This window comes from Pseudomonas sp. USTB-Z, from assembly GCF_019691255.1.
Lineage (GTDB): Bacteria > Pseudomonadota > Gammaproteobacteria > Pseudomonadales > Pseudomonadaceae > Aquipseudomonas > Aquipseudomonas alloputida.
Genome location: NZ_JAECZP010000001.1, coordinates 55448 through 112410 on the forward strand (window position 1 = coordinate 55448; position 56963 = coordinate 112410).

The following is a 56963-nucleotide window of genomic DNA, read 5'->3' on the forward strand; positions in this document are numbered from 1 at the left end:
GCTGCGCTGCTGCTGGGCGCCCGCGAAGCGGTAGGCACCGACATCGACGTGCAGGCCATCGAGGCTTCGCGCGACAACGCCCAACGCAACGGCATTGCCGACGAGAAACTGGCGCTGTACCTGCCCGAACACATGCCGGCGATGCAGGCCGACGTGCTGGTTGCCAACATCCTCGCCGGCCCGCTGGTGTCGCTGGCGCCACAGTTGTCCGGCCTGGTTCGCCCAGGTGGCCTGCTGGCGCTGTCTGGCATCCTCGCCGAGCAAGGTGAAGACGTGGCCGCCGCTTATGCCGCCGACTTTGAACTGGACCCGATCGTCGTGCGCGACGGCTGGGTGCGCATCAGTGGTCGGCGTCGCTAAGCGGGCCTAGAATACTTTTCTGCACAGCTCCCGGATTGCCGCATGACCGACAGTTTCGTCACCCAGTGCCCGCATTGCCAGACCAGCTTTCGCGTCACCCACCACCAGTTGGGCGTGGCGCGTGGCGTGGTGCGCTGCGGTCACTGCCTGCAGGTATTCAATGCCGCCAAGCAGCTGCTGGAGCAAAACCGCGCCGCTACCACCAGCGCCCCCGTGGTGCCGGCACCGGTACCTCCAGCGCCTGCCGCGCCGCTGGCCGAGCCGGCGCAAGAGCCCGCCGACAGCGTACGCGGCACCCCTCCTGACCAGGACTGGGCGCTGACTGCCCAGGCGCTGGACGAGCTCGACCTCGACAAGGAACTGGAGCGCCTGGAGCGTCGCGGCCAACCGGCCCCGGCCCACCCGGCCAGCAAGGATGAGAAGCTGCAGGCACGGCGCGATGAACTTCACCCGGACGAACACGCAGAAGACCTTTTCGGTACGGCTACCGATGAGCCCTACGCGCCGCAGGAACCGGCAGAGCCTACCCCGGTGCTACTGGAACCGGAACCTTTGGAGCTGGACCTGGAGCCTGCCCCCGGCGAGCGTACCGAGCCTACCCTGGGCAGCAACCTTGACCTGGACATCGATGGCGAGCCGCCTGTGCACCGAGCGGCCGAACGCGATGACCAGCCCGCATTCAGCGAACCGCTGCGCATCAGCGATGACGAAACCCCGGAAAAAGGCCTGAGCGCCCGCGACGACGAACCACTGGCGCTGCGCCTGTCGGCGCACGACGACGAGCCCGTCGAGCCACTGCCCGGAGAGCGCCTGGAACCAGGCTTTGCTGGCAAGCCCGAGCGCCCCTCGCGCAAGGAGCCGCTGGTCGATGTGGTCGATGACCCGCTGCAGCTAGGCTGGGAAAAACCCGCACCCAACTGGGGCAAGCGCCTGCTGTGGGGCTTTCTGACCTTGCTGGCTGCCGGCCTGCTGGCGTTCCAGTACGTGTGGTTCCATTTCGACGAAATGGCCCGACAGGACCAGTATCGGCCGATTTTCCAGCAGATCTGCCCGATGATCGGTTGCCAGGTGCCTACCCGCGTCGATATTGCACGCATCAAGAGCAGCAATCTGGTGGTGCGCAGCCACCCGGACTTCAAGGGCGCACTCATTGTCGACGCGATCATCTACAACCGCGCACCGTTCGCCCAGCCGTTCCCATTGCTGGAGCTGCGCTTCGCCGACCTCAATGGCCAACTGATCGCCAGCCGTCGCTTCAAGCCCAGCGAGTACCTGTCGGGGGAACTGGCAGGGCGCGGCGAAATGCCCAGCCAGACGCCAATCCACATTGCCCTGGACATCCTCGACCCTGGGCCGAAGGCCGTGAATTACAGCCTGAGCTTCCGTTCGCCGGAGTAGGCGACAAGCGGCCAGCAGCAAACGACAAGACAAGAAGCCCCAACCGCGACCGCTTTTCGTCCTGTCGCTTGCTGCTTGAAGCGCAAAGGCATAAGCCGACAACTGTTCAGATTTTATCCAAATCCATCTTTATCCAGTCATCGAGAGCGGGTATCATGCCAACCCTTTTTCGAACTCCAAGATTCGGCCCCACAACAGGGATCACCTATGTCGGCGGTACGCATCGGCCAATACACACTACGTAACAACCTGATCCTCGCGCCCATGGCCGGGGTCACGGACCAGCCTTTCCGTACACTTTGCCAGCGCCTGGGCGCCGGCATGGTGGTGTCGGAAATGGTAAGCAGCGACATGAGCCTGTGGAACAGCCGCAAGTCGAGCCTGCGCCGCATCCATGAAGGTGATCCCGAGCCACGCTCGGTGCAGATCGCCGGCGGTGATGCGCAGATGATGGCAGCGGCGGCAAAGGCCAATGTCGAAGCGGGTGCCCAGATCATCGACATCAACATGGGCTGCCCGGCAAAAAAAGTCTGCAACAAAGCCGCAGGCTCTGCTTTATTGAGAGATGAAGCCTTGGTCAGCGAGATCCTCCACGCCGTGGTCAGCGCTGTGGACGTACCGGTGACCCTGAAAATCCGCACCGGCTGGGACCGGGCGAACAAGAACGGCCTGAACGTGGCGAAGATTGCCGAACAGGCTGGCATCCAGGCGCTGGCGGTGCATGGCCGCACACGTGCCGACCTGTACACCGGCGAAGCCGAATACGACACCATCGCTGCCATCAAGCAGGCGGTGTCAATCCCGGTTTTTGCCAACGGCGATATCACCTCGCCAGAAAAGGCCCGGGCGGTGCTGGAAACCACCGGGGTCGATGGCCTGTTGATTGGCCGGGCTGCCCAAGGGCGGCCATGGATCTTTCGCGAGATCGAGCATTACCTGCGCACTGGCGAACATCTGCCAGCGCCGCAACTGGACGAAGTGGAACGCATCCTGCTGGAGCATCTGGCCGCGCTGCATGCCTTCTATGGCGATGTGATGGGCGTACGTATCGCCCGCAAGCACGTTGGCTGGTACCTGGCAACACGACCCGGCGGCAAGGAGTTTCGCGCCCGGTTCAACGCTTTGGAAGACACACAAGCGCAGTGCGCCAACGTTCGCGCGTTTTTCAGCGAACGTCGACAGAGCCTTGAGACAGAGGACGGACAAGGGGTGGCCGCATGACGATGATGACCGAGAATTTTGTGAGTGGAACAACGCCCGTGAGCGACAACGCCAACCTGAAACAGCACCTCAACACGCCGAGCGAAGAGGGCCAGACCCTTCGCGACAGCGTCGAGAAGGCGCTGCACAACTACTTCGCCCACCTGGAAGGCGCGACCGTGACGGACGTGTACAACCTGGTGCTCTCCGAAGTCGAGGCGCCCCTGCTCGAAAGCGTGATGAACTACGTGAAGGGCAACCAGACCAAGGCCAGCGAGATGCTCGGGCTGAACCGAGGCACCCTGCGCAAGAAGCTCAAGCAGTACGACTTGTTGTAAGCCAGAATCCCATCCAGAAAAGGCGACTCCCTGAACAGAGGCGCCTTTTTTGCTGACTCCACCGCGTTATTGGAACCCGAAATGACCGACCAGACTACCCGCCTGCCAGTCCGCCGCGCCCTGATCAGCGTCTCCGACAAGACCGGTATCCTCGAATTCGCCCGTGAGCTGCAGCAGCTCGGTGTCGAGATCCTGTCCACCGGCGGCACCTACAAGCTGCTCAAGGACAACGGCGTAAACGCGGTGGAAGTGGCCGACTACACCGGCTTCGCCGAAATGATGGATGGCCGGGTCAAAACCCTGCACCCGAAAATCCACGGCGGTATCCTCGGCCGTCGTGGCACCGACGACGCCATCATGAACGAGCACGGCATCAAGCCGATCGACCTGGTTGCGGTCAACCTGTACCCGTTCGAAGCCACCATTTCCAAGCCTGGCTGTGACCTGCCGACCGCCATCGAGAACATCGACATCGGCGGCCCGACCATGGTCCGTTCGGCAGCCAAGAACCACAAGGACGTGGCCATCGTGGTCAACGCCAGCGACTACGCCGGCATCGTCGAAGGCCTCAAGGCCGGTGGCCTGACCTATGCCCAGCGCTTCGACCTGATGCTCAAGGCGTTCGAGCACACTGCCGCCTACGACGGCATGATCGCCAATTACATGGGCACCATCGACCAAGCCAAGGACACCCTGAGCACCGAGGCGCGCAGCGAATTCCCGCGCACCTTCAACAGCCAGTTCGTCAAGGCACAGGAAATGCGTTATGGCGAGAACCCGCACCAGAGCGCGGCGTTCTATGTAGAAGCCAAGAAAGGCGAAGCCAGCATTTCCACCGCTGTCCAGCTGCAAGGCAAGGAACTGTCATTCAACAACGTGGCCGACACTGACGCCGCACTGGAATGCGTAAAGAGCTTCGTCAAGCCGGCCTGCGTCATCGTCAAGCACGCCAACCCGTGCGGCGTGGCGGTAGTACCGGAAGACGAAGGCGGCATCCGCAAAGCCTACGACCTGGCCTACGCGACCGACACCGAATCGGCGTTCGGCGGCATCATCGCATTCAACCGTGAACTGGACGGCGAAACCGCCAAGGCCATTGTCGACCGCCAGTTCGTCGAAGTGATCATCGCCCCGAAAATCTCCCAGGCCGCCCGCGACGTGGTGGCTGCCAAACAGAACGTACGCCTGCTGGAGTGCGGCGAGTGGCCAGCCGAGCGCGCTGCCGGTTGGGACTTCAAGCGCGTCAACGGTGGCCTGCTGGTGCAAAGCCGCGATATCGGCATGATCACCGCCGATGACCTGAAGATCGTCACCAAGCGTGCCCCGACCGAGCAAGAGATCCACGACCTGGTATTCGCCTGGAAAGTGGCCAAGTTCGTCAAGTCCAACGCCATTGTCTACGCCAAGCAGCGCCAGACCATCGGCGTCGGCGCCGGCCAGATGAGCCGCGTCAACTCCGCCCGCATCGCTGCAATCAAGGCCGAGCACGCTGGCCTGCAGGTGCAGGGCGCGGTCATGGCGTCGGATGCATTCTTCCCGTTCCGTGACGGTATCGACAATGCAGCTAAAGTGGGTATCAGCGCCGTGATCCAGCCGGGTGGTTCGATGCGTGATGCTGAAGTCATCGCTGCTGCCGACGAGGCCGGCATCGCGATGGTCTTCACTGGCATGCGCCACTTCCGCCACTAATTACGCGGGTCCCGAGGCGAGTCGAGATCCTGTGGGAGCGGGCTTGTCCGCGAATACGATGGTGGATTCACCGCCGCATTCGCGGGCAAGCCCGCTCCCACAGCGTTCGGCGCAAGCCACGGGATCACTTGAATCGAGGTTTTGACATGAAAGTTTTGATCATCGGCAGCGGCGGCCGCGAGCACGCCCTGGCCTGGAAAGTCGCCCAGGACCCACGCGTCGAGAAAGTCTTCGTTGCACCGGGCAACGCCGGTACCGCCATTGAAGCCAAGTGCGAGAACGTCGCCATCGACGTGTGTGCCCTGGAGCAACTGGCCGACTTCGCCGAGAAAAACGTCGACCTGACCATCGTCGGCCCGGAAGCACCGCTGGTTATCGGCGTGGTCGACCTGTTCCGCAGCCGCGGCCTGGACTGCTTCGGCCCAACCAAGGGCGCGGCCCAGCTGGAAGGCTCCAAGGCCTTCACCAAGGATTTCCTGGCACGTCACAAGATCCCGACCGCCGACTACCAGAATTTCACCGAGATCGAGCCAGCGCTGGCCTATCTGCAGGAAAAAGGCGCGCCAATCGTGATCAAGGCCGATGGCCTGGCGGCCGGCAAGGGCGTGATCGTCGCCATGACGCTGGAAGAAGCCGAAGCCGCCGTGCGTGACATGCTGGCTGGCAACGCCTTCGGTGAAGCAGGTTCGCGTGTCGTGATCGAAGAGTTTCTCGACGGCGAAGAAGCCAGCTTCATCGTCATGGTCGACGGCCACAATGTGCTGCCCATGGCCACCAGCCAGGACCACAAGCGCGTCGGCGACCAGGATACCGGCCCGAACACGGGCGGCATGGGCGCCTACTCCCCTGCCCCGGTGGTTACCGCCGACGTGCACCAGCGCGTGATGGACCAGGTGATCTGGCCAACCGTGCGCGGCATGGCCGAGGAAGGCAACGTCTACACCGGCTTCCTCTACGCCGGCCTGATGATCGACAAGGCGGGCAACCCCAAGGTCATCGAGTTCAACTGCCGCTTCGGCGACCCGGAAACCCAGCCGGTCATGCTGCGCCTGGAGTCGAGCCTGGTACTGCTGGTGGAAGCTGCATTCGCCAAGGCACTGGACAAGGTCGAAGCGCAGTGGGACCCGCGCCCGAGCCTGGGCGTGGTCCTGGCAGCGGGCGGTTACCCGGGCGACTACGCCAAGGGCGACGTGATCAACGGCCTGGACGCTGCCGCCAAGATCGAAGGCAAGGTATTCCATGCCGGTACTGCGCTCAAGGATGGCAAGGTAACCACCAACGGCGGGCGCGTGCTGTGTGCCACCGCCATGGGCAGCACCGTTGCCGACGCGCAGCAGCAGGCTTATCGCCTGGCCAAGGAAGTCAGCTGGAACGGCAGCTTCTACCGTTCCGACATCGGCTATCGGGCCATCGCCCGCGAGCGCGGTGAGCACCAGCAGTAAGTACTACCGGTATGCCGTAGCGGTTTCAGCCTGCGGCATCCGGCTCGTCGACAGGGCCCGGAATGGGCCTTGCCTTCGACTTGGCGCGCCGCGCATAGTGAGTACCCGGCACATCGGCCAAGAAGGGATTTCGTAGTGCGTCGGCTTCGGATTGCCTCAGCTCTGATCGTCAGCTTGCTGACCCTGCTCTGCATGATTCCGGCTGCGGCCGAACATGACGGAGGCTGGACCGTTCTGCTCGACGAACAGGCCAACCTGCAACTGAGCGATGTGCGCTCCGAGCGCTATCGCAACCAGTTCAGCCCACTGCCTCTCGCCGACCTTGATGCTGCCCCGGCTGGACAGGCCTTGTGGCTGCACTATCGTCTGGCACCAGGTGACCAGGAGCAGCTGCTGCGGGTATTTGCCCCGGACCTTTCTGGCCTGGACCTCTACGCCCTCGAAGGCGAACAACTTCTGCGTCAGCTGCACCACGGGCGCCAGGCCGGCAATGCCAGCCCGACCCTGCGTGGCAGCGACCATGTATTGCCCCTGCCCAACAGCAGGCAACCGCTGGACATCTACTTGCGCCTGGTCTCAGAGCACCAGCTGCGTCCGGCCATCAGCCTTGAGCCTGCGGCCGAGGCAGCCTCGGATCAACGCCAGCCGCTGCTGTTCGGCATGCTGTTCGGCGGCCTGATCATGCTGATCATGCACAACCTGATCCGCTTCCTCTACACCCGCTCCAGCACCACCCTGATCCTGGCGCTGTACCACGGCCTGATGCTGCTCAGCGGCCTGATCCTGTTGAACCTCAGCGGCCCTTGGTGGCATGTGTGGCACAGTGCGCAAACGCCTGCCGCCTATCTGACGCTGGTCCTGGCCGGCCTGTCCGGGTTGTACTTCACCCAACATTTCTTTTCGCCGTGCAATTCGCCACGGCTTAACCGCCTGCTGCAAGGTGAGATGCTGATTGTCGGGCTCAGTGGCCTGGTGCTGCTGTTCGTCGATACTCTGCCACTGAACCTGATGACCTACGCCCTGATGGCGCTGGGCAGCGTGAGCATGCTGCTGGTCAGCAGCTACCACTGGTTCAAGGGTTATGCACCCGGACGCCTGTTCAGCCTGGCCATGGTGGTGTTCAACCTCGGAGGCCTGGTACTGCTGCCAGCCCTGCTGGGTCTGACACGCACCTCGACACCCTGGCTGCTGTGTATCCTGCTGGGCCTGACCGTGGTCAGTGGCCTGCTGCTCAACCTGGCGGTCAGTGAACGGCTGCGGCGCATAAGCGAGGAGCGTTTCAGCGCCAGCCGTGCACTGGCCGCCAGCGATGCGGAAATCAACGCCAAAGCCGAGTTCCTGGCCAAGATCAGCCACGAAATCCGCACCCCGATGAACGGCGTGCTAGGCATGACTGAACTGCTGCTGGGTACACCGCTGTCGGTGAAGCAACGTGATTATGTGCAGACCATCCACAGCGCCGGCAACGAGCTGCTGACGCTGATCAACGAAATTCTGGACATTTCCAAGCTGGAATCCCGGCAAATCGAGCTGGATGATGTGCAGTTCGACCTTAACGCGCTGATCGAGGATTGCCTGAACATCTTCCGCGCCAAGGCCGAGCAACAGAACATCGAGCTGATCAGCTTCACCCAGCCACAAGTACCGCGGGTTATCAGCGGAGACCCGACGCGCCTGCGCCAGGCCTTGTCGAGCCTGCTGGAAAACGCCCTGAAAAATACCGACCAGGGCGAGATCCTGCTGGTGGTGGCGCTGGATCAACGCGGCGAGGTGCCACGCCTGCGTATCGCCGTGCAGGACAGCGGTGAACCGTTGCCCGCTGCCGACCGTGAAGCCTTGCTGCAGGCCGAGTTGCACAGCCACCACTTCCTTTCCAGCAACAAGCTGGGCGGCCACCTGGGGCTGGTCATCGCCAAACAGTTGATCGGTCTGATGCAGGGCGAGTTCGGCATCAAGAGCAACACCGGCATGGGCAACACCCTGTGGCTGACCTTGCCGCTGGACCCTTCACGCCTGGAACAGCCACCGGCGGACCTCGACAGCCCGCTGCGCGATGCCCGCGTGCTGGTAGTGGACGACAACGACACGTGCCGCAAGGTGCTTGTACAGCAGTGCAGCGCCTGGGGCATGAACGTCAGCGCGGTGCCGTCGGGCAAGGAGGCGCTGGCCCTTTTGCGCACCAAGGCGCACCTGCGCGACTACTTCGACGCGGTGCTGCTGGACCAGAACATGCCCGGCATGACCGGCATGCAGCTGGCCGCCAAGATCAAGGAAGACCCGAGCCTGAACCACGACATTCTGGTGGTGATGCTCACCGGCATCAGCAATGCGCCGAGCAAAGTCATCGCGCGCAACGCAGGGGTCAAGCGAATACTGGCCAAGCCGGTGGCCGGTTATACGTTGAAGACCACCCTGGCCGAGGAGCTGGCCCAGCGCGGCCGCGAACAGGCGATACCTGCCAGCCTGCCTGGCATCCCGCAGGCGCTGGACCTGCCAGGCGACTTCCGCGTGCTGGTCGCCGAAGACAACAGCATCTCGACCAAGGTGATCCGCAGCATGCTTGGCAAGCTCAACCTCAAGCCCGATACCGCCTGCAATGGCGAAGAGGCCTTGCAGGCGATGAAAGCGCAGCATTATGACCTGGTGTTGATGGACTGCGAGATGCCGATACTGGACGGCTTCTCGGCCACTCAGCAGTTGCGTGCCTGGGAAGCTGACAACCAGCGCCAGCGCACGCCGGTAGTGGCACTGACTGCGCACATCCTGGCCGAACACAAGGAACGCGCGCGGCTGGCAGGCATGGACGGACACATGGCCAAGCCAGTGGAGTTGTCGCAGTTGCGCGAGCTGATTCAATACTGGGCCAATCACCGGGAAGCCAAGGTGGACCCGGCACATACGTCCTGACCGATATCCAATGCTCTTGCAGGAGCGGCCTCGCGACACAAGGCCGCGCCGGCATACACCCAAGGAACACTGCTCATGCTCCATGAGTTGTTCAGCGTCTACCTGAAAATGCTCGTGCTCTACAGCCCGTTCTTCGTGCTGTCGTGTTTCATCAGCCTGACCCGCGGCCACTCCAGCAAGGAGCGCAAGCAACTGGCCTGGAAGGTCGCGTTCGCAGCCTTGGTCGCCAGCGTGATGCTGTACCTGTTCGGGCGCGCGATCTTCGGCATTTTCGGCATCACCGCCGATGCCTTCCGCATCGGTGCCGGCAGCGTGCTGTTCATTTCAGCCCTGGGCATGGCCCAGGGCAAGCCGGCGGTACAGGCCGACAACGTGCAGCAGGATGTGACCATCGTACCGCTGACCATTCCGCTGACCGTTGGCCCCGGTACCATCGGTGCCCTGTTGGTGATGGGGGTGAGCCAGCCGCACTGGGATGAAAAACTGCTGGCCATCGTCAGCATTGCCCTGGCCAGCTTTACCGTAGGGCTGGTGCTGTATCTATCGCACGGTATCGAGCGCCTGCTCGGTGACCAGGGTTTGCAAATCGTCAGCCGCCTGATGGGGCTATTCGTCTGTGCCCTGGCAGCACAGATCATCTTTACCGGGATTCGCGGTTACCTGCTGCCCTAGGGTGCAGAGCCTAAGCTGTCCAGGCCGGTAGGCCGCAGGCCTACAACTGCAGCTCAAGGATCGCCTTGCCATTTTGTTTGTCGACACTGGCCTGGGCCCGCTTGCGGTAGTCTTCGCGGAACCCCTGCAAGTTGAAGTGGATCACTTCGACACGCATGTCCAGGAGTTTTACTTCACTGTTCAACTGCATGAACAAGAAGCCCTTGGAGGTCTTTTTCATCGACATTTCCATATGCACCAACACCATGTCGATGAAGCCGCTCGACTGCTGTGAGCAAGGCAGCAACTGAAAGCGCCCGACCGCTTTGGAGACTGCCCTGGATTCAAACGCGGTCAATGCCTGGCTGTCATTGCGCAGTGCCTGAAGCGACGACTGGGCAGATTGATAATGACCGGCGGAGCCTTTCTGACGAATCTGGGCAAGCGCCTGCTCGGCAAGGCTGGCCCTGTCCGGCCCCGGTCGAGTCGCCGTGGGCGCGAGCTTGCCATCAAAGCCCAGAAACGCAAGGTTACGCCAGTAGTTTCTGAACCAGTCCGGCTCCAGGCCTTCGTTGAAGTCCCCCCAGGCAACTTGCTGGGCAAACGCATTGGCCAGCAGGATGTCGTCACGGGCTTCGCGGCTAACACCTGGCAAGAATGACAGCAGGCTGCTGTGGACGAGTTTGCCACTGGCGGCACCTTGATTGAACTCACTCATCTTCGACTCCTGATGTTGTCGCACGTTTGACCTGGCTGCGGTACTGCAATTGCTTGACCTTGATAGCGTCATGCAAGCCCGTACTTATCGAACTGATCACTTTTTCATGGGTGAAATAATTGGCATCGAACTGCTGAGCGGCATGGGCACTCGCAAGATTCAGCGGCTGCCACAGCCAATCCATCCCCAGATGCTCTGTTGTGCTAAAGCCCAACTCGGTACTGATGACCCCTGAATCGGCCAGTATCAGGCGCAACTCCATACGTACATGGCTCATGCCTTTATCGTCCGGGGGCCGAACACATTCGGCCCATAACAACTGTTCTATGGCACCGTCGGGTTGGGCGGAATAGGCGTCGAGGCATGTGGCTACCGGCCCCTGCAGGGCGCTGGGCACACCTGCCAAGAGCTTGGCCCGCAACATGCTCCACGGTTCACAGGCCACTGCGGGTGCAGCAGGCACGGCGCCGGAATGCAAGGTCGCGACAGTGCAGCCGAAGTTACCCTGAATTCGCAGATACTCCTTGTGCCACTCAGCGTCCTGAAGGGCGTGACCCTTGCTAGCGGTCAGGTAGGCTGCCAGTTGAACATCCAACAGTGCTTCTGCTCGTGAAGCACTGACATTGTTGTCGATCAATACCAAGCTATTGCCGTTCAACCATAACGTGTAATTGGCGTGCATCAGTATGCCCTCCAGGCCCGTCGACGCCGTGTCGACAGGCCAACTTCATCGTCAGAGTTCCAGTGCCAGCAGGACCTGCAGGGCATTGTCGTCAAGTTTGGTTTCTACAATGGCGCGAACTTTGTCGTATTGGCGCTTATCGAAATTCAACACCGCACCACAAGCAAAGTTGGAAGTACCGTTGCTTTCCCACTTGACCAGCAGATAGTTGGCAGCCTTGTCAGGCTTGGCGTCGGTCTGGATCGCACTGACCAGCATCGCCACTTGGCCGCCGTCCGTTTGCTCGCACTTGGCAAGGCTCAGCCCGGTTCGGTCATCTTCGACCGACTTGCGGTCGAGCAACTCGACGTTTTTGGTGCTGGCGGCCAAGGCTGAAACAACCGTTTTGCCGAGATTGTCCAGGGCGGTTGCCACATCGCCAGTGAAAACGCCATATGCCGCCTGCAGGCCCTTGCCCAGCAAGTTGCTGACCTCAAGGCGCATATTGCGTTCAGTGACCTGCTGTACATCGACATTGGTCGGCGCCCAGCCCATCTTGGACATCAGGTAGATGTAGTGTTTGAACCAGAGTTGCGTTTCACGGATAGGGTCATGCTGCTTGTTGGCACCTTGCGTGGCCAGGGCATGACAAGCCTTTGCAGCATCGCGGTTTTGCTCACCCATCAGGTCGGGGAACACGAACAGATTCTTGTCCGGCAGAACCTGAAGCTGAAGCTTCTCTTTATCGGTCGTCATGGGAAAGGTCTCCAGGAAGGGTACGGTTGGAGCCAAATAGCTCCAGCCGCAAACCTACCTGTGACCTTTACCTCAATCTGCCACGAAGCAGTTCCTCATCTGCCCACGCTGCCGCCGCTTACGGCTTTGCGCCATACCAGCGCGGGGTATAGACCCAAACCCCACCCGCTGCGCGGTCGAAAGTGCAGGTAGTGGAAGACCCAACCAGCACCATGGTGCGCATGTCGACCATTTCTGGCAGCAGTTCGGCCAAGGTGACTACCTTCAGCGTCTGCCCCGGCCTACCGATGTCACGGCCAAGGACTACAGGCGTGTTCCCGTCACGGTGGCGGCGCACAACCTCCAGGGCGACACCGAGCTGGTGCGGCCTGGCCTTGGAGATCGGGTTGTAGAAGGCCAGCACCAGGTCGGCCTGGGCAGCCAGGTCCAGGCGCTTTTCAATGATCGACCAGGGCTTGAGGTTGTCCGACAGCGACATCACGCAGAAGTCATGCCCCAGCGGTGCACCTGCTTGGGCGGCGGTTGCCAGCGAGGCTGAAACCCCCGGCAAGATCTGCAGGTCAACGCGGTGCCAGGTGGGGTCGCTGGATTCGTGCAATGCTTCGAGCACCGCAGCGGCCATGGCGAAAACGCCCGGGTCACCTGACGACACCACCACCACCGAACGGCCTTGGGCCGCCAGTTCGAAGGCATGTCGGGCGCGTTGCATCTCTTCGCGGTTGTCGGTGCAGTGCAGCACCTGGTCGTCGCGGAACGGGCCAGCCATGCGCACGTAGGTTTCGTAACCGAGCACATCTTCGGCCTGCGCAAGTTCGGCCTTGACCGCCGGCACCATCAGTTCCGCCGCACCTGGGCCAAGGCCGATGACCGCCAGGCGACCGCGACGGCGGCCGACCTGCGCCACGTCGACCGGGGCAGGCGCCACCGCGACCACGACTTCTTCAAGCGCTATCAACTCGGCATCGGGCACCGCCGCAGCGACCATGCTGGCCACATCGCCAGAGCGGGGGGCGAAGCGCAAAGGGACACCCAGGGCCTGCGCAGCTTCGTGCAACGCGCTGTCGGCCATGGTTCGCTCGTCTGCCAGCACGCAGGCTACCGAGGGCTCGGCGATGCCGGCCTGCTGCAGTGCTGCGCGAATACTGTGCAGATTGCCACCTGCAACGCCCACGACCACCTGGCGCGGGTGGATCAGCAGCTCGTCGCGGTTGGCCGGGCGCGCCTGATGCCCCACATGGATGGTGCGCTGCGCCGCTTCGCTGGCGGGCAACTGCGCCAGCTGCAGCCACGGTGCGTTACCTTCGATACGCACGGACTCACCCGCCAGCAGGTCGGATACAAAGCGCTTGCCTTGCTCGATATCGGCCAATGCATAGCCCTGCGGCGGGTTCAGCAGGCAAGTACCGAAGCGCAGCTCGCCACTGGTGGTGATGGCCGCGGAAACGCCCAGCACATCAGCGATTTCCCGCGCCATCACGTTCACCCCACCGAGGCCTCCGAGCAACGGCACTACCGCGCTACCATCCTCGGCCACGGCCAGTACCGGCGGCTCGCTGCCCTTCTCGCTGAGCAGAGCGGCCAGGCTACGGATAACGATACCCGCGGCGCACAACGCAATGATCGGCGTGTCTTGCTGATACAACCCGCGCAGGGTATCGCCGAACGACACGTACGACTGGTCCGCACCCTCGACACGCCCCTCGAGGCCATGGATCGTGGCCTGCGGATAACAGGCCTGGATACGCTGCGCCGTCGTCAGGCTGCCCGGGCCGAGAATGACGATGGCCGGGGCCCTGTGCATGTTCAGCCCTGCCATTTTTCCCCCGGCACGATGATCAGCGAGAAGTACGGCGACGACTGCGGGTCGACCTGGTCCAGCGGCACGATCTTCTGGTTGGCCATGGTTGCCCGCTCCACATACAGCGCACGCCCATCCAGGCCCAGGTCGGCCAGCACTTCGCGCACCTTGGGGAAGTTGCGCCCAAGTTTCATGATCACCGCTGCATCGGCATCGGCCAAACGGCGCTTGAGCTCTTCAGCGGGCAACACGCCAGACAACACCGACAGGCTCTGGTTGCGGTACACCAGCGGCGCCCCCAGCACCGAAGCGCCACCGAGCATGGAGCAGACACCGGGAATCACTTCTGCCTCGTAGCGCTGCGCCAGGCGGTCATGCAAGTACATGTAGGAGCCATAGAAGAACGGGTCGCCTTCGCAAATCACCGCCACGTCGCGGCCGGCATCCAGGTGCTCGGCCACCTGTACGCTGGCTTCGTCGTAGAAGTCGCTGATTACTTGCTCATAGGACAGCGGCGCCGGCAGCACTTCGGTGGTGACCGGGTAGACCAGCGGCAGCAGGGTCTGCTCGGGCTGCAGGTGCGCCTCGATAATGCCGAAGGCATTGCCACGCTTGCCCTTGGCCACGAAGTAGCCGACCACCGGTGCCTCACGCAACAGGCGCAGGGCCTTGAGGGTAATCAGTTCAGGATCGCCAGGGCCCACGCCCAGGCCAAGCAGTCGTCCGCGCGGGGCCATCATTCCACCTCCGTGGCCAGGGCGTTGACCGCCGCGGCGGCCATCGCGCTGCCGCCCAGGCGGCCTTGCATGATCACGAACGGCACGCCACGGCTGTCGGCGGCGAGCATGGCCTTTGACTCGGCAGCGCCGACGAAACCGACCGGGAAGCCGAGGATCAGCGCCGGCTTGGGCGCGCCGGCATCGAGCATTTCCAACAGGTAGAACAGCGCAGTCGGGGCATTGCCGATGACCACCACGCTGCCCTCCAGGTAAGGGCGCCACAGTTCCAGTGCTACGGCGGAGCGGGTGTTGCCGGCGTCTTTGGCCAGGCCCGGCACGCTGGGGTCACGCAGGGTGCAGATGACTTTGTTGTCAGCTGGCAAGCGGGCCCGGGTGATCCCTTCGGCCACCATGTGCGCATCGCACAGGATCGGCGCGCCGTTGAGCAGCGCCTCACGCCCGGCCCGGCCGGCACCGTCGGAGAACTGCAGGCCATCGATGGCGTCGACCATGCCACAGGCGTGGATCACGCGCACGGCGAGCTTTTCAAGGTCTGCGGGGATCCGCTCGAGTCGGGCTTCCTCACGGATGATCCGGAAGGAGTTGCGATAGATCTCCTGACCATCGCGGATGTAGTCAATCATCAAGGTGCTCCGTCGGCAGGTCGAGCATGGCGCCTGCTTCATTCAAGGTAAGGTCGGTGGCGCGCAGGGCACCGAAACCCGGCTGGCGCGCATCACGCAGATACAAGTCGTAACGGCCCGGCGAACGGGCCAGCAAGGTGGCCGGGGCAACATGGGCCACAGCACAGGAACGGGGGCAGCCGGACAGGTGCACGCTGGCCGGCACGCCAGGGCCCAGCAGCGCGGCCAGGACAACGGCGTCAGCCTTGGTCTCGGCAAGGGCCTTGGCGCAGCCGCTGGCACCGGTGCAGGCGCTGATACGCGCCAGGGGTTCACGGTCGTGGCACAGCAACCCCAGCGCAGACAGTTCGGCCAGGGCCTGATCGATGTGCTGCGCTTGCAGGTTGGTCAGCACCAGGCTTTGCCAGGGGCTAAGGCGCATGCTGGCATCGCCCTTTTCACGGGCAATACGTGCGGCGCCACGCAGCATCGCGGGGGTCAGGCGGCCTTGCGGCGGGGCAACGCCAAGGGCAACACCCTGCGCCTGGGGCAACCTGCCCAACCACGAGGCGCGGTGCTGTTCACGCCGCCACGTGAGCACGGCGGCATCGCGGCGGATGTCCAGGCCGAGCCCAGCGACAAAATCAGCTGGCGGGTACACCTCAAGCAGCTGGCGCATGCGCGTCTGCGTCGGGGATGCCAGATCGAGGAAGCGCTCCAGCACGGCGCGCACCAGCATCAGGCCCTGCGCCAGCGGCACCGCACCGAGCGCCTGGCCCTCTGCCGGGCAACCTGCCAGGCCAAACGCCAGCCAGGCCTGCTGATCCAGGTGCAGGGGCGACAGCCACAGGTCATGGGGGTGTTCGAGCATCGCCAGGCGCTCGCCTGCATCCAGCTGCACAGCGAACTTGGCCGACAGCTGGTGAAAGCGCGGGGTGCCTTCCAACAGGTCGAGGATCTGCCCGGCCAGCGGCCGGGCGTCCAGCAGCATGAGCGGGTCATGCCCGGCCAGCGGGCTGAGCATCACGTTGCGCACATCGTCACCCGCGGCATCGCGTGGTCCCAGGCCGGCTGCGAGCAGTGCCTCGACCAAAGCGCGATGCTCGCTGCCAATGCCGCGAATCTGCAGGTTGCCACGGTTGGTCGCCTCGATCACGCCGCCAGCAAAACGCTCCGCCGCCGCCGCCACGGCTTCAGCCTGCTCGGCCAGCAGCAGGCCACCCGGCAGCTTGATGCGGCAGATACCGCCATCACGGGCACTGACAATGCGCCACAACCCCGGGCAGGCCGAGGGGCGGGGCGATACGTGGGGGGCATGGGCCTGCGTCAAAGGGGCATCCGGCAGTCTGTGAAAATGCGCTTGAGTGTAGAAGGCGCGGTATTATGCCTGCTTTGTCCGGCGGCATGAAAAGCCGGTGGTCGAGCATCCTCGGCGATTAAGTAGAAATTCAGGACCGCGTCGCCTTCTTCGCGGGCTCGCCCGCTTCCACAGGATCACTGCAGGCTGCACAGGCTGCCCTGTATCTGTAGGAGCGGGCTTGCCCGCGAAGGGGCGCGAAGCGGCCCCAAAAATGGCGGATCGAAATACATGACACCCTGGCTGACAGTAGTAGGCATCGGCGAAGACGGCTTCAGCGGCCTGGGCAAACAGGCCCGGCGCGCCCTGCTGGGCGCTGGGCGGGTCTTCGGCAGCCCACGCCAGCTGGCCTTGCTGCCACGTTGCGTGACCGCGGAACAGCTGGCCTGGCCCAGCCCGTTCTCGTTGGCCCCGGTGTTGAACCTGCGCGGCGAGCCGGTGTGCGTGCTGGCCAGCGGTGACCCTATGTTCTACGGCGTCGGTGCCAGCCTGGCGCGCCAGGTGCCTGCTGCAGAAATGCGCGTGCTGTCGATGCCCTCTTCCTGCGCCCTGGCCGCTGCCCGCCTGGGCTGGCCGCTGCAGGACCTGCAGGTGGTGTCGCTGGTGGCCCGCCCCCTGGCAGCGCTCAATGCCCACTTGCACAGCGGCATGCGCCTGCTGGTGCTGAGCAACGATGGCGACAGCCCGGCGGCAATTGCCGCGCAGCTGCGCGGGCAAGGCTTCGGCCCAAGCCGCCTGCAGGTGTTCGAGCACTTGGGGGGCGTGGACGAACGTGCACTGGCCGGAACCGCCCAGGACTGGCCGCACACCGGTATCGCGGCGCTCAACCTGGTCGCCGTCGAATGCCTGGCTACGCCCGATGCGCCCCGCCTGCACCGACTGGCCGGGCTGCCAGACGCCGCATACCGGCACGATGGCCAGTTGACCAAGCGCGATGTCCGCGCCATCACCCTGGCGCGCCTGGCACCGCAACCCGGCGAACTTTTGTGGGATGTCGGTGCGGGCTGCGGCTCGATCGGCATCGAATGGATGCGTGCCCACCCGGCATGCCGCGCGCTGGCCATCGAGGCCGACGAAGGCCGCCAGGGTTTGATCGAGCATAACCGCGATGCATTGGGTGTACCCGGTCTGCAACTGGTTCGCGGCAAAGCGCCAGCGGCGCTGCAAGGCCTGGAGCAACCGGATGCAATCTTCATCGGAGGCGGCGTTACCCGCGCAGGTGTACTGGACCTGTGCTGGGCAAGCCTGCGCCCCGGCGGCCGCCTGGTGGCCAACGCCGTCACCCTGCAAAGCGAACTGGCCCTGGCGCACTTTCGCGAACAGCACGGTGGTGAGCTGACCCGTATCCATGTCGCTCATGCCCAGCCCTTGGGTGCGTTCGACACCTGGCGCCAGGCGCTGCCGATCACCCTTCTGGAAGTACTGAAACCCGCCGATGCGTGAAGAAACCCGCGAACAGCCCGCGCCTCTGCGCAGCGGCCTTACCACCGGCAGCTGCGCCACCGCCACCAGCCTGGCAGCGGCCAAGCTGCTGCTCACCGGGCAGCGTGATGATGCGGTGGACATCACCCTGCCCAAAGGCAAGGTCGTGCAGATGCGCCTGGAATTCTGCCGCCTGATCGGCGAGTGCGCCGAAGCCGGTACCCTCAAGGATGCGGGTGACGACCCGGACGTGACCCACGGTGCCCTGGTCTATAGCCAGGTGCGCCTGCTGGCGGAACCTGGCATTGGTTTTGTCGCCGGCAGCGGCGTGGGCACGGTGACCCGGCCGGGGCTGGTGCTGGCGGTGGGTGAACCGGCCATCAACCCGGTGCCTCGGCGCATGATCAGTGAACACCTGCAACACCTGGCCGACGCGTACGGCTACCTTGGCGGCTTCGAAGTCACGGTCAATGTGCAAGGTGGTGAGCAACTGGCCCTGAAAACCATGAACCCGCGTCTGGGCATCCTCGGCGGGCTGTCGATCCTCGGCACCAGCGGCATCGTCCGGCCGTTCTCCTGCGCGGCCTACATTGCCTCGATTCACCAAGGCATCGACGTGGCCCACACCAATGGCTACACGCACATAGCCGCGTGCACCGGCAATGCCAGCGAAGACACCATGCGCCGCGTCTACGGTCTGCCGGAAATCGCCCTGATCGAAATGGGCGATTTCGTCGGCGCGGTGCTCAAGCACCTGCGCAAGGTACCGGTGCCGCGCCTGACCCTGTGCGGCGGCTTCGGCAAGATCAGCAAACTGGCCGCCGGCCACATGGACCTGCACAGTCGTCACTCCAGCATCGACTTGCCGCAACTGGCAGGTTGGGCCGCAGACATTGGCGCTGACGAGGCGTTGCAGGCTGCCATCAGCGGTGCCAACACCAGCCAGCAAGCGCTCGCCCTGGCTCATGCGGCCGGCATTGCCCTGGGTGACGCGGTGTGTGCCCACGCCCTGGCCTTCGCCCGTAGCGTCGTGCCGGCGCAGGTGCACGTGGAGGTGTTCGCCATCGACCGCCAAGGCGGCATCGTCGGCCAGGCGGGTGTGCAATGACTGCGCGCATCCTGTTGCTGGGGGGGGTCACTGAAGCCCTGGCGATGGCCCGCCAACTCGGGCCTCGACATGTCTACAGCCTGGCCGGTATCGGCCGCGTGCCGCAGGGCTTGGAATGCCAGGTGCGGGTCGGGGGCTATGGCGGTGTCGAGGGCCTGACCCGCTACCTGCGCGAGGCGGGCATCACCCTGCTGATCGACGCCACCCATCCCTATGCCGCGCAAATCAGCCGCAATGCCGCCAGCGCCGCACGCAACGTCGGCATCCCGTGCTGGGCCTTGCGTCGTCCCGCCTGGCAGGCGCAAGCAGGGGACGACTGGCGAGAAGTCGAGGATTGGGCAGGGTTGATCGAAGCACTGAAGCCGTTCCGCAGGCCACTGTTCACGCTAGGACGCGAGCCGCTGCAGCACCTGGACGAGATTCCGCCAGAGCAGTTCTGGACCTTGCGTGCGCTGGAGGCGTGCCCTGGCAACGAGCGCTGTGAAGTGATTGGCGCACGTGGGCCGTTCCATATCGAAGATGAACGGGCGTTGTTCCAGCGCCGCCACATCGATGTGCTGATCAGCAAGAACAGCGGCAGTGTGGCGACCGAGCCGAAGCTGGAGGTAGCACGGGAGCTTGGCGTGCCGGTGCTTGTCCTGAAACGTCCGACACTGCCGGAGGTGGACCGGACATTCGACTCACTGGCGGACCTGGCAACAGCGCTCGCCCTCTAGGCGCTGCCTTTTCGCGACACACAGGCACTCCTACAAAGATTTCAGACTTTTCTTCCAACTAACCCAGTGGCCCGTTGCCGCTCTGCTGCCTTAAACTCGACGCCCCTCCCCCGGAAGGTTTCACCCATATGGAAATGCAATGGTGGATCTGGCTGGTCTTCGGCATCGCGCTGATCCTGCTTGAACTGGTCCTCCCAACGTTCTTCATACTCTGGTTCGGCATCGGCGCCGTGCTGGTCTCGCTTATCTCGCTCGCCGCACCCAGCCTGCAACTGGACATGCAGGTCCTGCTGTGGGTACTGCTGTCGTCGGCCACCACTGTGCTGTGGTTCAAAGTGTTTCGGCGCAAGCAGCCGGATGTGCGCTGGACCGCCGACAGCGTGATCGGCGAAGTGGGCCTGCTGACCGCTCCCGTGTCGGAGTTCCAGAAAGGCCGCGTACGCTTCCAGAAGCCGATCCTCGGCAACGAAGAATGGACCTGCATCGCCGATGGCCAGATCGCTGCCGGCGAGCGGGTACGCCTGACCGCCATCGAGGGGAACACCGCCCGCGTTATCCGGGCCTGAATCCGCATTAAAAGGAATTTTGCAGCATGACCAGCCTCATCGTCGTCGGCGCCATTGCCCTGTTCGTCCTGATCACCGTGTTCAAGGGGGTACGCATCGTGCCCCAGGGCGAGGAATGGATCGTCGAGCGCCTGGGCCGCTACCACAGCACCCTCAAGCCGGGCCTGAACATTGTCATCCCCTACATGGACGTGGTCGCCTACCGCCTGCCGACCAAGGACATCATCCTCGATGTGCAGCAGCAGGAAATCATCACCAAGGACAACGCGGTAATCGTCGCCAACGCCCTGTGTTTCGCCAAGGTAGTCGACCCGCAGAAAGCCTCGTATGGCGTGCAGGACTTCTCGTTCGCCGTCACCAGCCTGACCATGACCTCGCTGCGCGCCATCGTCGGTGCAATGGACCTCGACGAGGCGCTGTCCAGCCGCGAGCAGATCAAGGCCCGTCTGCGCGATGCAATGTCCGAGCAGACCGAAGACTGGGGCGTGACCGTGCGCTCGGTGGAAATTCAAGACATCAAACCTTCGGAAAACATGCAGTTGGCCATGGAACGCCAGGCCGCAGCCGAGCGTGAGCGCAAGGCCGACGTCACCCGCGCCGAAGGGGCCAAACAGGCGGCGATCCTCGAAGCAGAGGCGCGCTTGCAGGCGGCCAGGCTGGATGCCGAGGCGCAGATCAGCCTGGCCGAGGCCTCGGCGCGGTCGATTTCGCTGGTGAAGGAAGCGGTGGGCAACGAGACCGTACCGGCGATGTACCTATTGGGCGAACGCTATGTGGGCGCGATGGAGAACCTGGCGGGCAGCAGCAATGCCAAGGTGGTGGTGTTGCCGGCTGACCTGCAAGAGACCGTGCGCGGGTTGATGGGCCGCAACAAGGTTTGAGAGTGTCGGGGGCGCTTTGCGCCCCTATCGCGACACAAGGCCGCTCCCACAGGGATCGCGCCAGCTTTTAGAAATTGAGCAAGACAGTTGCTCCCACAGGACAGCGCAGTATTCGAGGCTGACGCAATTCTGTGGGAGCGGCCTTGTGTCGCGATGGGCTGCACAGCAGCCCCCCCATTACCAGGCCACCTGCGTCACTTCACCGCACCCCGGCATTTTTACCTATACTCCGCCTTACAATAGCCACCACGATTCCTGACCGGATCTCTCCATGCCCCCACGTCGGCACATTGCCTGGATAGCCTGCCTTGCAGTGCTATTCAACTTGCTGGCCATGCCGCTGTCTTCTGCTGCGCCCAAGGGCCCGGCCGAGCAGCTGCTGTGGGGGGCTTTCTGTTCCAGCATGGCCAACAAGGCCAACGTCGACGTTCAGGCCCTGGCCAAGATCGACCTCGGCCCGCAAGGTGACGACAGCGCCGGCATGATGAACTGCTGGTGCTGTTCTGGTGCCGTGCCGTTGCTGGCCCTGCCCGGCTACCCGCCACAGTTGCACAACCCGCCGACACTGCTCAGCGGGCTGCTGCCGCCACCTGCCAAGTACACACCCACGCCCCGCCAGCTCTGGCCTGGGCTGAATCCTCGTGCCTCTCCGCTAGCCTGAGTTCATCACGCTGTCTGCCTGAACCAGAACGGAAACGGAGATTCACCATGCTCAAGCACGCCCTCGTCATGGCCGCCCTGCTGCTGCCTGGCGCCTTTGCCAATGCCCACGAATACAGCGTGGGTGACCTGCACATTGCTCACCCGTGGTCGCTGCAGTTGCCACCCAACGCGCCTAACGTCGCCGCGTATTTCGTGGTGCACAACAAAGGCCAGGCCGATGACCGCCTGCTCAGCGTCGACAGCCCCATCAGCGATGACGCGCAACTGCACGAGCATGCCATGAGCGCCACTGGCGCCATGAAGATGCAACAGGTGCCCAGTGTGGTAGTACCTGCCGGCAAGGACCTGACCTTTGCCCCTGGCGCCTACCACGTGATGCTGATGCAGCCCAAGGACCGTAGCCTGCTCAGCGACGGCAAACGCTTCCCGTTGACCCTGCACTTCGAGAAGGCCGGCGACATCACCGTCGAAGTGGCCGTGCAGAAGCAGGCGCCAGCGGACCAGCCGCAAGCCCACGAACACGCGCACTGATACCTGCTGACAGGCACGCGCCATGAGCCTGCCGCGCCACAGCATCGGCCGTACCACCCGCCCTGACCTCAGGCGCGCCGGTGGCGGATGGCTGAGCCTGTTCGCCATGTGGATGATCTTCATCGGCCCGCTGATTTCCCAGTCGATGCCGATGGACCACCACGCGGGCATGAACATGCCGATGGACATGCCGATGGCGGCTGCCCATCAGCACGGCGGCGACGCCCACCACGGTCACGGCGGCGATGGCCAGCTGCATGTGATGTGGGAAAAGTGCGGTTACTGCAGCCTGTTGTTCAACTGCCCGGCCCTGCCCCAGGCCCTCAGCCCGCTCAGCGCCGGCAGCATCGTCCCCACCAGCCACCTGCTTGCGCCAACGCACCAGGGCCATGCCCGGCAGGCTGTATTCCCTGGTGCGCGCAGCCGCGCCCCGCCTTCTTCGATCAACGTCTGAAACCACATTTTGCGCACGAAGCCAGGAGGCTTCGCGCTAACTCATGACTGATCGACTGGAATCATTATGTCCGGCTGCACCCCTGTTTTTGCCTTGTCCCTGCGTGGGACCATCGCCGCCCTGTGCGGTTCGCTGCTCGCACCCATGGCCCTGGCCGCCGACCCTGGCCATGAAGGCCATGTGCACGACGCACCCGAGCTGAGCCCGACGGTGATCACCGCCGTGGCCCCGAGTTCACCGCTGACCGTGGTCACCAACCCGAAAGACCCGCGCCAGCCAGTGCCGGCCAGCGACGGCGCCGACTACCTGAAGACCATCCCCGGCTTCTCGGCAATCCGTGCCGGCGGTACCAACGGCGACCCGGTACTGCGCGGCATGTTCGGCTCGCGCCTGAACATCCTCACCAACGGTGGCTTGATGCTTGGCGCCTGCCCCAATCGCATGGACGCGCCCACGTCCTATATTTCGCCAGAAACCTACGACCGCCTGACCGTGATCAAAGGCCCGCAGAGCGTCATCTGGGGCCCCGGCGGCTCGGCGGGCACCATCCTCTTCGAGCGCGAACCGGAGAAATTCGGCACCCTCGGCAGCCGCGTCAACGCAAGCCTGCTGGCCGGCTCCAACGGCCGCTTCGACAAGGTGCTGGATGCCGCGGCTGGCAACAGTCAGGCCTATGCCCGCTTCGTCGGTAACCAGTCACGTTCGGACGACTACCACGACGGCAACAACGACACCGTGCCGTCGCGCTGGGACAAGTGGAACGGCGATGTCGCCCTCGGCTGGACACCCGACCAAGACACCTTGCTGGAACTGACGGCCGGCAAGGGTGATGGCGAAGCCCGCTACGCCGGGCGCGGCATGGACGGCTCGCAGTTCAAGCGCGAAAGCCTGGGCCTGCGCTTTGAAAAGTCCAACCTCGGCGAGGTGCTCGACAAAGTCGAGGCGCAGGTCTACTACAACTACGCCGACCATGTGATGGACAACTACAGCCTGCGCACGCCGTCGGGTAGCGGCATGATGGGCATGCCGATGGTCAGCAACGTCGACCGCCGCACCATGGGTGCACGCATCAAGGCCACCTGGCGCTGGGCCGACGTGCAGCTGATCAGCGGCATCGACGCGCAAACCAACGAACATCGCAAGCGTGGCGGTATGGGTGTGGACGCACACAAGGGCCAAGCCTGGACCAAGGACGCCGACTTCCACAACTACGGCGCCTTCAGCGAACTGACCTGGTACGTCAGCGGCGAGGACCGCTTGATTACCGGCGCCCGTCTGGACCGCGCCTCGGCGCGTGACTTCCGCAAAACCAGCGCCACCGAAGGCGACACCCGTGCCGACACCCTGCCGAGCGGTTTCATCCGCTACGAGCACGACCTTGCAGCCATTCCAGCCACCACCTACATCGGCCTCGGCCACGCCCAGCGCTTCCCCGACTACTGGGAGCTGTTCTCACCCAAGCTGGCACCCGCCGGGGCAGCCAACGCCTTCGACGGCATCAAGCCAGAGAAAACCACCCAGCTCGACTTCGGCATCCAGTACCGCACCGAGCGCCTGGAGGCCTGGGCTTCGGGCTATGTCGGGCAGATTCGCGACTACATCCTGTTCGACTACCGCACCGGCATGATGGGCATGAGCACCTCGCAGGCGCAGAACATCGACGCCCGCATCATGGGTGGCGAACTGGGCGCCGCCTACCAGCTGACTGACAACTGGAAGGCCGACGCCACGCTTGCCTACGCTTGGGGCAAGAACAGCAGTGACGGCAAGGCGCTACCTCAAATGCCTCCCCTGGAAAGCCGCCTGGGCCTGACCTACAGCCGCGATGTGTGGAGCGTCGGCGCACTGTGGCGGCTGGTGGCGGCGCAGAACCGCATTGCCGAAAACCAAGGGAACGTCGTCGGCAAGGACTACGACAAGAGCGCCGGCTTCGGCGTGTTCTCCCTGAACGGCACCTACAAGGTGAACAACAACCTCAAGCTCAGCGCAGGGGTCGACAACCTGTTCGACAAAACCTACGCCGAGCACTTGAACCTGGCCGGGAACGCCGGGTTCGGCTACCCGGCTACAGATCCACAGCCGGTCAACGAGCCAGGCAGGACCTTCTGGACCAAGGTCGACTTCAGCTTCTGACAACAACGGGCGCAGCTTCGGTTGCGCCTTTCAGCTGGTCAAAAAAGGAGGTTCCCATGAGAGGAACACGCGTCTCTTTCTATAACCTGGCCTGGCGTTGGCATTTTTATGCGGGGCTGTTCGTGGCCCCGTTCATGATCCTGTTGGCAATCACCGGGATCATCTATTTGTTCAAGCCCCAGCTTGACCCGCTGCTGTACCGCGACCTGATGGTGGTCGAGGCCGGCCAGCACCGGCAGGGCGCAGACACGATGCTGGCTGAAGTGCGCCAAGCCTACCCAAAGGGCCACATCGCCCAGTACTTGCCGCCACTGAACGCCGCGCGCAGTGCGCAGTTCGTGGTGCATAACGGCGGGCGCGAACTGAACGTGTTCGTCGACCCATACAGCGGCAAGGTCCTCGGCGAACAGGACGGCAAGCAGAACCTGCAGGCCATCGCCCGCGCCCTGCATGGCGAGCTGATGGTCGGCACGGTCGGTGACCGGCTGGTGGAACTGGCGGCGGGCTGGGGCATCGTGCTGGTGGTATCGGGCCTGTACCTGTGGTGGCCGCGCGGGCGCAGTGGCGCTGGCGTGCTTTGGCCGCGGCTGACGGCACGCGGCCGGCTGCTCTGGCGTGACCTGCACGCGGTAACCGGTTTCTGGGGTTCGGCCTTGCTGTTGTTGATGCTGATCAGCGGCATGACCTGGACCGGCTTGTGGGGCAAGCAGTACGCTGATTTGTGGAACCGCTTCCCGGCAGCCATGTGGAACGACGTGCCCAAGTCGGACCAGCAGGCGCGTGAGCTGAACAGCGCACACCGCCAGACCGTACCCTGGGCCATGGAAAACACGCCGATGCCACAGTCCGGTGCACACGCCGAGCACGGCGGGCACCACATGATGTCGGACCTGCCCGCAGCGCCCCAGGTGAGCGTGCAGCAAGTCGAAGACATTGCCACTTCGCGTCAGGTCGAGCCGGGCTACAGCATTACCCTGCCCACCACTGCCGACGGGGTGTTCACCATTGCCGTGTTCGCCGACGACCCGCGCAACGACGCCACCCTGCATGTCGACCAATACACCGGCAAGGTTCTGGCCGATGTGCGCTGGCAGGACTACAGCCCGGTTGCCCGCGCCACCGAGCTGGGCGTGATGCTGCACGAAGGCAAGATGTTCGGGGCGCTGAACCAGATCATCATCCTGCTGGTGTGCCTGATGATCCTGCTGGGTTCGATGAGCGGGCTGGTGATGTGGTGGAAGCGCCGGCCGGACGGCGGCCTGGGCGTACCGCCTTTGCGTCATGACCTGCCACGCTGGAAGGCGGCGGTGGCAGTGATGCTGGTGCTGGGGGTGATGTTCCCGCTGGTAGGGGTGTCGATGGTGGGGATGTGGGGGGTGGATAGTTTGGTGGTGAGGCGCCGCAGGGTCTTGGCCAGCGCTTGAGCCTTGTGTTGCCTGTGCTGGCCTCTTCGCAGGTAAACCCGCTCCTACAGGGGACCGCGTTGCCTTTGTAGGGGCGGGTTTACCCGCGAAGAGGCCGGTACAGGCCAAATGCTGAGCTGCAAATAGAGAGTCGATCTGTCGCGCCCCGAACTGGAACGCGCGTGTTAGCCTAGCCGGCTACCTCTGACAAGAAGACTGGCCTTTACAAGGGAATGCAGCCTATGACGCAAACCTCACCCATAGCGACAGATGAACCGCACCTGCAACGCAACCTGACCAACCGCCACATCCAGCTGATCGCCATCGGCGGCGCGATCGGTACCGGTCTGTTCATGGGCTCAGGCAAGACCATCAGCCTGGCCGGGCCATCGATCATCTTCGTCTACATGATTATCGGCTTCATGCTGTTCTTCGTCATGCGCGCCATGGGCGAACTGCTGCTGTCGAACCTGAACTACAAATCGTTCATCGACTTTTCCGCCGACCTGCTCGGCCCCTGGGCCGGCTACTTTACTGGCTGGACCTACTGGTTCTGCTGGGTGGTCACCGGCATTGCCGACGTGGTCGCGATCGCCGCCTACACCCAGTTCTGGTTCCCCGACCTGCCGCAGTGGATACCGGCGCTGACCTGCGTAGGGCTGCTGCTGTCGCTGAACCTGGTCACCGTAAAAATGTTCGGCGAAATGGAGTTCTGGTTCGCCCTGGTCAAGATCGTTGCCATCCTCGGTCTGGTCGCGACCGGCCTGTACATGGTCATCACCGGCTTCACCTCGCCCAGCGGGCGCACCGCCCAGCTGGCCAACCTGTGGAATGACGGCGGCATGTTCCCCCATGGCCTGATGGGCTTCTTCGCCGGTTTCCAGATCGCCGTGTTCGCCTTCGTCGGCATCGAGCTGGTGGGTACCACTGCCGCCGAAGCGAAGAACCCGGAACGCACCCTGCCGCGGGCGATCAATTCGATCCCGATCCGCATCATCGTGTTCTATGTGCTGGCGCTGATCGCGATCATGGCCGTGACCCCGTGGCGCGACGTGGTGCCAGGCAAGAGCCCATTCGTTGAGTTGTTCGTGCTGGCAGGCCTGCCGGCGGCAGCGAGCATCATCAACTTCGTGGTGCTGACCTCGGCGGCCTCCTCGGCCAACAGCGGCGTATTCTCCACCAGCCGCATGCTCTACGGCCTGTCGCAGGAAGGTGACGCGCCCAAGGCCTTTGAAAAACTGTCGAGCCGTTCGGTGCCGGCCAACGGCCTGTACTTCTCGTGCACCTGCCTGTTGCTCGGTGCGGTGCTGATCTACCTGGTGCCGAACGTGGTCGAGGCATTCACCCTGGTCACCACCGTGTCGGCGGTACTGTTCATGTTCGTGTGGACGCTGATTCTGCTGTCATACCTGAAGTACCGCAAAGACCGCGCGGCGCTGCACCAGGCATCGAACTACAAGATGCCGGGTGGGCGCTTCATGTGCTACGTGTGCCTGTCGTTCTTCGCTTTCATCCTGGTGTTGCTGAGCCTGGAAGCGGATACCCGTTCAGCGCTGGTGGTGACGCCGATCTGGTTTGTGGTGCTGGCGGTGACCTACCAGCTCGTACGCAGCAGGCGCCATCCCCGCACGGCCGTGCGTAACGGCTGATGGCCTCGGGGGCAGCTCCCAAGAAGGCACGGTGTACGCCGTCCGATGTGGGAGCAACTGTCTTGCTCAATTTCTAAAAGCTGGCGAGATCCCTGTGGGAGCGGCCTTGTGTCGCGATGGGCCGCACCGCGGCCCCAATCCTGTGCACACAATTCCATCAGGCACCAACCTGGATCCAACCAACGCCCCAACACCTCGCACAGCCCCTCTAAACCGTACCTTTTGCCACTAGGCACACCCCTTGCAACGCCCTCCCCGCTTGCCCAACACCATAAAAAACTCAGCGGAGAGAGCACATGAAGCGTCGCAGTCTGATCAAGGCCCTTACCCTCAGCGCATCGATTGCGGCGATGGGCCTGAGCTGGAGTATCCAGGCCGCCGAGACCATCAAGGTCGGTATCCTGCATTCGCTTTCCGGGACCATGGCCATTTCCGAGACATCGCTCAAGGACATGGCGCTGATGACCATCGAGCAGATCAACGCCAAGGGTGGCGTGAACGGCAAGATGCTGGAACCGGTGGTGGTCGACCCGGCGTCCAACTGGCCGCTGTTCGCTGAAAAGAGCCGCCAACTGCTGACCCAAGACAAAGTGGCCGTGGTGTTCGGCTGCTGGACCTCCGTGTCGCGCAAGTCCGTTCTGCCGGTGTTCGAAGAACTCAACGGCCTGCTGTTCTACCCGGTGCAGTATGAGGGCGAAGAGATGTCGCCGAACGTGTTCTACACGGGCGCCGCCCCGAACCAGCAGGCCATCCCGGCCGTGGAATACCTGATGAGCGAGGACGGCGGCAGCGCCAAGCGCTTCTTCCTGTTGGGCACCGATTACGTCTACCCGCGCACCACCAACAAGATCCTGCGCGCATTCCTGCACAGCAAAGGCGTGGCCGACAAGGACATCGAAGAGGTGTACACGCCCTTTGGCCACGCTGATTACCAGACCATTGTCGCCAGCATCAAAAAGTTCTCCGCCGGCGGCAAGACCGCTGTCATATCCACAGTCAACGGTGACTCCAACGTGCCGTTCTACAAGGAACTGGCCAACCAGGGCCTGAAGGCCACCGACGTGCCGGTGGTGGCCTTCTCGGTGGGCGAGGAGGAACTGCGCGGCATCGACACCAAACCGCTGGTGGGCCACCTGGCGGCGTGGAACTACTTCGAATCGGTGGATAACCCGGTCAACCAGAAATTCGTCGCCGACTGGAAGGCCTACGCCAAGGCCAAGGGCCTGCCGGGTGCCGACAAGGCCGTGACCAACGACCCCATGGAAGCCACCTACGTGGGCATCCACATGTGGGCCCAGGCTGTCGAGAAAGCCAAGTCCACTGACGTTGACAAGGTCCGCGAAGCACTGGCCGGGCAGAGCTTCGAGGCGCCGTCGGGCTTCACCCTGACCATGGACAAGACTAACCACCACCTGCACAAGCCGGTGATGATCGGCGAGATTCAGGATGACGGCCAGTTCAGCGTGGTGTGGGAAACCGAGCAGCCACTGCGGGCGCAGCCATGGAGCCCGTTCATTCCGGGCAATGAGAAGCGGCCAGATTACGCCGTGAAAGGTAACTGAGTGCATGGGGCTGCTTTGCAGCCCATTCGCGGGTGAACCCGCTCCTACAAGGACCGCGCAGGTTTCAAACCTTGCACCGTCCCTGTGTAGGCGCGGGTTCACCCGCGAAGAATCCAACACCGATTTCCAGGATTGCCCGCATGCTCAGACTCCTGCTCACCCTTCTCCTGCTAATGCCCCTGGCAACCCACGCCAGCGAGGGCGAATTCTTTCTCACCGCCAAGCCCGCCGAGCAAGGCCGCCTGCTCGAAGGTTGGGCAGCACAACCCGATGCTGCGCGCCTGCCGCTGCTGGAAAACCTGCGCCAAGGCCGCATCGCTGCCGACGACACCCGCAAGGTGCGCCTGAACAACCGCCTGCGCGGCCTGATCGACAACGCCCTGGCCAGCCACCAGTTGCTCAGCGACAACAGCGACACCCGCCTGGCCGCGGCCCAGCAATTGCAGAAAAGCGCACAACCCGCGCAAATGGCCTTCCTCGACCGGCGCTTCGCCGCCGAGCCGGACGCCGCTGTACAGGCCGCCCTCGGCCTGGCCCTGGCCAACCTGCAACTGGGCGCCAGCGAGCCAGCAGTGCGCCTGGCCGCCGTGCGCCTGCTGGGTGAAACCGGCGACCCGCTGGCCCGCACGCGCCTCGAAGCCCTGCTGCAGCCCGATGCGGAACGCGACCCGGGCGTGCGCACAGCCGCCGAAACGAGCCTGGCCCAGGTCAAGCGCAAACTGCTGGTAGGCGAACTGCTCGGCCAGGCCTTCAGCGGCCTGTCGCTGGGTTCGGTCCTGCTGCTGGCAGCGCTGGGCCTTGCGATCACCTTCGGCCTGCTTGGGGTGATCAACATGGCCCATGGCGAGATGTTGATGCTCGGCGCCTACAGCACCTACATGGTCCAGGTACTGCTGCAGCGCTTCGCCCCAGGCGCCATCGAGTTCTACCCGCTGATTGCCCTGCCGGTGGCGTTCGCCGTCAGTGCCGGGGTAGGCATGGCGCTGGAGCGCACGGTGATCCGCCACCTGTACGGCCGGCCACTGGAAACCCTGCTGGCCACCTGGGGCATCAGCCTGATCCTGATCCAGGCCATCCGCCTGCTGTTCGGCGCGCAGAACGTCGAGGTGAGCAACCCGGCCTGGCTGTCCGGCGGCATCCAACTGCTGCCCAACCTGGTGCTGCCGTACAACCGCCTGGTCATCATCGGCTTCGCCCTGGCCGTGGTGCTGCTCACCTGGCTGCTGCTCAACCGTACCCGGTTGGGCCTGAACGTGCGCGCAGTCACCCAGAACCGCAACATGGCCGCCTGCTGCGGCGTGTCCACCGGGCGCGTCGACATGCTCGCCTTTGGCCTTGGCTCGGGCATCGCCGGGCTCGGTGGCGTGGCCTTGAGCCAGGTGGGCAATGTCGGCCCGGACCTGGGCCAAAGCTACATCATCGATTCATTCCTGGTGGTGGTGCTCGGCGGCGTCGGGCAACTGGCCGGTAGCCTCTGGGCCGCGTTCGGCCTGGGCATCGCCAACAAGCTGCTGGAGCCGCAGATCGGTGCCGTACTCGGCAAGATCCTCATCCTTGCGTTGATCATTCTGTTCATCCAGAAACGCCCGCAAGGCCTGTTCGCCCTCAAGGGACGGGTAATCGACTGATGAACCAGCCACTGCTTGTCACTGCTACGCAAAAGGCCGGCCCACGCCTGACCCTTACCCTCGGTGCCGTCGTCGTCCTGCTGCTGGTGGCTTTGCCACTGTGCTCACTGCTGCCGGCAGACCATGCTCTACAGGTGTCGGCCTACACCCTGACCCTGGTCGGCAAGATTCTTTGTTACGCCATCGTCGCCTTGGCCCTGGACCTGGTCTGGGGCTATGCCGGGCTGCTGTCACTGGGCCATGGCTTGTTCTTCGCCCTGGGCGGCTATGCCATGGGCATGTACCTGATGCGGCAGGCCGCCGGCGACGGCCTGCCCGGGTTCATGACATTCCTGTCGTGGACCGAGCTGCCCTGGTACTGGGCTGGTACCCAGTATTTCGCCTGGGCCCTGTGCCTGGTGGTGCTGGCGCCCGGGCTGCTGGCGCTGGTGTTCGGCTGGTTCGCTTTCCGCTCGCGGATCAAAGGCGTGTACTTCTCGATCATGACCCAGGCCCTGACCTTTGCCGGCATGCTGCTGTTCTTCCGCAACGAAACCGGCTTCGGCGGCAACAACGGCTTCACCAGCTTCCGCACCATCCTCGGCTTCGACATTGCAGCCCAGGGCACCCGCGCGGTGTTGTTCCTGCTGACCGTGGGCCTGCTGCTGGCCAGCCTGTACCTGTGCTGGCGCCTGACCCGCAGCAAGTTCGGCCGCCTGCTCACCGCGGTGCGTGACGCTGAAAACCGCATGATGTTCTGTGGCTACGACCCGCGCGGCTTCAAGCTGCTGGTGTGGGTACTGAGCGCCGTGCTGTGCGGCCTGGCCGGTGCGCTGTACGTGCCGCAGGTAGGCATCATCAACCCCAGCGAGATGTCGCCGACCAACTCGATCGAAGCCGCCGTCTGGGTAGCCTTGGGCGGGCGCGGCACGCTGATCGGCCCGCTGCTCGGTGCCGGCCTGGTCAACGGTATGAAAAGCTGGTTCACCGTGGCCTTCCCCGAGTTCTGGCTGTTCTTCCTCGGCGCGTTGTTCATCCTCGTTACCCTGTACCTGCCCAAGGGCGTGGTCGGCCTGTTGAAGAAAAGGAGCCAGCCATGAGAGGCGTGCCCCCAGTCCACCCGGAGTTCATGCTGGAACCGGTATTCGACAACCTCGGCGCCGGGCGCGATGCCATCGGCCTGGGCCACAGCCGCAAGGCCGGCCTGGATACCCGCCACGGTACGGTGCTGAGCCTGGAAGACATCAGCGTCAGCTTCGATGGTTTCAAGGCGCTCAACGCGCTGAACCTGTACATCGGGGTGGGCGAGCTGCGCTGCATCATCGGCCCCAACGGCGCCGGCAAGACCACGATGATGGACGTAATCACCGGCAAGACCCGCCCCGACAGCGGCACGGCTTACTTCGGCGATACCCTCGACCTGACCCGCATGAGCGAATACCAGATCGCCCAGGCCGGCATTGGCCGCAAGTTCCAGAAGCCCACAGTGTTCGAAGCGCTGACCGTGTTCGAGAACCTGGAACTGGCGCTGAAGACCGACAAGTCGGTGTGGGCCAGCCTGGCCGCGCGCCTGAGCGGTGACCAGCGCCAGCGTATCGAGGACGTGCTGACCACCTTGCGCCTGCTGCCGCTGGCGCAGCGCCAGGCCGGCTTGCTGTCGCATGGGCAGAAGCAGTTTCTGGAGATCGGCATGCTGCTGGTGCAGGAGCCGCAACTGCTGCTGCTCGATGAACCGGTGGCCGGCATGACCGATGCCGAGACCGAATTTACCGCCGAGCTGTTCAAGGGCCTGGCTGGCAAGCATTCGCTGATGGTGGTGGAGCATGACATGGGCTTCGTCGGCAGCATTGCCGACCATGTGACCGTGCTGCACCAGGGGAGCGTGCTGGCGGAAGGCTCGCTGGAGCAGGTGCAGGCAGATGAGCGGGTGGTCGAGGTGTATCTGGGCCGGTGACCGGATTTGAAATTTTTGGCGCCTGTGCCGGCCTCTTCGCGGGTAAACCCGCTCCTACAGGGGGCGTAATGCCATGGGGCGGTTCCCGTCGTAGGAGCGGGCTTGCCCGCGAAAAGGCCGGCTTAGGCACAGCATCCCTTTCAGGAACTCTCACATGCTCAAGATCGACACCCTGCACCAGTACTACGGCGGCAGCCACATCCTGCGCGGCCTGTCCTTCGAAGCCAAGGTCGGCGAAGTGACCTGCCTGCTGGGCCGCAACGGCGTGGGCAAGACCACCTTGCTGCGCTGCCTGATGGGCCTGGTGCCCGCCCGCGACGGCAGCATCGAATGGGAAGGCAAGCCGATCACCGCGTTCAAACCACAGCAACGGGTGCAGGCCGGCATCGCCTACGTGCCCCAGGGCCGCGAGATCTTCCCGCGCCTGACCGTCGAGGAAAACCTGCTGATGGGCCTGTCGCGCTTCCCCGCCCGCGAAGCCCGCGAGGTCCCGGCCTTCATCTACGAGCTGTTCCCTGTGCTGGAGCAGATGAAACAACGCCGCGGTGGCGACCTGTCTGGCGGCCAGCAGCAACAGCTGGCCATCGGCCGCGCCCTGGCCAGCCGCCCACGCTTGCTGATTCTCGACGAGCCGACCGAAGGCATCCAGCCGTCGGTGATCAAGGAGATCGGCGCGGTCATCCGCCGCTTGGCCGAGCGTGGCGACATGGCAATTTTGCTGGTGGAGCAGTTCTACGACTTTGCCGAAGCGCTGGCTGACCAGTACCTGGTCATGGCCCGCGGCGAAATCATCCAGCGCGGCCGCGGCGAAAACATGCAAGCCGAAGGTGTACGCGGGCTGGTAACCATTTAATCTGCGAACAACGACTTTGCGAGACGCTGTCATGAGCTACGAAATTCGCGATGCCCGGCCCACCGATGTGCCGGGCATACTGGACATCTACAACGACGCGGTGCTCAACACCACAGCGATCTGGAACGAAACCCCAGTGGACCTCGGCAACCGCCAGGCCTGGTTTGAAGCGCGGGCGCAGCAGGGCTACCCGATTTTGGTAGCTACAGATGAGACGGGCGTGCTGGGGTATGCCTCGTTTGGCGACTGGCGGCCGTTCGAGGGCTTTCGCCTGACTGTGGAGCACTCGGTGTATGTCCGTGGCGACCAACGGGGCAAGGGAGTGGGGCCGGTGTTGATGGCCGCGCTGATCGAGCGTGCGAAGGGGTGCGGCAAGCATGTGATGGTGGCGGCCATCGAGAGTGGCAATGCGGCGTCGGTTCGCCTGCATGAGCGGCTGGGCTTCGTGGTGACCGGCCAGATGCCGCAGGTGGGGGTAAAGTTTGGCCGCTGGCTTGATCTGACCTTCATGCAACTGGTGCTGAACCCGGGCGCCGAACCGACCTGAAATACGGTCCATTGCGGGCGCAACCTTGGGTCGCGAACGGGCTGCAAAGCAGCCCTGGCAATTTTTCGGTGAAACAAAGATCTGGGGCTGCTGCACAGCCCATCGCGACACAAGGCCCCCCACAGATACCGGCAAGGCCTGATCGTCAAACAGCCAGTCCTCCGGCGTTCGCCCGGAAGGTTGAACCCGGGCGCCGGACCGACCTGAAATGCGGTCCATTGTGGGAGCGGCCTTGTGTCGCGAACGGGCTGCAAAGCAGCCCTGGCAATGTTGCGGTGGAGCAAAGATCTGGGGCTGCTGCACAGCCCATCGCGACACAAGGCCGCTCCCACAGATGCCGGCAAGGGAACCTACATCTGAATAAACCGGCCCAGCCGCTGCTTCAGCATGTTGTTCTCACTGCGCAACTGCTGCACCTCCTGCAGTAGCTCCAGCGCCAGCGCCACCCCTTCCCACTCCAGTTCCAGCTCCTGGTGCAGCTTCACCGCTCGTTTGGTCACCAGCGGCGCCTGATCGTCAAACAGCCAGTCCTCCGGCGTTCGCCCGGAAGGTTCGACAATGCCATGTTCGACGATTTCGATCACGCATTCAGCCGTGACATCGGCTTCCTGACACAGGGTACGCATGTCCAGTTGAACGATCAGGGTGCTGCTCATGATCACTTACTCCATTGTGTCCTCGGGTTGAACGCAGCTTTCTCGGAAAGCTTGGTCCAGAGTTCGCGGGCAGATTCGTCCGACGCAGGCGGCATCACCACCTTGAGCTGCGCATAAAGGTTGCCGCGCTCTCCCTGCTTGTTGACCAGGCCCTTGCCCGGTACACGCAGGCGCTGGCCGCTCTGGCTGTCAGGACGGATGGTCAGGTTGATCTTGCCATCCAGGGTCGGAACCGCCACCTTGGCGCCCAGGGCCGCCTCCCACGGTGCCAACGGCACAGTGATGATCAGGTCATGACCTTCGACATCGAACAGCGGGTGCGGTGCCATGCGGATGGTCAGGAACAGGTCACCGTTGGCCCCGCCACCGCCGCCCGGCGCACCCTGGCCCTTGAGGCGGATGCGCTCGCCGTCGGTCACCCCAGCCGGAATCCTCACGTTCAAGGTCTTGGTGGTGAAGCCGGTGCGCTGGCCCATGGCATTGGTTTGCGGCACCTGGAAGCTGATCTGCTTGGACTCCTTGCTCAGGGTCTCTTCAAGGAACACTGCCAGTTCAAGCTCCACGTCCTGCCCCCGCCTGCCGGCACTGCGTTGCTGCTGCCGGGCGCCACCGAAGGGGTTGCCACCCGCACTGCGCCCACCGAAGATCGAGCTGAAGAAGTCGGAGAAGTCGCCGCCTTCGAAGCCGCCGCCACCGCCACGGTTTTCCCAACCCGGTGGGGCCTGGAACGGCCGGCCATGCTGGCCGCCGTACTTGCGGATTTCGTCGAACTCGGCACGTTTCTGCGCGTCGCCCAGCACCTCATAGGCCTCGTTGGCCTCCTTGAATTTCTCCTCGGCGTCGCGCTCCTTACTGACATCGGGGTGATACTTGCGCGCCAGTTTGCGGTACGCGGCCTTGATCGCCTTTTCGTCCGCAGTGGGCTCTACGCCGAGTATCTTGTAATAGTCTTTGAAGTCCATTTGTGGATCACCAATGTGAATGTGCGTGTTGCAACTGAAGATAGGGGTCAAGCATAGCCTTTCAAGACCAACTTGGGTTTGCCTCAAGGCAGACGACTGGTCTTGATTCTGTAGCCAACTGGCATACACTGCGCGGCCGTTTTGCCTCCGGAAGCCCATTTCCCATGTCTGACGTATCCCCGGCCCGCGCCCTGGGCATCGACTTTGGCACCTCCAACTCCACGGTCGGTTGGCACCGGCCTGGCGTCGAGTCGCTGATTGCCCTGGAAGACGGCAAGATCACCTTGCCCTCGGTGGTGTTCTTCAATATCGAAGAGCGGCGCCCGGTGTATGGCCGCCTGGCGCTGCACGAGTACCTGGAAGGCTACGAAGGCCGCCTGATGCGCTCGCTGAAAAGCCTGCTGGGCTCGAAGCTGATCAAGCACGACACCAGCGTGCTGGGCAGCGCCCTGCCGTTCAAGGACCTGCTGGGCATGTTCATCGGCGAGCTCAAGAAGCGCGCTGAAGCGGCCGCTGGCCGTGAATTCGACCAGGTGGTGCTGGGCCGCCCGGTGTTCTTCGTCGACGAAGACCCGGCTGCCGACCAGGAGGCCGAGGACACCTTGGCCGAAGTGGCGCGCAAAATCGGCTTCAAGGACGTGTCGTTCCAGTACGAACCGATTGCCGCAGCCTTCGACTATGAGTCGAGCATCAGCCGCGAAGAGCTGGTGCTGATCGTCGACATCGGCGGTGGTACCTCGGACTTCACCCTGATCCGCCTGTCGCCCGAGCGCCATCGGGTCGCCGAGCGCCAAAGCGACATCCTCGCCACGGGCGGTGTGCACATTGGCGGTACCGACTTCGACAAGCAACTGAGCCTTCAGGGCGTGATGCCGTTGTTTGGCTACGGCAGCCGCATGAAGAGCGGTGCGCTGATGCCGACCAGCTACCACCTCAACCTGGCCACCTGGCACACCATCAACGCCTTGTATTCGCAGAAATCACAGTTGGCGCTGGGTAGCATGCGCTATGACATCGAGGACAGCTTCGGCATCGATCGCCTGTTCAAACTGATCGAGCAGCGCGCTGGGCACTGGCTGGCGATGGAAGTAGAAGCCAGCAAGATCGAGCTGACCGAGCATGACAGCCGCCACATCGACCTGCGCCGCGTCGAGCCCGAGCTGACTGCGGAACTGACCCGCGCGCTGTTCGAAGAGGCGATCGAAGGCCTGCTGGAGCGCGTGCGCGGTAGCGTGACCGAACTGCTGGCCAAGGCTGGGGTAAGCGAAGACCAGGTCGATACGGTGTTCTTCACCGGTGGTTCAAGCGGCATTCCGGCGCTGCGCAACAGTGTTTCGGCGATGCTGCCGAATGCGCGGCATGTGGAAGGCAACATCTTTGGCAGCATTGGTAGCGGGCTGGCCATCGAGGCGCGCAAGCGTTACGGCGCGGCCTGATTTGTCGTTTAGCTTGTAGCCGCGAACGGGCCGGGCCTGCTGGCCAATCTCCACCAGTCGTTCACCGTTGCTGCCGCTACCGTATTCGCGGGTAAACCCGCTCCTACGCACCGGTCGGGGGTGGACACACATCGGTGATTGGCCACAGGCCCCTGTGTAGGAGCGGGTTTACCCGCGAAGAGGCCGGGCCTGCTGGCCAATTACCACCCGCCGTTCACCGTTGCCGCCGCTACTGCATTCGCGGGTAAACCCGCTCCTACGCACCGATCGGGGGTGGACACACATCTGTGATTGGCCGCAGGCCGCTGTAGGAGCGGGTTTACCCGCGAAAGGGCCAGTACAGGCCACTACATGATCAGACCAGCTCCGCCCGCTTCAGCTCACTCTTCAGATAGGCATAGTAGATGGGCCCCGCCACGACACCGGGCAGCCCGAACGCCGCCTCGAATACCAGCATCGCCAGCAGCAATTCCCACGCCTTGGCACTGATCTGCCCACCCACGATCCGCGCGTTGAGGAAGTACTCGACCTTGTGGATGACGATCAGGTAACCCAGCGCCGCCGCCGCCACCCAGATCGACAGCGACAGGCCGACGATGGTGATCAAGGTGTTGGACATCAAGTTGCCGATCACCGGCAGCAAGCCCAGCAGGAAGGTCAGCACGATCAGCGTCTTGGTCAGCGGCAGGTGCACGTCGAACAGTGGCATCACCACGGCCAGGAAAATGCCGGTGAAGATCGTGTTGAGCAGCGAGATCTTGATTTGCGCGAACACGATGTTGCGAAACGCTTTCACCAGCAGGCTAAGACGTTCGAACAGCGCCGCCGCCAGGGGCTTGCGCCGGGAGATATCGGGAATACGCTGCAAAGCGATGATGGCGCCGAGGATCATGCCTATGAGCATCGTCACGAACATGTGCGCCATGCCCTTGCCCACCAACTGCAAATCGCTCAGGTGGCTCTTGATCCAGTCACCGATGGCCACCTTGAACTCTGCGGCACTGGCAGGCAGGTAGCCCTCGATGAAGGGTGGCAGCTGACCCCGAGCACGCTCGACCAAGGCCATGAACTTGTCCAGCGAGGCGCCGGGGTTTTCCGCCTCGTGCAGCAGGAAGCTGAAGGCACCGGCAATCAGCAGTGTCAGGGTGCTGACCACCAGCGTGCCGAGCAGCGCCACGGCCAGCCAGCGCGCGCGTTGGCCAGCAAGCAGCGGTTGCAGGCGAGGGGTCAGCATGTTGACCAGTTCGAACACCAGCAGACCGGCCAGCAGGCTGGGCAGCAACTTCAGGGGCAAAGCCAGCAGCAGCCCAGCCATGACGATGATCAGGCTGGCCAGGGTGATCTGACGGGGAGTAAAGGTCATACAGCCTCGACGGCAGACAGCGGGAATGCCGCAGTCTGCCAGCCTTGGCGGCGCAGGCATAGGCGCAGGTCATTTCTTCTTCAGGCAATCGCTCATGAAGGCCTTGCGCTCGTCCCCCTTCAGGGCTTTGGTGGTGGCGTCAGCATTGCAGGTCTTCATTTTGTCTTGCTGGGTTTGTGGCACATCCTTTTTCAGGCAGGTGCTCATGAACGCTTTGCGTTCATCGCCCTTGAGGGCCTTGGCGGTGGCGTCAGCGTTGCAGGTTTTCATCTTTTCCTGCTGCGCGGTATTGGCAGCGAAACCTTGGGCACTGAACAACACCGCCAGGGCCAGTAACGGGATTTGCAGCACTTTCATGGAGTGGTCTCCTTGGCTCCGCGCCCGATGCACGGGGATCGAGCTGAGTGTAGCCAAGAATGTTCAGTGCCCCGCCCGCGCCTGCCGGCGGTACTGCTCGGGCGTACACCGGGCCTGACGCTGGAACATGGCGATGAAGGCCGAAGCGCTGCTGTAGCCGAGGTCGAAGGCGATGGCCTGAATCGGCAGGCCGGCTTCCAGCGCTTCGATGGCACGCAGAAAACGCAGGCGCAGGCGCCATTCGCCAAAGCTGATGCCCAGCTCGCGCAGAAACTGGCGGGCCAGGGTGCGTTCGCTGACGTGCACGCGGGCGGCCCAGTCGGCCAGCGGGCGGTTGTCCCCCGGCTCGGCGCTGAGCGCGTCGAGCACCTGGCGCAAGCCATCGCTGTGGGCAAACGGCAAGTAGCAGGCCAGAGTGGGCGCCAGCAGCAACTGGTCAAGCAGTACCTGTACCAGGCGCTGGTCACGCTCGTCCTCGGCCACCTTGAGATTGCGCCGGGCGAAGTCACCGAGGATAGCCTTGAGGATGTCACTGATCATCAGGCTGCACGGGTGCGATGGCAGCGCTGCGCAAAGGCTGCGGTCGAGGTAGATGGAACGGTAGACGATGGCCTGGGGATTGTAGCAGCCATGCTCGGTGTCGGGCGGCACCCAAACGGCGTAGTGCGGCGGCGACAGGAAGCGCTGGCCGGCCACATCCAGATGCATTACGCCGTGGGCGGTGTAGTTCAGTTGGCCCCAGCCGTGTTGGTGCACGGCGCTGTGGGTGTCGGCAACGAACTCGTCGTGGCGGAAGTACACCGAGGCCGGCAGTTGGGTGAACTGGGGGATATCAAGGTATTTGCGCGGCATGCTGTCTGCTTTGCAGGGTCGATTGTCTGGATAGAAGTATAGGCTTGTTAACAGACATTCGATAATACAGGCCTATCGAGGGCCTGCCTTGCAGGCCTTCGCGGGCTCGCCCGCTCCCACAGGATCTGCGCCAGCCTCCAGGCCTGTGTATCCCCATGGGAACGGGCAAGCCCGCGAGGGCGGCAAGGCAGCCCCAATCCAAGCCCCAATGAGTGACCCGCTACATGAATTACCTGTTCCCCCTCACCGCCATCCTCATCTGGGCTGGCAACACCGTGGTCACCAAGATGTCCGCCGGCGCCATCCACCCTGCGGAGATCGGTTTCTACCGCTGGTTGCTGGCCGCCTTGCTGTTCACGCCGTTCATGCTGCCCGCCGTGTGGCGCAACCGCGCAGCCATCCGCCCGCACCTGACCCAGGTGTTCGTGCTCGGCGTGCTGGGCATGGCGATGTACCAGAGCCTGGCCTACTTCGCCGCCGGCATCACCAGTGCCACCAATATGGGCATCATCCTCTCGCTGATGCCGCTGATGTCACTGGCGCTGTCCATCGCCTGGCTGGGCCAGCGCCTGAGCTACGGTGCCCTGCTGGGCGCGGTGGTGTCATTCTTTGGCGTGCTTGAAGTGGTCAGTGCCGGCCACCCCGCCAGCCTGCTGCAGCAAGGGCTGAACAGCGGCGACCTGTTGATGCTGGTGGCTACATTGGCCTATGCGCTGTACAGCTTCCTGCTGAAGAAATGGCAGCTGCGCCTGCCGCCGATGCAGCTGCTGTACCTGCAGGTTCTGGTGGCCATCGTCGTGTTGCTACCGCTGTTCTTGCTGTCGGACAAGACCGGCCTGAACAGCCACAACATCGGCCTGGTCCTGTATGCCTGCGTACTGGCCTCGATGATCGCGCCACTGGTGTGGATGCAGGCCGTGCACCGCCTGGGGCCCAGCCGCACCACACTGTTCTTCAACTTGCTGCCGCTGGTCACTGCGCTGATCGCCGCCGTGGTGCTCGATGAGCAACTGGCCAGTTACCACCTGGTCGGCGGCTTGCTGACCCTGGCCGGGGTAGTGCTGGCCGAACGCTGGACCACGCCGATCCGCCGCCAACGCACTTGAGCTAAAGCCCCGCCGCCTTGAGCCGGGCCGCATGTTCGGTGAACAGCCGCACCGGCTCCGCGCCTTTGCCCACGGCCCCGAGCGACTGGTTGACGATGTCCAGGTGGTCGAGCGGGTAATCGTCGCCGATCACCTGCCCCAGGTGCGAACTGAAACGCCCGACCATGCCGTCGCAATGGCCCTTTTCCTTGATGAAACTGCGTGCGAACAGGCGGCAGAAGCGGCTGCTGCCGTCAAAGCGGTTGCGCCCCTGGTCTGTCAGGCCGGGTTGCAAGGTGCCGGACCAGGAGTAATAGCGGACGCCATTGACCTCATAGGCCCCTTCCCCACCCCAGGTTTGCGGCAGGCCCTGTGGATAAGCCTGGTTGAACAGCGCCACCCCGGCGCTGGTCAGCGACTGGTGCGAGGCGTGCACATCTACCGGCAGCGGGTCACGACGCCAGCCGGTTTCCAGCCACACCAGCAGCACGGCAAACCCATGCAGCGCGGCCTTGAGGACGCGCCCCTGGGGTGAATGGCCCGGTGCCGTGCGTTCCAGGTGGTCGGCCAGCTCGGAGCCATGGTTGGGCCCCGCCACCGAGGTGACCGACGCCACCCGCTCCGGCCGTTTGGCCGCTGCGTAACGCGCGCTCAGGGCGCCCTGGCTGTGGCCGATGAGGTTGACCTTGTCGACGCCGGTGCGTTGGCAGATATCGTCGATGATCGCCAGCAACTGCTCGCCGCGCACCTCGCTGGAATGCAGCGGCGAAACCTGCACCGGAAACACCTGCGCCCCGCCCTTGCGCAAGGCCGGCACAATGCCGAACCAGTAGGGGTAGAGCACCATCCGGACAAACCCGAGCATGCCTGGCACCAGCACCAGCGGGTATCGCGTTGTCAAATCCTGCTGCATTGCCGCAGCTCCTTTGCGTGTACGACGGGCCAACACTACAGCGGCCATCATGACCATCGCAATCGAACTCCTGGCGCGCGCTGTGGTTCAAAACCACACAGACCCTTTGCAAGGAGCGGGACCATGTACAAGCAGACCCTGGCAATCCTTCTGGCAAGCGCCACCCTGGCCGCCTGCGGCAGCCGCCCGGAAAACCCGGTGGATTACGTCACCTACCGCGATGAGCCGCTGGTCAAGCAGGTGGAGAACGGTATGACCATGCAGAAGGTCATCGCCATTGGCGGCAGCCCGTCGAACGTGATCGACCTGCCGCATGGGGGTACCTGCAACGACTACATCCTTAACCGCGACGGCAAGCAGCAGCCCTATTACGTGCGCTTCGACGCCACCGGCCATGTCGATGCCAAAGGCTTCAAGACCTGCAAGCAACGCCAAGAGGACAGTGACGCCCTGCATGGCGCGTAAGCCTGCGCCCCAACCTGACCCTGACCCCTGCTGGAGATAACCCATGAGCAATGTTGAACTGACCGATGTGAAGACCCTGCGCGAGCGTGCACGCCAGCATGTGGAGCAGGGCGCGGTGACCGAGGGTTACCACGCTGACCGTGAGCAGATCCTGCGCCTGCTTAATGAATCGCTGGCCACCGAGCTGGTCTGTGTTCTTCGCTACAAGCGCCATTACTTCATGGCCAGCGGCATCAAAGCCAGTGTGGCTGCCGAGGAGTTTCTGGAACATGCCAACCAGGAAGCCGAACATGCCGACAAGCTGGCCGAACGCATCGTGCAACTGGGCGGGGAGCCGGACTTCAACCCCGACAACCTGACCAAGCACTCGCATGCCCAGTACGTGGCCGGCAATTCGTTGAAAGAGATGGTGCTGGAAGACCTGGTGGCAGAGCGGATTGCCATCGACAGCTACCGCGAGATCATTCAGTACATCGGGGATAAAGACCCGACTACCCGTCGTATCTTCGAAGACATCCTGGCGCAGGAAGAAGAGCACGCGGACGATATGTCCGACCTGTTGCAAGGCCTTTGATTTCTGACACCCTCATGGGGCCGCTTTGCGGCCCCTTGCTATTTCCGCGCTTTCACCGCTGCCGGCGCCTTGCCTGCCTTCATCTGCTGCAACAACGGTGTGCACTGGTTCGGGTCATCCCCGCTGCTGGGCGCAATCAGCGCCAGCAACCCCGCCGCCGGCCCAGCCACCACACCCAGCGCAACCATGCCTGCGCCACGCAACGCCAGCGGCAATGCCTGCACACCGGCGTTCGGTTTGGCAAACGGTCCGCGCACATACAGGGGTGAACGCAACGAGAACAACCGCAGCCCTTTCGATTCCGGGGTGATGTTCAAATCCAGTTGCTCGGAAGCGAAATTCGCCGTGCCGTCGATGTAGATGATCGCGTTCTCGGTATCGAAGATGAACAGCCGCGTAGTCGCCAGGCCATCCTTGATGCCCACATCGGCCGCCGCACAGTTGATCTTCACGTCCTCATCACCAAACAGCTTGCCGACCACATAGTTGCCCACGTTCAAGCCGGCAATTTCCATCAGGCTGCGGCTGATGGCGCCATCGTTGATCAGCATGCGCAAGTCGCCATTGGCTGTACCCAGCAAGGCGGCTACCGAGTTGCCACGGCCGCTGATGTCGGCGTCGCCATTGAGCTCACCAAAGCTGGTCTGCATTGGCGCGAAGGTAGGGAACAGTTGCTTGAGCTTGAAGCCACGCGCAGTCAACTTCGCGCGCCCCTGCAAGGGCACGCTGCGCCCGTCCAGGCGGATGTTGGAGGCCAGGCTGCCGCCGGCCACGCCAAAGCGCAGGGGCTCCAGGCGTAACAGGCCGTCTTCGAGCACCACATGGGCCGACAGGTCAGTGAATGGCAGTTGCGCGCTGTGCACGATGCGCTTGCCAGCAAAGGTGACATCAGCGTCCATTGCCCGCCAACGCTCGGTGCGAAACGCCTCCACTGGCAGCACCTTGCCTGCAGGCTGCTTGCTGGCACCGCCGCGGGCCTTCTGTTCGGCATTGGAGTCGGCACCGATCAGCGGCGCCAGGTCCTTGAACAGCAACTGGTTCGATACCAGGTTGCCGGACAGTCTGGGCCGTGGCTGGCTGGCAACGAAGGCCAGGTCCCCATGGATATCGCTGTCGCCGATCTTGCCGTTGAAGCCCTGGTAATTGAACGACGCCCCTTGCGCCGCCTGCAGGTTGGCGCTTAGGCGGCCGTCGGTGGAATAGGCCGGGGTGTCAGGCAAGGTGACGCCGGTCAATGGGTAGAGGTTGCCCAGGCTGGCACCCGACAAACGCAGGCGCAGGTCGAGGGCACCAAGGTTGCGCGGGTCGGTGAGGGTGCCGGCGAGCACCACATGGGTGTCGGCGATGCGCACGTCGGCCTGCAGCGGGAACGGCTGGCTGGCGTCCTGCAGGGCCAGCAGGCCGCCGATCTTGCCGGTGCCGGACACTGGCTGGCCTTTGTAGCGGCCCTGGGCCTTGAGGCCGAAGGCATAGTCCTGCGCACCGCTGGCCTTCTCGGCACTGGCCTTGCCGACAATCTCACTGAACGGGATTGGTTTGCCAAGCGGGTCAATCTGCACCTTCATGCTGGTTTTGAGGGTCTGGTCGTCGAAGCTGACGTTGCCTTGGTCAAAGCCGATGGCGCCGATGTCCAGCTGCCATTTGGAAGGTTCAGCGTTTTCATCCTTGGGGCCGAAGTCGAAGACCCAGTTGGCGCGGCCATCGGCCAGGCGAGTGAGGCTGGCAGTGGGCTTGGTGAGGTTGATGCGGGGTATGCTGATCTGCTGGAACACCAGCGGTAACGGCGCCAGGCGAAACTCCACGCGCTCAAGGCCGACCATCTTCGGCTCCTTGAGCCACTCGGGGTTGCCCAGCGTCAGGTCTTCGGCAATGAAGTGCGGCCAAGGCACCCAGGCACGCCAGCCGCCCTCTTCGGGCTCGGTACGCCAGTGCACGGCGAGGTTGCCGTTGATCGCGAAGGGCCGATGCAAGGCTTCGGAGACCTTCTCGTTGAGCAGTGGCTTGACGCGGTTCCAGTCGAAGGTGGCAATCACTACCACCAGGATCGCCAGCACGGTAAGCAGGCTGGCGAGGGTCCAGACGAGGATTCTGGCGGGACGCGTCATTGCGTATTTCTCCTTGCGGCATGACAGAAAACAGGCGCAGCGATGGCCTCAATAACTCCGACTGATGAAAACCCGTGAGGTTTTATCGGTGGCGCCATGATAGCGAAGTTTTTCCTGGCCTCTTGCTCAGAAATTTGTCTTACCAGACTGCACATGTTACCCACCGCCAACCGGGCAAGGGGATTGCCTGCATGGCTGCAATGGCCGGAATAGACGCCCTGAAAACCTCTATCAATATGGTCGATTGTTACCATTACCCGTATGAACTTCTCTCTGGCGTTACGCGGCGTAGCATTGGCTTCGTACCGACTTTCCAGCCCCCGAGAGGAGCACCGAAATCATGAAACGCCATCTGCTGACCCTGACCCTGCCCCTTCTGGCCGCCAACGCTTTCGCCCTGCCGGCGTCCGAGCAACACCTGACGTCCGAAGCGCGCTCCAGCGCTGCCGAAATCGCCCAGCCGCTGAAAACCGTCGCTGAAGGCGGCTCCGATCGCCTGATCGAACGTTCCGGCCGCGTTGCCGAAGGTGGCGCTGATCGCCTGATCGAACGTTCTGGCCGTGTTGCCGAAGGTGGCTCCGATCGCCTGATCGAACGTTCTGGCCGTGTTGCCGAAGGTGGCTCCGATCGCCTGATCGAACGTTCTGGCCGCGTTGCCGAAGGTGGCTCCGATCGCCTGATCGAACAAGCTGGCCGTGTTGCCGAAGGCGGCTCCGATCGCCTGATCGAACAAGCTGGCCGTGTTGCCGAAGGCGGCTCCGATCGCCTGATCGAACGTTCTGGCCGAGTTGCTGAAGGTGGCTCGGATCGCTTGGTTGAACTCAGCCGTGTGAGCTGATCGCCATGGCCGAAAAGAACAACTTCTGTCACAACGCTTGCTCCCCTCCAGGCCCGGTCCATTGACCGGGCTTTGTTTTTTTATCTAGAGTGCCCAGCCTGACCGTTACAGAAGCCCGCATCATGCTGCCGCGCGCCGAACAGAAGCTACAGACCCGCCAGGCCCTGCTCGATGCCGCCTGCCTGCTCATGGAGAGTGGCCGTGGTTTCGGCAGTATCAGCCTGCGCGAAGTGGCGAAGACAGCTGGCATCGTGCCGACCGGCTTCTACCGGCATTTCTCCGACATGGACGCTCTGGGCCTGGCCCTTGTCGCCGAAATCGACACCACCTTCCGCCAGACCATCCGCCTGGTGCGCCAGAACGAATTCGAACTGGGCGGCATCACCGACGCCTCGGTGCGCATCTTCCTCGACGTGGTCGCCGCCCACCGCGCGCAGTTCCTGTTCCTGGCCCGCGAGCAGTACGGCGGTGCGCAGGCCGTGCGCCAGGCCATTGCCCGCCTGCGCCAGGATATCAGCGACGACCTTGCCACCGACCTTGCACGGATGAAGCGCTGGCAACACCTGGACAGCGCCGCGCTTGCGGTGATGGCCGACCTGGTGGTGAAGACCGTGTTCGCCACCCTGCCCGAGCTTATCGACAACCCGGAAGCGGGTTATCCACAGGCCCTGACGCCCCAGGAAAAGATCACCCAGCAGTTGCGCTTCATCTTTGTCGGAGCGCGGCATTGGCAGGGGCTCGGCAACCCAGGCTACTGAAAACCCCACTTCTGCTACCATGGCGCCCTGCCCGACAGCGACGAGCGCCGAAATGTCCGACCCCCGCCCCACCCTGCCCGAACTGGCCCGCTTCAACCAGCACTTCGCCGAACGCATCGTGCCGCTGTGGCAAGGCCCGGGCTGGAACGCCGACATGGCCCTGCCCTACGAAGCGCTGGACGCCCAGCACCATCCGTTGCCGGTGCAGCGCTACCGGGCCATGGCCTGTGCACGCCAGCTGTATGTGTTCAGCAGCCGTATCGGGCAACCGGGCGCCGCCGAACGCGCCGCAGCCCTGTTTCGCTCGCTGCAAAAGCACTTCCACGATGCCGAGCACGGGGGCTGGTTCTACAGCATCGACGCCCACGGCAAGCCGCTGGACCGGCGCAAGGACCTGTATACCCACGCCTTCATCGTGTTCGCCTGCGCGCACTACTGGGGCAAAGTGCGCGAAAACCTGGTGGCGTCCACGTTGAATGCCGCGCTGGACATCATCGACCAGCAGTTCGCCCGTGACGATGGCCTGTACGAAGCCTGCCTGGGCGAAGACTGGGCCGACCTCGGCAGTGGCCCGCTGCAAAACCCGCAGATGCACCTGGCCGAAGCGTTCCTGCAAGTAATGGCTGTGCGTGGCGACGAACATGTCCGCCAGTCACTGCTGCAATTGTGTCAGGCGCTCGAGGCACATTTCATTGAACCGGCCCATGGCCTGATGCTGGAAAAGCCACGCGGGGCTGTGGATAACTGGTTCGAGCCGGGCCACCAGTTCGAGTGGTTCTATCTGCTGCATACCTCCCCGCTGCTGCGTGACACGCCGCTGCATGCGTCGATAGACCGTGCCTTCGGTTTTGCCGAGCAATTCGGGGTGAAAAATACGGCAGTGCTGGCAATGCTGAACGTGGATGGCCGGGTGCTTGATGCCTCCCAGCGTATCTGGGCGCAGGCCGAGTACCTGCGGGCGCTTACATTGCGTGAAGGCAGTGAAGCAAAGCTCGCTGGGCAGTTGGGCGCCCTTTCAGCGCGGTTCCTGCGTGACGCCGGCTGGTATGAGTGCCGAGGGGGTGACGGCGCGGTGAGCAGAGATGACATGCCATCGACCACGCCTTATCACTTGGCTACCTGCCTGGAAGGGCTGAATCAGGCGAACTTCTGACTGTCCATACAACGAACCTGTCAGGGGTGAGCGTTTCCCTCTGCCGGAAGCATCTCCCCACGCCTATGTTGGTGCTCCTTTCTCGAACGTTCAGGAGTAACCAACATGGAAGCAGAAGCCTTCAAGGCATTTGTCGAAGAGCAGATCAACCGAGCGGCACAGAAGATAATCGATCACGGCCACCGCTATGACGAGCACTCCCATGGCAAACTCAGCTACCTGCTAAGCCTGCGCCGTGTCATCAATTGCAAAGCAACGGCCGAGGACATGGGCCGGCATGACGCCATCAACGATGTCCTTCAAGCGTTAGGCATCATTCCTAAAGAAAGAACCAGCTTTTACTATATCAACTGAGCGATGCGTTGCTTCGCGAACCGGATCGTTCCGGTTCGCGCCTCCTGCTTAGCCTTTTGATCGGTCGATCGAGAACCCTGCCCAGTCCTGGCTCACCGGCATCAGTTCCAGGCTGTTGATATTGATGTGCGCCGGCTGGTTGAGGATCCAGAAGATGGTCTCGGCAATATCCTGTGGCTGGATCGGCTCCGCACCCGCGTAGGTAGCATCGTACTTGGCCTGGTCACCCCCGAAGCGCACCAGCGAGAACTCGCTCTCGCACAGACCCGGCTCGATGTTGCTCACACGCACGCCTGTACCGCGCAGGTCGCAACGCAGGCTCAGCGAGAACTGGCCGACGAAGGCCTTGGTGCCGCCATACACGTTGCTGCCCGGGTACGGGTAGTTGCCCGCCACCGACCCGACGTTCAGGATCGACGCGCCGCGGCCATGGGCGATGAGCCGTGGCAGCAGCAGGCGAGTGGTGTACATCAGGCCCTTGATGTTGGTGTCGACCATGGTTTCCCAGTCATCCAGGCTGCAGTTCTGCGCAGCATCCACACCCAGCGCCAAGCCGGCGTTGTTGACCAGACCGCGAATTTTTTCAAAGCCGGCCGGCAGATTGGCAATAGCCTGCTCCATGGCCTTGCGGTCACGCACGTCCAGCACCAGTCCATGCACTTCGGTCTTGGCCGACAGTTCAGCGCACAGGGCGTCCAGGCGCTCTTTGCGGCGCCCAGTGAGTACCAACTTCCAGCCGGCTTCTGCAAAGCGGCGGGCGGTGGCCTCGCCGAAACCGGAAGTCGCGCCAGTGATGAATACGGTGGACGTCATGCTGTGTTCCTCACGGTAGGTTGTCATGGCAGCTTTGCAGCATGCCCGCGGCTGGCCTTGGCAGCAACCCGTTCAGGGGCTGTTCATTTTTTGTTCATATTCTGCAAACCCTTGCAGCAGAAGGCTCGCCGCCAGGTATGCGCATGTTATCCACAAGGCTTTCCCCACGGATTGGGGGCAACTTGTCCACTGCACGGAACCCTTTCAGCGGATTGTGGTCGGTGGATATCTTGGCGGTGATGGCGCAAGGCTTTCAAACATGCCGCCTGCAGCGGTCTGTCCAAGGTTTTTACACAGAGTTATCCACAGGGTTGGCACTGCACTTGAAGCGCACCTAGAGATGTTGAAAGCATGGGAAAATCATCCACAACGGGGATATGAACAAAAAATGATCAAATCGCTACAGGGCTTGATACTCAAGGCCTTGAGCGATATGCCACCATGTTTTCCACAGGCGGCTCCACACTATCCGTGGAAAAGAGTTGGCCTGTGGAAACAATGGCTTGCGAAGGAATATGGGTGTGTTTCGGGAGAAGGGAATGACAAGTTTTCCACATTGAGAAGGGGGCTGCATTGCAGCCCCTGCATACAACTCAGTGCCCGCCCAGATAAGCGTTACGCACTTCCTCATTGACCAACAGTTCCTGCCCGGTCCCGGTCATGCGAATCTGCCCGTTGACCATCACATAGGCCCGGTCCGACAGTTTCAGCGCATGGTTGGCGTTCTGTTCCACGAGGAAGATGGTCATCCCGGTCTTGGCCAGTTCTCGCAGGGTCGAGAAAATCTGCTTGACCACGATCGGCGCCAGCCCCAGCGAGGGCTCGTCCAGCAACAACAACTTCGGCCGGCTCATCAGCGCCCGGGCAATCGCCAGCATTTGCTGCTCGCCACCCGACATGGTCATGGCCCGCTGGTTACGCCGCTCCTTCAACCGCGGGAACAGCTCGTACATGCGCTGCATGTCTTCGTCGGCATGCTTGTCGCCGATGGGGATGGTACCCATCATCAGGTTTTCCTCGACGGTCATGTCGGGAAACACCCGGCGCCCCTCCGGCGACTGGGCAATGCCGTTGGAGGCGATGTAGTGCGAGGATTTGCGGGTAATGTCGGTGCCGCGGTACACGATATGCCCAGATGCCGCCCGCGGCTGGCCGAAAATCGACATCAGCAGGGTCGACTTGCCGGCACCGTTGGCGCCGATCAGGCTTACCGTCTCGCCCTCGTTGATGTGCATCGAGACTTTCTTCAGTGCCTGGATCGGCCCATAGAACACGTCCAGGTCTTTCAGCTCGAGAATGGGTGCACTCATACCAGTTCCTCTTCGTCTGCACCCAGGTAGGCGGCAATCACCGTCGGGTTGTGGCGGATGTCCTGCGGCGCACCTTCGGCAATCACATTGCCGTGGTCCAGCACCACGATATGGTCGGAGATGCTCATGACCATGCCCATGTCGTGCTCGATCAGCACCACAGTGATGTCGTGCTCGTCACGCAGCACACGGATCATGCGGCTGAGTGCTTCGGTTTCCTGCGGGTTCAGGCCCGCCGCCGGTTCGTCCAGGCAGATGATCTTCGGCCGCGTGCACATGGCCCGGGCAATTTCCAGGCGGCGCTGCTGGCCGTACGACAGTTCGCCGGCCAAGCGGTTGGCACAATCGACCAGGTCCACTACTTCCAGCCAGTAGAAGGCGTGGTCCAGCGCATCGCTCTCCGCCTTGCGATAGGCCTTGGTGTTGAACACACCTGCCAGCAGGTTTCGGTTGACCCACATGTGCTGCGCCACCAGCAGGTTCTCCACCACCGACATTTCCTTGAACAGCCGGATGTTCTGGAAGGTGCGTGCCAGGCCGGCGCGGTTGACCAAATGGGTACCGCCGAACATCTTGTAGTACATGCGGTTGGCAAAGCGCGCAGGCGAAACGAAGTCGGCCGGCTGGAAGCGCTCACCGAGCAGCTGGATCACGTTGGTATGGCTGCCGCGCACGTTCAGCTCGATGCGCCCGCCACTGGCCTTGTAAAAGCCGGTCAGGCAGTTGAACACCGTAGTCTTGCCGGCGCCATTGGGGCCGATCAGGGCGAAGATCTGGTTGCGCCGGACCTTCAGGCTGACATCGCTGAGCGCCTTGATGCCACCGAACTGCATCATCAGGTTGTCGACCGAGAGAATGATATCGTCGCTCATGGCGCCACTCCTTTACGCGGGGTCACACCGGTACGGCTGATGCGGATCAGCCCACGCGGTCGCCAGATCATCATCAGCACCATCAGCACGCCGAACAGCAGCACCCGGTATTCGGAGAAGCTGCGCAGCAGCTCTGGCGCCACGGTCAGCACGAACGCCGCAATGACCACGCCCACGGTCGAGCCCATACCCCCCAGTACGACAATGGCGAGGATCAACGCCGACTCGAAGAAGGTGAATGAAGACGGGTTGACGAAACCCTGGTAGGTGGCAAAGAACACCCCGGCCAGGCCGGCGGTAGAGGCGCCAAGGGTAAACGCCGAGAGCTTGACCAATACGTGGTTCAGGCCCATCGAACGGCAAGCGATCTCGTCTTCGCGCAGCGCTTCCCAGGCCCGGCCGACCGGCATGCGGGTCAGGCGGTGCTTGATGTACAGCACCGCCAGCACGACCATGAACAGCACCGCATAGATGAACACGAACTTGAGGTTGGCGTTGTATTCGAAGCCGAAGAACTCATGGATCGGCACCCCGCCATCCTTGGCCCGGCGGCCGAACTCAAGGCCGAAGAAGGTGGGTGAAGGTGCCGGCATGCCGTTGGGGCCACCGGTGAACGATAGCCAGTTGTTCAGCACCAGGCGGATGATCTCGCCAAAGCCCAGCGTCACGATCGCCAGGTAGTCACCGTGCATGCGCAACACCGGGAAGCCGAGGATGCACCCCGCCAGCGCCGCAGCGATGGCCGCCAGCGGCAGCACGCTCCAGAAGCCCAGCCCCAGGTATTGATAACCCAGCGCCAGGCCGTAGGCACCGATGGCATAGAACGCCACGTAACCCAGGTCGAGCAGGCCGGCCAGGCCGACCACGATGTTCAGGCCAAGGCCCAGCAATACGTAGATCAGGCCGAGGATGACCACGGTCAGCAGGTACTTGTTGGCGAAGATCGGGAAGACGATGGCAATCACGATCAGCGCGGGGATGATATAGCGCAGGCGTGACTTGTAGTCCGGGGCGCTCACATGCACGCCCGATCCCCCGCTGTCGAAGCCCTGGAGCATGCGCAGCCCAGGGGCAGTCTGCAGGAACAGGCTGAGCAGGAAGCGCCCCACCATCACACCGCCGACCAGCCAGGCCACGCGGCGCGGCTCGGCATTGAAGGTGTAGCCGTCGAGCACCACACCAACGACCGGACCAAACACGATAAGTGCCAGCAGGCCAGCGACAATGGTCTCCAGCAGGCTGCGTTTAAGGTCGAAACCCTTGGTTTCGCTAAGAGAGGCAGTTTTGGCAACGGACATGTTCACACCTTAGCCACGAGCGGGCGACCCAGCAGGCCTTGTGGGCGGAAGATAAGGATCATCACCAGCAGCGAGAAGCTGAACACGTCCTTGTAGTCGGAGTTGATCAGGCCGGAGAACAGCGACTCGGAAATACCCAGGATGATCCCGCCGAGCATCGCGCCAGGCAGCGAGCCGATGCCACCGAGCACAGCGGCGGTGAACGCCTTGATACCGATGATGAAGCCGGCGTAGAAGTCGAAGGTGCCGTAGTTCATGGTGATGAGCACGCCGGCCAGGGCGGCCATCACTGCACCGATGACGAACACGTAGGAGATTACCCGGTCGGTGTTGATACCCAGGATCGAGGCCATCTTGCGGTCTTGCTGGGTAGCACGGCACATGCGGCCGAGCTTGGTGTACTTGATCACGTAGGTCAGCAGGCCCATGCCGACAAAGGCCGCCACCAGGATGAAGATCTTGGTATAAGTCAGTTGCACGAAGCCGGACCCGACTTCGACACGCATAGCCCCTTCCAGCAGGGTTGGCACGCCTTGCTGGCGGGCGCCCTGGCTGATCTGTGCGTAGTTCTGCAGGATCAGCGAAATGCCGATGGCACTGATCAGCGGTGCCAGGCGGGTGGAGTTACGCAGCGGTTTGTAGGCGATGCGCTCGATGGTGAAACCATAAACGCCGGTGACGACGATGGTGAACAACAAGGTGCCCAGCATCAGCAGGGGGAACGATTCGACACCGAAGTAAGCCAGCAATGCCAGGCTGATCGCCGCGAGGTAAGCGGAGATCATGTACACCTCGCCGTGCGCGAAGTTGATCATGCCGATAATGCCATAGACCATTGTGTAGCCGATGGCGATCAGGCCATAGACCGACCCGAGGGTCAGGCCGTTGACCAGTTGCTGCAGGAAAATACCATCCATAACGCAATCTCACCTGATTGAGATTGCACGAGCGCCGACCACGGCGCGGGCCACCTGTGCGGGGCCCTCGCAGCGCAGAACTGTGCAGATCTACGAATAAAGACAGGTACCGCGGGGCTTGGGCCCGAGCAACCGCCCGGGCCGCGGGCCGTTGTTATTTTTGTTTTTCCAGCTGGTGGTATTTACCGGTCTTGTCCCACTGGTAGACCACGTAGTCGGACACGGTCAGGTCGCCCTTGCTGTCCCACTTCTTCTCACCCATGACGGTCTGCACCGGGTTGGCCTTGAGCCACTTGGCAGCGTCCTCGCCCTTGTTCGACTTCGCGCCATTGAACGCGGCAGCCAGAGCCTGCAGCGAAGCGTAGGCGTACAGGGTGTAGCCCTCAGGTTCGGTGCCGGCCTTGCGGAACTCCTCCACCACCGCCTTGCTGTCTGGCAGCAGGCGCGGGTCGGCACCGAAAGTCATGTACACGCCGTCAACGTATTGCGCGCCGCCGGCGGTAGACACCAGTTCGTCGGTGACGATGCCATCATCGGACATGAACTTGACGTCCTTCAGGCCCTGCTCGCGCAGCTGGCGTACCAGCGGGCCGGCTTCCGGGTGCAGGCCGCCGAAATAGACCACGTCGGCACCGGTAGAGCGGATCTTGGTGACCACAGCGCTGAAGTCTTTCTCGCCCCGGGTGAGGCCTTCGTACAGCACAGGCTCCACGCCGCGTTTCTTCAGCTGAGCCTTGGTCGCGTCAGCCAGGCCTTGGCCGTAGGTGTCCTTGTCGTGCAACACCGCGACCTTCTTGCCCTTGAGCACGTCGACGATGTAGTCGCCAGCGACGATACCCTGCTGGTCGTCACGGCCGCACATGCGGAACATGGCGCTCAGGCCGCGCTCCGTGACCGCTGGGTTGGTGGAGCCTGGGGTGATGGCGATCACGCCCGCCTCGTCATATACCTCGGACGCCGGGATCGTGTTGGAGGAACAGAAGTGGCCCACTACGCCGATCACCTTGTCCTGGTCGACCAGTCGGTTGGCCACGGCCACGGCTTGCTTCGGCTCACAGGCGTCATCGCCTTTGACCAGGACGATTTTCTCGCCATTCACGCCACCGGCGGCGTTGATCTTGTCGGCCGCTGCCTGCGCACCTTTCATGTACTGCTCGCCAAACGCTGCGTTGGCACCGGTCATTGGGCCCGCTACACCGATCTTGACGTCGGCCTGAACATACGAAGAAACACCCAGCGCCGTAGCTACGGCCAGAGCCAGGAAACCTTTCTTGTAAAACGTCTGCGACATGAGGTGGTGCTCCTAGAGTTTTTTTGGTTGGCACTACAACTACTCAGCCCTGTGCTCAGAGCAAGGGCCGTGCCATCGGTTTTGTCTTCCGGGAAAACACACTGTGCAGGGTGCCTGTAGGCGACGGGCGGCCTTTTCTTTATTGAGCGTGCAACCGTCTGCCACGCGGCAGGCGCCACCACACGTACAGACAAGGAGCAACCGTCGAGTGCCATCATTGCAACCCTGGCAAGTGTTTACGTGCAACCGCCCTGTAACAGCGGACGTCACCGAACTGCACACCGCTGGTGCGCGACTGCTACAGGCGGCACCGTTTCAAGGCTAGCTGGTGCACGGAAAAACACCTCTGTTTTGGCTGTTTCGGCCTCTTCGCGGGCACGCCCGCGCCTAAAATAGGAACAAGTCCCCGCACCGTGTAGGGGCGGGCTTGCCATGAAGAGGCCGGAACAGCCACACAAGGGGTAAAAGGCTGGCACAATGGCCGCCAATCGCCGCTTCCGGAGCCCCCTTGATGAGCGAAAGCGCATTCGCCGAGCGCATCGTGCACAACTTGCTCGACACCGACTTCTACAAACTCACCATGATGCAGGGCGTGCTGCACAACTACCCGGACGCCGACGTCGAATGGGAATTCCGCTGCCGCAACGGTGAGGATCTGCGCCCCTACCTCGGCGAAATTCGCAATGAGCTCGAGCGGCTTGGCGACCTCACCCTGGACGATGGCCAGCTGGCCTTCCTCGAACGTATCAGCTTCCTCAAGCCCGACTTTTTACGCTTTCTGCGACTGTTCCGCTTCAACCTGCGCTACGTGCACGTCGGCATCGAAAACGACCAGCTGTTCCTGCGCCTGAAAGGTCCGTGGCTGCATGTGATCCTGTTCGAAGTGCCGCTGCTGGCCATCATCAGCGAAGTACGCAACCGCAATCTGCACCCGCACATGCGCCTGGCCGAGGCGCGGGATCAGTTGTACCGCAAGTTTGACTGGCTGCGTGCACATGCCAGCGACGACGAGCTGGCCGAACTGCAGGTGGCCGACTTCGGCACCCGCCGGCGCTTTTCCAGCCGCGTGCAGGAGGAAGTGGTAAGGGTGCTGCGCGACGACTTCCCCGGCCGTTTTGTCGGCACCAGCAACGTCGACCTGGCATGGAAACTGGATATCAAACCGCTGGGCACCATGGCCCACGAGTGGATCATGGCCCACCAGCAGCTCGGCCCCCGGCTGATCGACAGCCAGATCGCCGCGCTGGACTGCTGGGTACGCGAGTACCGCGGCTTGCTCGGCATCGCCCTGACCGACTGCATCACCATGGATGCCTTCCTCGGCGATTTCGACCTGTACTTCGCCAAGCTGTTCGACGGCCTGCGCCATGATTCGGGCGAGCCGGTAGCCTGGGCAGAAAAGGCCATTGCCCATTACCAGAAACTGGGTATCGACCCGATGACCAAGACCCTGGTGTTTTCCGACGGCCTCAACCTGACCCGCTCGCTGGAAATTTTCCGCGCCCTGCGCGGCCGCATCAACGTCAGCTTTGGCATCGGCACCAACCTGACCTGCGACATCCCTGGTGTGGCACCCATGAGCATCGTGCTTAAAATGACCGACTGCAACGGCGCGCCGGTGGCCAAGATCTCTGACGAAGCCGCCAAGACCCAGTGCCGCGACGAGAACTTCGTCGCCTACATGCGTCACGTATTCAAAGTCCCCAGCAAGGAGTAACCCATGCAAGCGGTTCAGCAAGAGATTGCCCAGGCGCTGAAGGTACAGCCGCCGTTCGCCGACGCGGCAGCGCTCGAGGCCGAAGTCGCCCGACGGGTGGCGTTCATCAAGGACTGTCTGGCCAATGCTCGACTCAAGACCTTGGTGCTGGGCATCAGCGGTGGCGTCGACTCACTGACTGCCGCCCTGCTCGCCCAGCGCGCCATCA

General features: G+C 63.1%; 55 protein-coding genes (2 of these 55 running past the window's edge). 35 read left to right on the forward strand and 20 right to left on the reverse strand.

The window, feature by feature from the left end; translation table 11 throughout:
* The 8 genes from prmA to I8746_RS00310 all read left to right on the forward strand — a co-directional run.
* Positions 1–360: the 3' end of a 50S ribosomal protein L11 methyltransferase gene (gene prmA, locus I8746_RS00275; RefSeq protein WP_003249700.1), read on the forward strand. It extends 519 nt beyond the left edge of the window; only the last 360 of its 879 coding nucleotides appear in the window; its start codon lies off the left edge, out of view; it ends in the stop codon at positions 358–360.
* A gap of 42 nt (positions 361–402) precedes the next feature.
* Positions 403–1758: a DUF3426 domain-containing protein gene (locus tag I8746_RS00280; RefSeq protein ID WP_012053817.1), complete on the forward strand. Its 1356-nt coding sequence runs from the start codon at positions 403–405 to the stop codon at positions 1756–1758.
* Between the two features lie 207 nt (positions 1759–1965).
* Positions 1966–2979, forward strand: a complete 1014-nt coding sequence (dusB, locus tag I8746_RS00285) for a tRNA dihydrouridine synthase DusB (protein WP_003249695.1) — start codon at positions 1966–1968, stop codon at positions 2977–2979.
* Positions 2976–3296: a DNA-binding transcriptional regulator Fis gene (gene fis / locus I8746_RS00290; protein WP_003249693.1), complete on the forward strand. Its 321-nt coding sequence runs from the start codon at positions 2976–2978 to the stop codon at positions 3294–3296. Before dusB ends, fis begins: the two co-directional genes overlap by 4 nt.
* Before the next feature lie 81 nt (positions 3297–3377).
* The gene (purH, locus tag I8746_RS00295; protein WP_003249687.1) at positions 3378–4985 is read left to right on the forward strand and encodes a bifunctional phosphoribosylaminoimidazolecarboxamide formyltransferase/IMP cyclohydrolase; all 1608 of its coding nucleotides are present in this window, start codon (positions 3378–3380) and stop codon (positions 4983–4985) included.
* A gap of 146 nt (positions 4986–5131) precedes the next feature.
* Positions 5132–6427: a phosphoribosylamine--glycine ligase gene (gene purD / locus I8746_RS00300; RefSeq protein WP_003249685.1), complete on the forward strand. Its 1296-nt coding sequence runs from the start codon at positions 5132–5134 to the stop codon at positions 6425–6427.
* A gap of 135 nt (positions 6428–6562) precedes the next feature.
* The gene (locus I8746_RS00305; RefSeq protein WP_012053819.1) at positions 6563–9334 is read left to right on the forward strand and encodes a hybrid sensor histidine kinase/response regulator; all 2772 of its coding nucleotides are present in this window, start codon (positions 6563–6565) and stop codon (positions 9332–9334) included.
* 75 nt (positions 9335–9409) lie between these two features.
* Positions 9410–10006, forward strand: coding sequence for a MarC family protein (locus I8746_RS00310; RefSeq protein WP_014592545.1), 597 nt, complete (start codon positions 9410–9412; stop codon positions 10004–10006).
* A gap of 40 nt (positions 10007–10046) precedes the next feature.
* Here I8746_RS00310 and I8746_RS00315 read toward each other — a convergent pair whose 3' ends face one another.
* The 7 genes from I8746_RS00315 to cobG form a co-directional block, all read right to left on the reverse strand.
* Positions 10047–10703 carry a hypothetical protein gene (locus I8746_RS00315; protein WP_014754583.1) on the reverse strand — a complete coding sequence of 219 codons (657 nt, stop codon included), beginning with the start codon at positions 10701–10703 and terminating at the stop codon, positions 10047–10049.
* A complete protein-coding gene (locus I8746_RS00320; RefSeq protein ID WP_088513268.1) occupies positions 10696–11385 on the reverse strand; it encodes a hypothetical protein in 690 nt (229 codons plus the stop codon). The genes I8746_RS00315 and I8746_RS00320 overlap by 8 nt, the downstream gene beginning before the upstream one ends.
* A gap of 51 nt (positions 11386–11436) precedes the next feature.
* Positions 11437–12120, reverse strand: a complete 684-nt coding sequence (locus tag I8746_RS00325) for a hypothetical protein (RefSeq protein WP_014861023.1) — start codon at positions 12118–12120, stop codon at positions 11437–11439.
* Between the two features lie 118 nt (positions 12121–12238).
* The gene (cobJ, locus tag I8746_RS00330; RefSeq protein WP_014754585.1) at positions 12239–13936 is read right to left on the reverse strand and encodes a precorrin-3B C(17)-methyltransferase; all 1698 of its coding nucleotides are present in this window, start codon (positions 13934–13936) and stop codon (positions 12239–12241) included.
* Complete coding sequence (locus I8746_RS00335; RefSeq protein WP_026031823.1) at positions 13924–14655, reverse strand: precorrin-2 C(20)-methyltransferase; 732 nt, start codon at positions 14653–14655, stop codon at positions 13924–13926. The genes cobJ and I8746_RS00335 overlap by 13 nt, the downstream gene beginning before the upstream one ends.
* The gene (locus tag I8746_RS00340; protein WP_003249670.1) at positions 14655–15281 is read right to left on the reverse strand and encodes a precorrin-8X methylmutase; all 627 of its coding nucleotides are present in this window, start codon (positions 15279–15281) and stop codon (positions 14655–14657) included. The genes I8746_RS00335 and I8746_RS00340 overlap by 1 nt, the downstream gene beginning before the upstream one ends.
* On the reverse strand, positions 15274–16605 hold the full coding sequence (cobG, locus tag I8746_RS00345; RefSeq protein WP_221099938.1) for a precorrin-3B synthase: 1332 nt from the start codon (positions 16603–16605) through the stop codon (positions 15274–15276). The genes I8746_RS00340 and cobG overlap by 8 nt, the downstream gene beginning before the upstream one ends.
* A 243-nt stretch (positions 16606–16848) precedes the next feature.
* Between cobG and cbiE the strand changes: the two genes are divergently transcribed.
* The 17 genes from cbiE (at position 16849) to I8746_RS00430 (ending at position 34666) form a co-directional block, all read left to right on the forward strand.
* Positions 16849–18060: a precorrin-6y C5,15-methyltransferase (decarboxylating) subunit CbiE gene (gene cbiE, locus I8746_RS00350; protein ID WP_088513270.1), complete on the forward strand. Its 1212-nt coding sequence runs from the start codon at positions 16849–16851 to the stop codon at positions 18058–18060.
* Complete coding sequence (locus I8746_RS00355; RefSeq protein WP_014754589.1) at positions 18053–19147, forward strand: cobalt-precorrin-5B (C(1))-methyltransferase; 1095 nt, start codon at positions 18053–18055, stop codon at positions 19145–19147. Before cbiE ends, I8746_RS00355 begins: the two co-directional genes overlap by 8 nt.
* On the forward strand, positions 19144–19863 hold the full coding sequence (locus I8746_RS00360) for a cobalt-precorrin-6A reductase (protein WP_014754590.1): 720 nt from the start codon (positions 19144–19146) through the stop codon (positions 19861–19863). Before I8746_RS00355 ends, I8746_RS00360 begins: the two co-directional genes overlap by 4 nt.
* Positions 19864–19991: 128 nt before the next feature.
* On the forward strand, positions 19992–20429 hold the full coding sequence (locus I8746_RS00365; protein WP_012053829.1) for an NfeD family protein: 438 nt from the start codon (positions 19992–19994) through the stop codon (positions 20427–20429).
* Between the two features lie 26 nt (positions 20430–20455).
* Positions 20456–21310 carry an SPFH domain-containing protein gene (locus I8746_RS00370; protein WP_012053830.1) on the forward strand — a complete coding sequence of 285 codons (855 nt, stop codon included), beginning with the start codon at positions 20456–20458 and terminating at the stop codon, positions 21308–21310.
* Positions 21311–21581: 271 nt separating this feature from the next.
* Complete coding sequence (locus I8746_RS00375; RefSeq protein WP_012053831.1) at positions 21582–21971, forward strand: DUF2946 domain-containing protein; 390 nt, start codon at positions 21582–21584, stop codon at positions 21969–21971.
* 47 nt (positions 21972–22018) lie between these two features.
* On the forward strand, positions 22019–22504 hold the full coding sequence (locus I8746_RS00380) for a copper chaperone PCu(A)C (RefSeq protein ID WP_004577044.1): 486 nt from the start codon (positions 22019–22021) through the stop codon (positions 22502–22504).
* 22 nt (positions 22505–22526) lie between these two features.
* On the forward strand, positions 22527–22958 hold the full coding sequence (locus I8746_RS00385) for a DUF2946 domain-containing protein (RefSeq protein ID WP_003249651.1): 432 nt from the start codon (positions 22527–22529) through the stop codon (positions 22956–22958).
* A gap of 66 nt (positions 22959–23024) precedes the next feature.
* Positions 23025–25091 carry a TonB-dependent copper receptor gene (locus I8746_RS00390; RefSeq protein WP_221099796.1) on the forward strand — a complete coding sequence of 689 codons (2067 nt, stop codon included), beginning with the start codon at positions 23025–23027 and terminating at the stop codon, positions 25089–25091.
* Positions 25092–25147: 56 nt separating this feature from the next.
* Positions 25148–26515 carry a PepSY domain-containing protein gene (locus I8746_RS00395; RefSeq protein WP_012053833.1) on the forward strand — a complete coding sequence of 456 codons (1368 nt, stop codon included), beginning with the start codon at positions 25148–25150 and terminating at the stop codon, positions 26513–26515.
* A gap of 221 nt (positions 26516–26736) precedes the next feature.
* On the forward strand, positions 26737–28143 hold the full coding sequence (gene cycA, locus I8746_RS00400) for a D-serine/D-alanine/glycine transporter (RefSeq protein ID WP_003249645.1): 1407 nt from the start codon (positions 26737–26739) through the stop codon (positions 28141–28143).
* Between the two features lie 296 nt (positions 28144–28439).
* Complete coding sequence (gene urtA, locus I8746_RS00405; RefSeq protein ID WP_012053834.1) at positions 28440–29705, forward strand: urea ABC transporter substrate-binding protein; 1266 nt, start codon at positions 28440–28442, stop codon at positions 29703–29705.
* A gap of 140 nt (positions 29706–29845) precedes the next feature.
* Positions 29846–31333: an urea ABC transporter permease subunit UrtB gene (urtB, locus tag I8746_RS00410; RefSeq protein WP_004576469.1), complete on the forward strand. Its 1488-nt coding sequence runs from the start codon at positions 29846–29848 to the stop codon at positions 31331–31333.
* Positions 31333–32412: an urea ABC transporter permease subunit UrtC gene (gene urtC / locus I8746_RS00415; protein WP_088513273.1), complete on the forward strand. Its 1080-nt coding sequence runs from the start codon at positions 31333–31335 to the stop codon at positions 32410–32412. Before urtB ends, urtC begins: the two co-directional genes overlap by 1 nt.
* Positions 32409–33266: an urea ABC transporter ATP-binding protein UrtD gene (gene urtD / locus I8746_RS00420; RefSeq protein ID WP_003249637.1), complete on the forward strand. Its 858-nt coding sequence runs from the start codon at positions 32409–32411 to the stop codon at positions 33264–33266. The genes urtC and urtD overlap by 4 nt, the downstream gene beginning before the upstream one ends.
* Positions 33267–33420: 154 nt before the next feature.
* The gene (urtE, locus tag I8746_RS00425; RefSeq protein WP_003249634.1) at positions 33421–34119 is read left to right on the forward strand and encodes an urea ABC transporter ATP-binding subunit UrtE; all 699 of its coding nucleotides are present in this window, start codon (positions 33421–33423) and stop codon (positions 34117–34119) included.
* Positions 34120–34150: 31 nt separating this feature from the next.
* Entirely contained in the window at positions 34151–34666 is a 516-nt protein-coding gene (locus tag I8746_RS00430; RefSeq protein WP_088513274.1) for a GNAT family N-acetyltransferase, read from the forward strand.
* 350 nt (positions 34667–35016) lie between these two features.
* Here the strand turns inward: I8746_RS00430 and I8746_RS00435 are convergent, their stop codons facing one another.
* Entirely contained in the window at positions 35017–35322 is a 306-nt protein-coding gene (locus I8746_RS00435; protein WP_003249630.1) for a chaperone modulator CbpM, read from the reverse strand.
* A gap of 2 nt (positions 35323–35324) precedes the next feature.
* Complete coding sequence (gene cbpA / locus I8746_RS00440) at positions 35325–36284, reverse strand: curved DNA-binding protein (RefSeq protein WP_088513275.1); 960 nt, start codon at positions 36282–36284, stop codon at positions 35325–35327.
* A 164-nt stretch (positions 36285–36448) separates the two neighbouring features.
* Between cbpA and I8746_RS00445 the strand changes: the two genes are divergently transcribed.
* Entirely contained in the window at positions 36449–37720 is a 1272-nt protein-coding gene (locus tag I8746_RS00445) for an Hsp70 family protein (protein WP_003249625.1), read from the forward strand.
* 355 nt (positions 37721–38075) lie between these two features.
* Here the strand turns inward: I8746_RS00445 and I8746_RS00450 are convergent, their stop codons facing one another.
* The 3 genes from I8746_RS00450 to I8746_RS00460 all read right to left on the reverse strand — a co-directional run bounded on the left by I8746_RS00450 (position 38076) and on the right by I8746_RS00460 (position 40292).
* A complete protein-coding gene (locus tag I8746_RS00450) occupies positions 38076–39083 on the reverse strand; it encodes an AI-2E family transporter (RefSeq protein WP_003249623.1) in 1008 nt (335 codons plus the stop codon).
* Between the two features lie 69 nt (positions 39084–39152).
* Positions 39153–39440, reverse strand: coding sequence for a PsiF family protein (locus I8746_RS00455; protein ID WP_003249621.1), 288 nt, complete (start codon positions 39438–39440; stop codon positions 39153–39155).
* A gap of 63 nt (positions 39441–39503) precedes the next feature.
* Positions 39504–40292 carry a helix-turn-helix transcriptional regulator gene (locus I8746_RS00460; protein WP_003249619.1) on the reverse strand — a complete coding sequence of 263 codons (789 nt, stop codon included), beginning with the start codon at positions 40290–40292 and terminating at the stop codon, positions 39504–39506.
* A 224-nt stretch (positions 40293–40516) separates the two neighbouring features.
* On the opposite strand from I8746_RS00460, the gene I8746_RS00465 reads away from it, so the two are divergent.
* On the forward strand, positions 40517–41398 hold the full coding sequence (locus I8746_RS00465; RefSeq protein ID WP_012053840.1) for a DMT family transporter: 882 nt from the start codon (positions 40517–40519) through the stop codon (positions 41396–41398).
* A 1-nt stretch (position 41399) separates the two neighbouring features.
* Here the strand turns inward: I8746_RS00465 and I8746_RS00470 are convergent, their stop codons facing one another.
* Complete coding sequence (locus tag I8746_RS00470; protein ID WP_221099798.1) at positions 41400–42290, reverse strand: triacylglycerol lipase; 891 nt, start codon at positions 42288–42290, stop codon at positions 41400–41402.
* Positions 42291–42413: 123 nt separating this feature from the next.
* On the opposite strand from I8746_RS00470, the gene osmE reads away from it, so the two are divergent.
* Together osmE and I8746_RS00480 are read left to right on the forward strand one after the other, a co-directional pair.
* The gene (gene osmE, locus I8746_RS00475; protein ID WP_004576961.1) at positions 42414–42755 is read left to right on the forward strand and encodes an osmotically-inducible lipoprotein OsmE; all 342 of its coding nucleotides are present in this window, start codon (positions 42414–42416) and stop codon (positions 42753–42755) included.
* A 43-nt stretch (positions 42756–42798) separates the two neighbouring features.
* Positions 42799–43329 carry a bacterioferritin gene (locus I8746_RS00480; protein ID WP_004576962.1) on the forward strand — a complete coding sequence of 177 codons (531 nt, stop codon included), beginning with the start codon at positions 42799–42801 and terminating at the stop codon, positions 43327–43329.
* A gap of 38 nt (positions 43330–43367) precedes the next feature.
* Here I8746_RS00480 and I8746_RS00485 read toward each other — a convergent pair whose 3' ends face one another.
* Positions 43368–45434 carry an AsmA family protein gene (locus tag I8746_RS00485; RefSeq protein WP_221099800.1) on the reverse strand — a complete coding sequence of 689 codons (2067 nt, stop codon included), beginning with the start codon at positions 45432–45434 and terminating at the stop codon, positions 43368–43370.
* A gap of 340 nt (positions 45435–45774) precedes the next feature.
* On the opposite strand from I8746_RS00485, the gene I8746_RS00490 reads away from it, so the two are divergent.
* The 4 genes from I8746_RS00490 (at position 45775) to I8746_RS00505 (ending at position 48537) form a co-directional block, all read left to right on the forward strand.
* Positions 45775–46272 carry a phage infection protein gene (locus tag I8746_RS00490; RefSeq protein WP_221099802.1) on the forward strand — a complete coding sequence of 166 codons (498 nt, stop codon included), beginning with the start codon at positions 45775–45777 and terminating at the stop codon, positions 46270–46272.
* A gap of 122 nt (positions 46273–46394) precedes the next feature.
* Entirely contained in the window at positions 46395–47030 is a 636-nt protein-coding gene (locus I8746_RS00495) for a TetR family transcriptional regulator (protein WP_003249603.1), read from the forward strand.
* A 52-nt stretch (positions 47031–47082) separates the two neighbouring features.
* Complete coding sequence (locus tag I8746_RS00500; RefSeq protein ID WP_221099805.1) at positions 47083–48183, forward strand: AGE family epimerase/isomerase; 1101 nt, start codon at positions 47083–47085, stop codon at positions 48181–48183.
* A gap of 105 nt (positions 48184–48288) precedes the next feature.
* The gene (locus I8746_RS00505; protein WP_012053847.1) at positions 48289–48537 is read left to right on the forward strand and encodes a hypothetical protein; all 249 of its coding nucleotides are present in this window, start codon (positions 48289–48291) and stop codon (positions 48535–48537) included.
* A 48-nt stretch (positions 48538–48585) separates the two neighbouring features.
* Here the strand turns inward: I8746_RS00505 and I8746_RS00510 are convergent, their stop codons facing one another.
* The 6 genes from I8746_RS00510 to I8746_RS00535 all read right to left on the reverse strand — a co-directional run bounded on the left by I8746_RS00510 (position 48586) and on the right by I8746_RS00535 (position 55038).
* On the reverse strand, positions 48586–49350 hold the full coding sequence (locus tag I8746_RS00510) for an SDR family oxidoreductase (RefSeq protein WP_003249597.1): 765 nt from the start codon (positions 49348–49350) through the stop codon (positions 48586–48588).
* Positions 49351–49943: 593 nt separating this feature from the next.
* Positions 49944–50660, reverse strand: a complete 717-nt coding sequence (locus I8746_RS00515) for an ABC transporter ATP-binding protein (RefSeq protein WP_004576969.1) — start codon at positions 50658–50660, stop codon at positions 49944–49946.
* Positions 50657–51532 carry an ATP-binding cassette domain-containing protein gene (locus I8746_RS00520; RefSeq protein WP_003249594.1) on the reverse strand — a complete coding sequence of 292 codons (876 nt, stop codon included), beginning with the start codon at positions 51530–51532 and terminating at the stop codon, positions 50657–50659. Before I8746_RS00520 ends, I8746_RS00515 begins: the two co-directional genes overlap by 4 nt.
* Positions 51529–52830: a high-affinity branched-chain amino acid ABC transporter permease LivM gene (gene livM / locus I8746_RS00525; protein WP_221099807.1), complete on the reverse strand. Its 1302-nt coding sequence runs from the start codon at positions 52828–52830 to the stop codon at positions 51529–51531. The genes I8746_RS00520 and livM overlap by 4 nt, the downstream gene beginning before the upstream one ends.
* Positions 52831–52832: 2 nt before the next feature.
* On the reverse strand, positions 52833–53747 hold the full coding sequence (locus I8746_RS00530) for an ABC transporter permease subunit (RefSeq protein WP_003249590.1): 915 nt from the start codon (positions 53745–53747) through the stop codon (positions 52833–52835).
* Between the two features lie 154 nt (positions 53748–53901).
* The gene (locus I8746_RS00535) at positions 53902–55038 is read right to left on the reverse strand and encodes a branched-chain amino acid ABC transporter substrate-binding protein (RefSeq protein WP_014860425.1); all 1137 of its coding nucleotides are present in this window, start codon (positions 55036–55038) and stop codon (positions 53902–53904) included.
* 511 nt (positions 55039–55549) lie between these two features.
* Between I8746_RS00535 and pncB the strand changes: the two genes are divergently transcribed.
* Positions 55550–56755 (forward strand): nicotinate phosphoribosyltransferase, encoded by a 1206-nt coding sequence (pncB, locus tag I8746_RS00540; RefSeq protein ID WP_064613810.1) that lies wholly within the window; start codon positions 55550–55552, stop codon positions 56753–56755.
* Between the two features lie 3 nt (positions 56756–56758).
* Positions 56759–56963 carry the 5' portion of an ammonia-dependent NAD(+) synthetase gene (gene nadE, locus I8746_RS00545; protein WP_003249583.1) on the forward strand. Its footprint extends 623 nt past the window's final position, so only the first 205 of its 828 coding nucleotides appear in the window; it begins with the start codon at positions 56759–56761; its stop codon lies beyond the right edge, outside the window.

Bases quoted from the DNA above. Each gene is read 5' to 3' on its own strand.
- I8746_RS00435 (WP_003249630.1), bottom strand. From the start codon at position 35,322: ATGAGCAGCACCCTGATCGTTCAACTGGACATGCGTACCCTGTGTCAG.
- I8746_RS00520 (WP_003249594.1), bottom strand. From the start codon at position 51,532: ATGAGCGACGATATCATTCTCTCGGTCGACAACCTGATGATGCAGTTC.
- cycA (WP_003249645.1), top strand. From the start codon at position 26,737: ATGACGCAAACCTCACCCATAGCGACAGATGAACCGCACCTGCAACGC.
- I8746_RS00495 (WP_003249603.1), top strand. From the start codon at position 46,395: ATGCTGCCGCGCGCCGAACAGAAGCTACAGACCCGCCAGGCCCTGCTC.
- I8746_RS00535 (WP_014860425.1), bottom strand. From the start codon at position 55,038: ATGTCGCAGACGTTTTACAAGAAAGGTTTCCTGGCTCTGGCCGTAGCT.
- urtC (WP_088513273.1), top strand. From the start codon at position 31,333: ATGAACCAGCCACTGCTTGTCACTGCTACGCAAAAGGCCGGCCCACGC.
- I8746_RS00465 (WP_012053840.1), top strand. From the start codon at position 40,517: ATGAATTACCTGTTCCCCCTCACCGCCATCCTCATCTGGGCTGGCAAC.
- purH (WP_003249687.1), top strand. From the start codon at position 3,378: ATGACCGACCAGACTACCCGCCTGCCAGTCCGCCGCGCCCTGATCAGC.
- I8746_RS00530 (WP_003249590.1), bottom strand. From the start codon at position 53,747: ATGGATGGTATTTTCCTGCAGCAACTGGTCAACGGCCTGACCCTCGGG.
- I8746_RS00500 (WP_221099805.1), top strand. From the start codon at position 47,083: ATGTCCGACCCCCGCCCCACCCTGCCCGAACTGGCCCGCTTCAACCAG.
- cobJ (WP_014754585.1), bottom strand. From the start codon at position 13,936: ATGGCAGGGCTGAACATGCACAGGGCCCCGGCCATCGTCATTCTCGGC.
- dusB (WP_003249695.1), top strand. From the start codon at position 1,966: ATGTCGGCGGTACGCATCGGCCAATACACACTACGTAACAACCTGATC.
- osmE (WP_004576961.1), top strand. From the start codon at position 42,414: ATGTACAAGCAGACCCTGGCAATCCTTCTGGCAAGCGCCACCCTGGCC.
- I8746_RS00340 (WP_003249670.1), bottom strand. From the start codon at position 15,281: ATGATTGACTACATCCGCGATGGTCAGGAGATCTATCGCAACTCCTTC.
- cbiE (WP_088513270.1), top strand. From the start codon at position 16,849: ATGACACCCTGGCTGACAGTAGTAGGCATCGGCGAAGACGGCTTCAGC.
- I8746_RS00320 (WP_088513268.1), bottom strand. From the start codon at position 11,385: ATGCACGCCAATTACACGTTATGGTTGAACGGCAATAGCTTGGTATTG.
- I8746_RS00485 (WP_221099800.1), bottom strand. From the start codon at position 45,434: ATGACGCGTCCCGCCAGAATCCTCGTCTGGACCCTCGCCAGCCTGCTT.
- I8746_RS00360 (WP_014754590.1), top strand. From the start codon at position 19,144: ATGACTGCGCGCATCCTGTTGCTGGGGGGGGTCACTGAAGCCCTGGCG.
- I8746_RS00355 (WP_014754589.1), top strand. From the start codon at position 18,053: ATGCGTGAAGAAACCCGCGAACAGCCCGCGCCTCTGCGCAGCGGCCTT.
- purD (WP_003249685.1), top strand. From the start codon at position 5,132: ATGAAAGTTTTGATCATCGGCAGCGGCGGCCGCGAGCACGCCCTGGCC.
- I8746_RS00335 (WP_026031823.1), bottom strand. From the start codon at position 14,655: ATGGCCCCGCGCGGACGACTGCTTGGCCTGGGCGTGGGCCCTGGCGAT.
- I8746_RS00310 (WP_014592545.1), top strand. From the start codon at position 9,410: ATGCTCCATGAGTTGTTCAGCGTCTACCTGAAAATGCTCGTGCTCTAC.
- I8746_RS00370 (WP_012053830.1), top strand. From the start codon at position 20,456: ATGACCAGCCTCATCGTCGTCGGCGCCATTGCCCTGTTCGTCCTGATC.
- pncB (WP_064613810.1), top strand. From the start codon at position 55,550: ATGAGCGAAAGCGCATTCGCCGAGCGCATCGTGCACAACTTGCTCGAC.
- I8746_RS00505 (WP_012053847.1), top strand. From the start codon at position 48,289: ATGGAAGCAGAAGCCTTCAAGGCATTTGTCGAAGAGCAGATCAACCGA.
- cbpA (WP_088513275.1), bottom strand. From the start codon at position 36,284: ATGGACTTCAAAGACTATTACAAGATACTCGGCGTAGAGCCCACTGCG.
- I8746_RS00510 (WP_003249597.1), bottom strand. From the start codon at position 49,350: ATGACGTCCACCGTATTCATCACTGGCGCGACTTCCGGTTTCGGCGAG.
- livM (WP_221099807.1), bottom strand. From the start codon at position 52,830: ATGTCCGTTGCCAAAACTGCCTCTCTTAGCGAAACCAAGGGTTTCGAC.
- I8746_RS00460 (WP_003249619.1), bottom strand. From the start codon at position 40,292: ATGCCGCGCAAATACCTTGATATCCCCCAGTTCACCCAACTGCCGGCC.
- I8746_RS00445 (WP_003249625.1), top strand. From the start codon at position 36,449: ATGTCTGACGTATCCCCGGCCCGCGCCCTGGGCATCGACTTTGGCACC.
- I8746_RS00455 (WP_003249621.1), bottom strand. From the start codon at position 39,440: ATGAAAGTGCTGCAAATCCCGTTACTGGCCCTGGCGGTGTTGTTCAGT.
- I8746_RS00280 (WP_012053817.1), top strand. From the start codon at position 403: ATGACCGACAGTTTCGTCACCCAGTGCCCGCATTGCCAGACCAGCTTT.
- I8746_RS00380 (WP_004577044.1), top strand. From the start codon at position 22,019: ATGCTCAAGCACGCCCTCGTCATGGCCGCCCTGCTGCTGCCTGGCGCC.
- I8746_RS00395 (WP_012053833.1), top strand. From the start codon at position 25,148: ATGAGAGGAACACGCGTCTCTTTCTATAACCTGGCCTGGCGTTGGCAT.
- urtA (WP_012053834.1), top strand. From the start codon at position 28,440: ATGAAGCGTCGCAGTCTGATCAAGGCCCTTACCCTCAGCGCATCGATT.
- fis (WP_003249693.1), top strand. From the start codon at position 2,976: ATGACGATGATGACCGAGAATTTTGTGAGTGGAACAACGCCCGTGAGC.
- I8746_RS00315 (WP_014754583.1), bottom strand. From the start codon at position 10,703: ATGAGTGAGTTCAATCAAGGTGCCGCCAGTGGCAAACTCGTCCACAGC.
- I8746_RS00325 (WP_014861023.1), bottom strand. From the start codon at position 12,120: ATGACGACCGATAAAGAGAAGCTTCAGCTTCAGGTTCTGCCGGACAAG.
- I8746_RS00365 (WP_012053829.1), top strand. From the start codon at position 19,992: ATGGAAATGCAATGGTGGATCTGGCTGGTCTTCGGCATCGCGCTGATC.
- I8746_RS00385 (WP_003249651.1), top strand. From the start codon at position 22,527: ATGAGCCTGCCGCGCCACAGCATCGGCCGTACCACCCGCCCTGACCTC.
- I8746_RS00490 (WP_221099802.1), top strand. From the start codon at position 45,775: ATGAAACGCCATCTGCTGACCCTGACCCTGCCCCTTCTGGCCGCCAAC.
- I8746_RS00390 (WP_221099796.1), top strand. From the start codon at position 23,025: ATGTCCGGCTGCACCCCTGTTTTTGCCTTGTCCCTGCGTGGGACCATC.
- I8746_RS00430 (WP_088513274.1), top strand. From the start codon at position 34,151: ATGAGCTACGAAATTCGCGATGCCCGGCCCACCGATGTGCCGGGCATA.
- urtE (WP_003249634.1), top strand. From the start codon at position 33,421: ATGCTCAAGATCGACACCCTGCACCAGTACTACGGCGGCAGCCACATC.
- urtB (WP_004576469.1), top strand. From the start codon at position 29,846: ATGCTCAGACTCCTGCTCACCCTTCTCCTGCTAATGCCCCTGGCAACC.
- I8746_RS00480 (WP_004576962.1), top strand. From the start codon at position 42,799: ATGAGCAATGTTGAACTGACCGATGTGAAGACCCTGCGCGAGCGTGCA.
- I8746_RS00450 (WP_003249623.1), bottom strand. From the start codon at position 39,083: ATGACCTTTACTCCCCGTCAGATCACCCTGGCCAGCCTGATCATCGTC.
- urtD (WP_003249637.1), top strand. From the start codon at position 32,409: ATGAGAGGCGTGCCCCCAGTCCACCCGGAGTTCATGCTGGAACCGGTA.
- I8746_RS00375 (WP_012053831.1), top strand. From the start codon at position 21,582: ATGCCCCCACGTCGGCACATTGCCTGGATAGCCTGCCTTGCAGTGCTA.
- I8746_RS00515 (WP_004576969.1), bottom strand. From the start codon at position 50,660: ATGAGTGCACCCATTCTCGAGCTGAAAGACCTGGACGTGTTCTATGGG.
- I8746_RS00470 (WP_221099798.1), bottom strand. From the start codon at position 42,290: ATGCAGCAGGATTTGACAACGCGATACCCGCTGGTGCTGGTGCCAGGC.